Here is a 57,377-nt window from a genome sequence, read left to right on the forward strand (position 1 = left end):
AGCCGGCGATGAGGTTGTTCAGGCGACGGGTGCATTTGACGTCGAAGATGATGTCGGCGCCCGGGTTGCGGGAGACCACGTCCTTGGCGAACAGCATCAGCAGCTGGTCGGGGTAGATGATCTTGCCTTCGTTGGTCACCACGCCCACGCGGTCGCCGTCGCCATCAAAGGCCAGGCCCAGGTCGGCGCCGGTTTCCTTGACCTTGGCGATCAGATCTTCCAGGTTCTCGGGCTTACCCGGATCCGGATGGTGGTTGGGGAAGTTGCCATCCACCTCGCAGAACAGCGGGATGACCTCACAGCCCAGGGATTCGATCAGCTGGGGTGCATTGACCGCGGCGACACCGTTGCCGGCGTCCACCACGACCTTGAGCTTCTTGGCCAGCACCACGTCGTTGCGGATGTAGTCGGCGTAGCTCTTGAGCACGTCGACCTGCTTGATCTGGCCCTGGCCGCTGGCTACTTCGCCGGTCTCGATGCGCTCGCGCAGACGCTGGATGGATTCGTTAGCCAGGGTCTCGCCAGCGATGACGATCTTGAAGCCGTTGTAGTCCGGCGGGTTGTGGCTGCCGGTCAGCATGACGCCGGACTTGCCTTCGAGCACGTTGGCTGCGTAGTAGAGCACCGGGGTCGGCACCATGCCGACATCGCTGACATTGGCGCCGCTATCGGCCACGCCCTTGATCAGTTGGGCGACCAGTTCGGGGCCGGACAGACGGCCATCACGGCCGACGGCCACGTTGGGCTCGCCACGCGCCAGGCTCTCCGAGCCGATGGCGCGCCCGATCCAGTAGGCGGCTTCGGCAGTCAGGGAGTCACCCACCACGCCACGGATGTCGTAGGCGCGGAAGATGCTGGCGTTGAGTTGGGGGGCTTGCGGGGTAGTGCTCATTGGGGGTTTCTCCAATCCCAGGAGATCCTGGTCTTCGTCGAGGATACTGATATCGAGGATGTCGGTGGTCTGGAACAGCGGCTCGCTCTGCTGAGCGCGGCCTCTGTCGGCAAACTCCGCCAGGGTCTTGGCCACGGCATCACTAGGTGCTGCGGCGTAGAGGTCCGGCGACGACCCGGCCGATCGGTTGGCCAATCGGGCCGTCGACTTGGCCACGGGTTCCATTACCGCCAGGCGCAAGGTCGGGCTTTTGGCTATCTGATTCGATTCAAGTTCCTCGGCATAGGCCGTCAGACTGCGGACGTCGTCACGTAGCCGCCGTGACAGCTCCCGGGAAAACAGCCAAAAGCCCGCCAGCAGGCCGAACAGCGCCAGCAGCAGCGCCACCAGGGGAATGCCCACCGGGGTGTCGGCGCCCGCCTCGGCGGCGGGTGCCAGTTCCAGCGTCCAGAGCGGGCTACCGGTGGCGAGCCGGCGCATCAGTGCCGGATCACCGGGGGTACCGCCACTGGCCAGCACCTGCACGCCACCACCGGGAAACTGCTGCAGCAGGCGCCACTGACCAACCGTCGCCGGCGGCGTGGCCCAGCCCTGCAGGACGGCCGGGAGTTCTTCCACCAGCACGGCGCTGCCCAGCAGTTGATCGCCACGGCGAATGGGCTGGGCACTGTAGACCAGCCAGCGGTCGCCCACACGATAGGCTTCCGGCGGCGTGCGCTGGCCGCTTTCCAGGCGCTTGAGCAAGTCGAGCGCGGCATAGTTGAGGGGACCGGGACGGTCGTCTTCGATCTGGCGCATGCCGGCCGGCACCACCAGGACGTCGACCACTCCCAGTCGCTGGCGCAGCTGGCTTTCCGCCGCCGCGCGCGCCGCAGGGTCATCGCCCTGGAGCGCCTGCAGCACCAGGGCATCCCCGGCGACACCCTGCAGCCGTCGCGTCAGACCGACCAGCAGCTGATTGAGGGAGGTGGCCTGGGCCTGCAGGGCCTGATCCGCCTGCTGCTCCTGATTGCGTGCGCCCTGCGGCTGCAACACCAGGAACCACAGCAGCATCGCGGCCAGCAGCAGGCCGGCGAGTGCCAGCAGCAGACCCGCGCCCATGCCGGGCAATGCAGCGACCCGAGGGGCCGTCTTGCGCACATCCTTGCCGTTCTTGCCCCTTGCCATGCCGTTCTTCTCCTTTATGTCACGGCGCGTCTTGCGTATCTGGCGTCAGCGGGTACCGGAGTGCCCGAAGCCGCCGGTACCACGTTCGGTCTCGGTAAAGCTCTCGACGATGTCGAAGTGCGCCTGCACCACAGGTACGAGCATCAGCTGGGCGATACGTTCGCCGATGCTCACGGTGAAGGTGGTCTGGCCGCGATTCCAGCAGGAGACCATGAGTTCGCCCTGGTAGTCCGAGTCGATCAGGCCGACCAGATTGCCCAGCACGATGCCGTGCTTATGGCCCAGCCCCGAGCGCGGCAGGATCAGCGCCGCCAGCGACGGATCGGCGACATGGATGGCGAGCCCCGTGGGGATCAGCGCGGTCTGGCCCGGCTCCAGCACCAGTTCCTCCTGCAGCATGGCGCGCAGGTCGAGGCCGGCCGAACCGGGCGTGGCGTAGGACGGCAGCGGGAAATCGCGCCCCAGGCGCGGGTCGAGGATCTTGGCTTGAAGGCTATGCATGAGTCTGAGCGGTGTCTTTGAGGTGGGTGGAAATCAGGGCGATGAGCTGGCGGGCGATCTTGCTCTTGCTGGTCTGCTCGAAGCGGATCTCGTGCAGGCCACGGTCGATCACGGTGACCGCATTGTCTTGGCTGTTGAAGCCGATGGCCGGATTGGCCACGTCGTTGGCGACGATGAGGTCGAGATTCTTGTCGCGCAGCTTGCGCTGGGCGTACTCCAGCAGGTTCTGGGTTTCCGCGGCAAAGCCGACGCTGAAGGGCCGATCCGGGCGCCCCGCCAGGGTGGCGAGGATGTCTGGGTTGCGCACCAGCTCCAGCAGCAGGCCGTCGCCACGGGTGGGGTCCTTCTTCAGCTTATGCGGCGCGATGACCTCGGGGCGATAGTCCGCCACCGCCGCCGAGGCGATGAGCACGTCGCAGGGCATTAGCGCCTCGCAGGCCGCCAGCATGTCGCGGGCGCTGATCACGTCGATGCGCTCGACGCGATCGGGCGTCGGCAAATGCACGGGGCCACTCACCAGGCTGACGCGGGCGCCCGCCTCCGCCGCCGCTTCCGCCAGGGCGAAGCCCATGCGGCCGGAGCTGTGGTTGGTGATGTAGCGCACCGGGTCGATGTTTTCCTGGGTCGGGCCGGCGGTGATGACCACATGGCGACCGGTCAGGTCCAGGCGCTGGAAGCAGTCGGCGGCGAGCTGGGCCAGGTCGGTGGCTTCCAGCATCCGGCCGGGGCCGACGTCGCCACAGGCCTGGCTGCCACTGGCCGGGCCGAACAGCGCGATACCGCGGCGGCGCAGGAGCTCGGCATTGGCCTGGGTGGCCGGATCGCGCCACATGGCCTGGTTCATGGCTGGTGCCAGGGCAACCCGGGCATCGGTGGCCAGCACCAGGGTGGTGAGCAGATCGTCCGCCATGCCCTGGGCCAGGCGCGCCATCACATCGGCGGTGGCCGGCGCGACCAGCACCAGATCGGCCCAGCGGGCCAGCTCGATGTGACCCATGGCCGCTTCGGCGGCCGGATCCAGCAGATCCAGGTGCACCGGCAGCCCGGACAGTGCCTGGAGGGTCAGCGGCGTGATGAATTCGCGCCCGCCGCGGGTCAGTACCACCCGCACCTCGGCGCCCTGATCCTTGAGGCGGCGCACCAGCTCGGCGCTCTTGTAAGCGGCGATGCCACCTCCGACGCCCAGCACGATGCGTTTACGATGGAGCCGCTGCATATAGCCTTTCCGTTCTCGAACCGTCTAGAACGGGCATCGCACGGCCAATCGAGGCCTGCGCGCACCCGCGAATGATCCGGTTAAGATAGCACAGCGCCTGCAGGACGCAGACGCCCCGCCAGACAGGGAGCGCCCCATGAGCATCAAGGATTGGCCGGCCCAGGAGCGGCCGCGGGAAAAACTGCTGGAACAGGGCGCCCAGGCCCTCACCGACGCTGAGCTACTGGCGATTTTTTTACGCACCGGTGTGGCCGGCAAAAGCGCCGTGGACCTCGCCCGCCAGCTGCTCGGGGAATTCGGCAGCCTGAGAGCCCTGCTGGAAGCCGACCTCGCCGCCTTCAGCGCCCACCTCGGCCTCGGTCCGGCCAAGTACAGCCAGCTGCAGGCGGTGCTGGAAATGGGCCGCCGCCACCTCGCCGAAGGCCTCAAGCGCGACTCGGCGCTGGAAAGCCCCCAGCAGGTCCGCGACTATCTCAAGGCGCGCCTGCGCCACGAACCCCACGAAGTCTTCGGCTGCCTGTTCCTCGACACCCGCCACCGGGTACTGGCCTTCGAGGCGCTGTTCCACGGCACCATCGACGGCGCCAGCGTCTACCCCCGCCAGGTGGTCAAGCGCGCCCTCGCCCACAACGCCGCCGCCGTCATCCTCACACACAACCACCCTTCCGGCATCGCCGAACCCAGCCAGGCCGACCGTCTGCTCACTACACGCCTGAAGGATGCGCTGGCATTGGTCGATGTGCGGGTGCTGGATCATTTCATCGTTGGGGATGGAGAGCCCTTGTCGATGGCGGAATATGGGTGGCTTTGACGACTTACTATTTTCCCTCAACCAAACGCCATACTTTCAAATGTCAAAACCATAACTTTTGCAAGACTGACAGCAGCTGTCACTTCTCTGGGTTTGATTAGGACAATTTTTGTCACCCCATTAAATAAGCTTATTTTTTAGTGCGCGCTTAGCGATAAAAATCAGCTATAGATCACATATTTTTGCTACCAAAGCCCAAGGAACCGCTCTAGGATGGGCGTCTCAAACATTCTGTGCCACTAGCTACCCAGTATTGGGCGAAAACTACTCCGGTGGTTTTCGCCCGAAGAAGTTCAAGGATTAGAACTTCAACACCCACGAGGTCATGGATGACTTTATTATCTTCGCTCGCCCACAATTATATAGCGGTCATCGATCAACCCATTGAAGCCAACAACTTCGCTGGCGAAGATTGCCGCTATAGTCCTGAGTTCGAGCGACTCGAAGCGGTCTGTCAGGATACCCAGGCGCTGCATCGCGACATCACCCCGGACTGGGCCGCTACCGTCGAACAGGCGACGGTCTTTCTGCGTGAACACTCCAAGGATCTGCGCGTCGCCGTCTGGCTGACCTGGGCGCTGCAACGCACCCAAAGCTGGACTGGTCTGGAAGCAGGTCTGGCCCAGCTCGAACGTCTGCTGGAGCGCCATTGGGAAGCCTTGCATCCCCGCAAGGAGCGCACTCGCGCGGCAGCCCTCGGTTGGCTACAGACACGTCTGGAGAGGCTGTTCGATACCGCCACCCTGAATGCACTCGAGACCTCTTGGCTGCAGACCTTCAGCACCCAGCTCGATCAGCTGGAAACGCTGCTGCAGTCCCGGCTGGACGAGATAGCGCCGCTGTTGCTGCCCCTGATTCGGCGGTTGGACGAGCAGCTGCGGCGGCAGGCTCAATCCAGCGCACCGGCTGAATCGACCAAAACCGATACCCCGTCCACCGCAAACGTATCCACTCCGATAGCCCCAGGTCCGCTCGAATCGGACAAGGATGCCCATCGCCTCCTGCGCCAGCTCCAGGAAGGCGCCCGCAACCTGAATGGCTGGTGGCTGGGCCAGCGCGCCGGTGATCACCGTGCCCTGCGGCTGAATCGCGCCCTGCTGTGGAGCGGTATCGATAGCCTGCCCGCTCACGACGCCCAGGGTGTCACTGGCTTGCGTGGCCTGCCAGCTGATCGCCTGAGGCTCTTTCAAGAGCGTCAGGCGGCCGGCGACGTCGTGGTGCTGCTTGGCGAGCTGGAGGCCAGCCTGGCGCGCGCACCCTTCTGGCTGGATGGTCAGCGCCTGGCCTGGGAATGCCTGCAGAGTCTAGGCGCCACGGGTGCCTGCCGGGAAATCGAGTGGCCGCTGGTGCTGCTTCTGGAGCGACTGCCAGGCATCGAAGCCCTGGCCTTTCACGACGGCCAGCCCTTTGCCGATGCCCAGACCCGGCTCTGGCTGTCCGGTCTGGTGACGGCGACCGCGCCCGCGGCGCAACCTGTAGCCGCACCAGGCGAAGCGAATCGGGACGCCTGCGCGGAAGCCCTCGCCGAAGCCCTGGCGGAGTGGCGCAGCAACGGACTCAGAAGCGCCGTGCGTGGCCTTCAGCACAACAGCCGTCAGGCCCAGGGCGAGCGCCAGCGTCTGCTCTGGGACCTGGCCAGCGTCCAGTTGCTGATCCAGGCTCGCCAATTCGAATTGGCACAGCTCCAGCTCGCCGCACTGGATGCCGAACACGGCGCCTTGCTGGCGCGCTGGGAGCCACAGCTGGCCTTGGAGATCCTCCAGGCGCGCCGCCAGTGCCTGGAAGCCCTACCCGTCACCGCTGATAGCCGGGCGCAATTGCAACAGCTGCGTCCGCGACTCTGCCGCCTCGATCTCGAAGCGGCGCTCGACTGAGGCCCGCCCTCACCTACAAGGAGAAACACATGGCCAAAGAAGGCTCGGTTGCCCTGAAAGAACGCATCAACGTCACGGTTCGTCCCGCCAGCGGCGGTGCCGAAGAAGAACTGGAACTGCCCCTCAAGCTCATGGTGCTGGGCGACTTCACCCAGCGCGCCGACGACCGCAAGTTGGAGGACCGCAAGCTGGTGGCCGTGGACAAGGACAACTTCGACGAGGTCATGGCCAAGCAGCAGCTGGGCCTGACCCTGGCCGTGCCCAATCGCCTGCAGGACGGCAGCGAAGAGGATCTGGCCGTACGGCTCGACCTCAAGGCGATGGCCGACTTCAGTCCGGCGCGCCTGGTGCAACAGGTCCCCGAACTCAAGCAACTGATGGATCTGCGCGACGCTCTGGTCGCCCTCAAGGGTCCGCTTGGCAATGCCCCGGCCTTCCGCAAGGCCATCGAACAGGTGCTGGCCGATCCGGTCGCCCGGGAGACGGTGCTCGGCGAACTCGGCTTGCCGAATCAAGACCTCTGATCAGGATGACCACCATGACCGATACCCTGCTCCAGCAGCATCCTGCCCACAGCGCCGCAGACAGCGGCATTCTCGATCGCATCATCGCCGAGACCCGCCTGGCGCCCCATGACGAAGGCTATGGCGTAGCCAGGCGCGGCATCTCCGCCTTCATCGAGGAATTGCTCAAGCCGCACAATGCCCAGCAGCCGGTAAAGAAGGCGCTGGTCGACCGGATGATCGCGGAGATCGACGAGAAGCTCAGCCGGCAGGTCGACGAGATCCTGCACCACGAAGCGTTCCAGTCCCTGGAAGCCGCCTGGCGCGGCCTGCGTCTACTGGTGGACCGTACCGACTTCCGCGAAAACAACCGGATCGAGATGCTCAGCGTTTCCAAGCAGGATCTGCTGGAAGATTTCGAGGACTCCCCGGACATCGTCCAGTCAGGCCTCTACAAGCACGTCTACACGGCCGAATTCGGTCAGTTCGGCGGCGAGCCGGTCGGCGCTATCATCGCCAACTACGACTTCGACCCCACCGCGCCGGACATTCGCACCCTGCAACAGGTGGCGGCGGTCTCGGCCATGGCCCATGCGCCCTTCATTGCTGCGGCCGGGCCACGCTTCTTCGGCCTGGAAAGCTTTACCGGTCTGCCCGACCTGAAGGATCTCAAGGATCACTTCGATGGTCCGCAATTCGCCAAGTGGCAGAGTTTCCGGGAGCAGGAAGACGCCCGGTATATCGGCCTGACCCTGCCACGCTTTCTGCTGCGGACGCCCTATGATCCGGAGGAGAATCCGGTCAAGACCTTCGCCTATCGCGAGAACGTCAGTCAGAGCCACGGCCATTATCTCTGGGGCAATACCGCCTACGCCTTCGCCACCCGCCTGACCCACAGCTTCGCCAAGTACCGCTGGTGCCCGAACATCGTTGGCCCCCAAAGCGGCGGCGCCGTCGAGGACCTGCCGCTGCATCACTTCGAGAGCATGGGTGAGATCGAGACCAAGATCCCTACCGAGGTGTTGATTTCCGATCGCCGCGAATACGAACTGGCCGATGCCGGCTTCATTGCCCTGACCATGCGCAAGGGCAGCGACAACGCCGCCTTCTTCTCCGCCTGCTCGACGCAGAAGCCCAAGGTCTACGGTAATAGCGAAGAAGGTCGCGCCGCCGAGCTGAACTACAAGCTTGGCACCCAGTTGCCCTATCTGTTCATCGTCAGCCGCCTGGCGCACTACCTGAAAGTACTGCAGCGCGAGCAACTGGGCGGCACCAAGGAACGTACCGATCTCGAACTGGAACTCAACAAATGGATCCGCCAGTTCGTTGCCGACCAGGAGAATCCCAGCGCCGAGGTGCGCGGGCGCCGACCGTTGCGCTCAGCCAGCATTCGCGTCAGCGATGTCGAGGGCAACCCGGGCTGGTTCCGCGTGGGTCTGAGTGTGCGGCCGCACTTCAAGTATCAGGGCGCCGATTTCACCCTGTCGCTGGTCGGCAAGCTGGACAAGGAGTAACGGGCCATGAGCCACGGCAGTCTGTTCGAACGCCTGGCCGGCACGCGCGCCCAGGGTTCGCCCTTCGAAGCCCTGAGCACCTCGGTAGCCGGGCACCTGGCGAAGATGCTCAGTACTCGTGCCGGCAGCGTACCAATTCAGGCCGATTACGGACTGCCCGATCTCAACGACCTGCGGCTGTCGCTGCACGATTCGCTACAGCGGGCATGCCTGGCCATCGAGCATTTCGTCGCCGCCTATGAGCCACGCTTGTCCGAGGTGAAGGTCCTGCCCTTGCCGCGGGAAGGCACCACCCTGGCCTTTGCACTGGAAGGCCAGCTCGAACTTGACGGCCAGCGTCGTCCCATCCGTTTCACCGCCAGCCTGGATGGCAGCGGTCAGGTCAGGGTCAATCAGGGATAGGTCCATGTCCTTCAATCACTACTACCAGAGCGAACTGGCGGAATTGCGCCAGTTGGGGGCACGCTTCGCCGAGCGTAATCCTGCCCTCGCGCCCTTCCTTAGCCAGGGTGGCCAGGATCCAGATGTCGAGCGGCTGTTGGAGGGCTTCGCCTTTCTCACTGGTCGGCTACGACAAAAGCTCGACGACGAACTGCCAGAGCTGACCCATTCGCTGCTCAATTTGCTCTGGCCGCATTACCTCAGGCCACTACCGAGCTGCGCCATCCTTGAATTCGAGTCGCTGCCTGCACCTGGCGTAGCAGTCGCGGTTCCACGTGGAACGGAAGTGGAATCCAGACCGCTGGATGAGGTGAGCTGCCGCTTTCGTACCTGCTTCGGCATCGACATCCAGCCGCTACGGGTGGATGAATTGAGCTTTGCTCAGCAAGGCGCAGGCGCGTGCATGACGCTACGCTTGGGAATCACCGGCAGTGGCACCCTGGAAGACCTGGATCTGTGTCAGCTGCCACTGCACTTGGCTGGTGACCGTACGCTCAGCCAAGATCTTTATCTTGCACTGCTGCACAACCTGGCCGGCTTGACCCTGGTTCCCGTGGACGCTGCGGGCCAACCGCTGACCGATGAGCACGGTCGCGAGCGTGCCCTGTCGCTCGCCATCGACCAGATTCAACCCCTGGGTTTCGGTGAAGAAGAGGCACTCCTGCCCTATCCGCCCAATGCCTTCCGCGGCTATCGGCACCTACAGGAATACTTCGCCTTCCCGGAGAAATTCCTCTTTGTCTCGATTCAGGGGCTCACGGTACTACGCACGCTGCCGGACAGCGTGCGTCGCCAAGCACAGGGCCTGACGTTGCGCTTCGATATCACCCGAATCGCCCGGCAACCGCGCCTGCCCACGCGTGACAATCTTCGGCTGCACTGCGTACCGGTGGTCAATCTGTTCCGTCATGATGCCCTGCCGATTCGGCTCGACGGCAAGCGGGACGAATACCCACTGTTCCCGGCTGGCCATGGCCGCGAGCATCTGGGCGTCTTTGCCGTGGAGCGGGTGACCGGCTGGCAACCAGGCGGCCTGGGCCATCGTGACTATCTACCCTTCGAATCCTTCGCCCATGACCTGAGCTTTGGTGGCCAGAAGCGTCGACCGCACTATGCGGTGCGCCAGCGCACCGCGCTGCTGCACAGCGGCATCGATACCTACCTGGCCTTTGGTGAGGCAAGCGCCGACCAGGACACCCTGTCCATCGAGCTGACCTGCACCAACCAGAACCTGCCTCAGCGGCTGCGCGCCGGCGACCTTTGCCTGCCCACCGAGAGCACCCCGGGCGGCCTGGTCTTTCGCAACCTGGCCAGGCCGACCGCCAGTCACGCGCCGGTGCTGTCCGGCGACCGACTGTGGCAGCTGGTCTCCAACCTGTCGCTCAACTATCTGTCGCTCACCGACGTGGCGGCGCTGCGCACGGTGCTGGCCAGTTACGACCTGCCCCGCCAGCACGACCGCCAGGCCGAGCGCGTCAGCCGCCAGCGCCTAGCCGCACTGCGGAGCATCAGCCATCGCCCGGTGGATCGTCTCTACCGGGGCCTGCCGATCCGCGGCATAGCCACCCAGTTGGACATGGATGCCAGTGGCTTTCGCAGCGAAGGCGAGCTGTACCTGTTCGCCAGCGTGCTCAACGAGTTCTTCGCGCTCTACGCCAGCCTGAACTCCTTCCATCAACTCAGCGTTCGCAGCCTGCAGGGAGAGGTGTATCTATGGACACCGCGCATGGGTCAGCAGCCGCTGATCTGAATCGCTCAGCCCTGTGCCGCGACATTCGCGAGTACTCGCTGTTCCAGGGTATCGGGCAGGTGCTTGGACAGTTGCAGCGCCTGGCGCCAGCGCTCACTGAAGACCAGCTCTATGAGCGTCTGGAGTTCCATGGCAATCCCAGCCTGGCCTTTCCCGGCAGCGATATCGAACGCCTGGAGTTCATCGAGGCGGCCGACGGCCTACGCGCACGCCTGCAACTCAACCTAGTCGCGCTGATGGGCAGCGGTTCGCCGCTGCCCGCCTTCTACAGCGAGCAGGCACTCGGCGATGGTGAGCCGGGTCGCACCACCCGCGACTTTCTTGATCTGTTCAACCATCGGCTGCATCGCCTGCTGCTACCGATCTGGCGCAAATACCGCTATCACGCCCGCTTTCGCGAAGCCGCGCGCGACGAGTTGTCCGCTCGGCTGTTCAGTCTCATCGGCTTGGGCGACAGCAGTCTGCGCCAGGCGCCGGAACTGAACTGGAAGCGCCTGCTGCCCTATCTCGGCCTGCTCAGTCTCAAGGTGCATTCGGCGGCACTTATCGAGGCCGTGCTGCGCTACTACTTCGAGCAGCACGCGCTGCACCTGGAGCAATGCCTGGAGCGCACGGTAACCATTCCCGCCGAGCAGCACTCACGCCTGGGCCAAGCCACTGCCCGACTCGGCCAGACCGGGGTCTTGGGTGTGCAGGTGCGTGATCGCGGTGGCAAGTTCCGTCTGCACCTGCTCGAGCTGGACTGGAACGCCTTTCATGCCTTCCTGCCCGCCGGCGCCCACTACACCGCCTTGCGCGCCCTGCTGCGCTTCATCCTGCGCGACCCGCTGGACCATGACCTCTGCCTGCACCTGCGCCGGGATGCGCTGCAGGAATGGCGCCTGGATGACGCCAGCCCCTGCCGGTTGGGTTGGACCACCTGGCTCGGCCTCGGCCACGCCAAGGGTCAGGTCACCCTGGCCTGCAACCGTTAATCAAGGACGATCGACATGCTCACTCTGGACCTGCAACACCTCATCAACAGCCTGTCCGCTGCGACACGGCAGGACCTGGAACAGGCGGCGCAACGCTGTGTTCACCGAGGCGGTCGACAGATCCTCGTCGAAGACCTGCTGGCCGTGCTGCTGGAGTCCCGTGACGGTCTACTCGATCGCGCCCTGAGCGCTGCCGACGTCGACCTCGCGGACTTCGCCGCTGCCTTGCAACTTCGCCCGGGCAATGGTGAAGGGGGCGATCCGGTATTCGCCCCTGAGCTCCTGTTGTGGTTGCAGGATGCCGTACTACTTGCCCGTCTTGAGCTGGAGCAGCCGGAGGTTGGCGCCGCCGCTCTGCTGCTGGCCCTGCTGCGGCATCCCGAACGCCACCTGGGGACTCGCTATGGTCGCCTGCTGGAGCAGGTGGACGCCGCACAACTCCTGGACTTCGTCAAAACGCAGCTACCAGCGACGGCGCCGCTCACCGGTGAGTCGCCGCTGAGCCGTTTCACCCATGATCTCAGCGCGCAGGCCCGTGCCGGTCACATAGATCCGGTGCTAGGGCGCGAGGCGGAGATTCGCCAGCTGGTGGATATCCTCTCGCGGCGGCGCAAGAACAATCCCATCGTGGTGGGCGAAGCCGGAGTCGGCAAGACCGCCATCGTCGAGGGGCTGGCGCTGCGCATCGCGGCCGGCGAAGTGCCCGACAGCCTGCGACGGGTGGAGGTACGTACTCTCGATCTCGGCCTGCTCCAGGCCGGCGCCAGCGTCAAGGGCGAGTTCGAGCGCCGCTTGCAGGGCGTGCTCGAGGCTGTACGCCAGGCGCCGCAACAGATCATCCTGTTCATCGATGAGGCCCATACCCTGATCGGCGCCGGCGGCCAAAGCGGTGGCTCGGACGCGGCCAATTTGCTGAAACCGGCCCTGGCCCGGGGCGAATTGCGCACCATCGCCGCCACCACCTGGGGCGAGTACAGGAAGTACTTCGAAAAGGATCCAGCCCTGGCGCGGCGCTTTCAACCGGTGAAGCTGGATGAGCTCGACATTGCCGCCGCCATCACCGCCCTGCGCGGCCTGGCGCCTACCTATGCGGCCAGCCACGGCGTCTATCTGCGTGACGATGCCGTGGTCGCCGCTGCCGAACTGGCTGCTCGCTATCTCAGCGATCGCCAGTTGCCGGACAAGGCGGTGGACGTACTCGACACCTGCTGCGCCCGTGTCCGTATCAGCCTGTCCAGTCCACCCGCAGCGCTGGAAGAATCACGCGCCCGCCTGGCGGCTACCGAGCGCGCCCTCGACGCGCTCCAGCGCGATACCGGTCACGATCTGCCCGTCGAGCCCGCCACCCTGGAGCACCTTATTGCCACGCTGGAGCGTGAGCGTCTGGCAGCTGCAGCCCTGCAAGCCGAGTGGGAACGCCAGAAGACGCTGGCAGAACGCATCCTGGCGCTGCGCGCTACTGGTACCCGCGAAGAACTGGCCGCTACCCAGGCCGAACTGGAAAGCTTGCAGCGGCAGGGTCAGCGCCTGGTCAGTCTGGAGGTCTGCCCGCAGCTGGTCGCAGAGGTGATAGGAGACTGGACCGGCCTTCCGGTCGACCAGCTCGCCCGCCGTCATGATCAGCGTCTTGCCAGCTTCGCCAGCGACCTGCGTGGGCGCCTGCGCGGCCAGGAGCAGGCGGTGGTCGCGCTGGATCGCGCCCTGCGCGCCGCCGCAGCTGGTCTCAACGCGCCCGAGGCACCCGTCGGCGTCTTCCTGCTGGTCGGACCCAGTGGCGTCGGCAAGACCGAAACCGCCCTGGCCCTGGCCGACCTGCTCTATGGCGGCGAGCGCTTTCTCACCACCCTCAACCTGTCGGAGTTCGCCGAGAAGCACAGCGTGTCACGCCTGATCGGTGCTCCGCCCGGCTATGTCGGCTATGGCGAAGGCGGCCTGCTCACCGAAGCCGTCCGTCGTCAGCCCTATTCGGTGGTCTTGCTGGATGAGGTGGAAAAGGCTGATCCCGAGGTACTCAACCTCTTCTATCAGATCTTCGACCGCGGCCAGGCCACCGACAGCGAAGGCCGTCAGATCGACTTCCGCAACGTGCTCTTCCTGCTCACCTCCAACCTGGCCAGCGCCGAGATCCAGCGGCTGTGCGCGAGCGGGCGGCCAGATGTGGCTAGCCTTACCGAAAGCATCCGCCCCATCCTGACACACCATTTCAAGCCGGCGCTGCTGGCACGCCTGCGTGTGGTGCCCTACTACCCGCTGGACACCGACCAGTTGCGCGAACTGGTGGTACAGAAACTGGCGCGGGTCGGTCTACGCCTGGCTGCACGGCGCGTCGCCTTCAGCTATGCTCCGGCACTGCTGGACGACCTGGCGACGCGTTGCCAGGATGATGACAGCGGCGCCCGCCGGATCGATCTGTTGCTGGAGCAGCGGGTACTGCCGCCGTTGACTGATCGTCTGCTCGAGGCTTTGGCCCTGGGGCGGACCCTGCGCCAGCTGCACCTCGACATCACTCCCGAAGGCGAGCTGCAGTGCGAGGTGGCGGCATGAACTTGCCCAGCGCCCCGGACGCCGTCCTGCCGCTGTTCCTCGAACTGGCACAACTCGATGATCCCACGTCGCTCGCAACGGCCCTGGTCGACGGTATCTGCCGGCTGAGCCGCCTCGACCTGGTGCAGTACTACCGCCTCGACGCCACCCATACTCAATTGGTAAGGCTCGCCCAGAGCCTGGATGGCACCGCCGCCCTGACCGGCGAAGCGCTGCCTCTGGAACAGGAAAGCCTGCTGCAGTACTGCCTGACACAGAATCGCAGTCTGCACCTGCGCGAACTGGATCCACTGCTACACGCCTCCGCCTTCCTGCCCGGCGAAGGCTGGCGCAGTCTTGGCTGCCTTCCCTTGAGCGGTCCTACCGGCCACGTCGAGGGCTTGCTGGTGCAGGCCAGTCGCACCACTCGATTGCTGGAAGACCATGCCGAACTCCTGACGGCGCTCGGCCGCTTCGCCCTGGCGCAGAGCCAGCTGCTGGAGCGGGCCCAGGCGGCGCCCATGACGAGCGCCGCAGCGCTACCCGTTACAGCGGCTGCGACAGCCGATGGCTTCGGCATGATCGGCAACGGCGACGCCATGCGGCAGGTCCATCGGCTGATCGGCAAGATACTGCATACCTCCATCACCGTGCTGCTGACCGGCGAGACCGGAACCGGCAAGGAGCTGGTGGCCCGAGCCATCCACGAGCGTGGCTCGCGCCGCACCCAGCCCTTCGTGGTACAGAACTGCGCCGCCCTGCCCGAGCACCTTCTGGAAAGCGAACTCTTCGGCTACCGCAAGGGTGCCTTTACCGGTGCCGAGCGCGACCGCACCGGCCTCTTCGATGCAGCCAATGGCGGCACCCTGTTTCTCGACGAGATAGGCGACATGCCGCTGGCCCTGCAGGCCAAGCTCCTGCGCGTGTTGCAGGAAGGCGAGGTGCGGCCGCTGGGCAGCACCGAGACCCACCGAGTGGATGTTCGCATCATCGCGGCTACCCATCGCCATCTGCTGCGCCTGGTCGAACAGGGGACCTTCCGTGAAGACCTCTACTATCGCCTGACCCACTTTCCTATCCAGCTGCCACCCCTGCGCGAGCGGGGTGAAGACCTGCCGCTGCTGGCCCGGCATTTCGCCGACCAGGCCTGCGCCTGCCTGCAGCGCTCGCGCTGCCGCTGGTCCAGCGCGGCCCTGGACCTGCTGGTGGGCCACGCCTTTCCGGGCAACGTTCGCGAACTCAAGGGCCTGGTGGAGCGCGCCGTCCTGCTCTGCGAAGGCAACGAGTTGTTGCCAGAGCACTTCGCCATTCGCCCCACCACGCTCGGCGCGGGTACCAGCAGCCTGACCTTGCGTGAGCGCCTGGATCAGCTCGAACGCGGCCTGCTGGTGGACTGCCTGCGCAAGAACCGTGGCAACCAGACCCAGGCTGCCCAAGAGCTGGGACTGCCGCGCCGCACCCTGCTCTATCGCCTGCAGCGACTGAGCATCCGCAGTGCCGACCTGCAACTTTCCTGAGGGATCGCCATGTCTTCGCCACTTCGCCTACTGCTGCTTATGACCCTGTTGGCCCTGGCAGCCTGCCATTCGACGCCCAAGGACCTGCAGGACTATCGCCCACTGGGCGAGCCCCAGACGCCCCACCGCCTCACCTAGGACAGGACATCACCATGGAACTGGTATTCGATCTGGTCGGCAGCCGGGAGTACACGCCCGGGCTGCTCACCCAAAAGACCTTTCGCCACGTCGGCGGACTTATCGGCCGCAGCGAAGACTGCGACTGGTATCTACCCGATCCGCAGCGGGTGCTGTCCAATCAGCATGCCCGTATCAGCTACAGCGACGGCGACTACTTCCTTACCGACCTGAGTAGCAACGGCATTGCACTTGCCGACGGTCAACGCCTGTCCAAGGGCGAACCCTGGCGTATCCAGCATGGCCAGACCTTCACCTTGGGCAGCTTCGCCCTGGCCGCGCGGCTGATCCGCGATCCGGCCGGCTTCGCCGACGACTTCAAGGTTCCCGCCAGTCCGCATGGCCTCATCCCGGACGATGCCTTTCTCGAACTGGATCCGCTGCAGGCATTGGAACGCCGCGATCCTCACGGCCTCGACGAACTCGCTGGGCTGGACTCCTTCACCAGCGACAGCACCCGCAGCGACTATGCCCGGGTCGAGCTGGACAGTCTGGGGGTTCCCGCGCTGGTCGAGGATGCCACCCCTCAACAGCAGGAGCGCCCCAGCGTTGCGCCACCCCAGCAGGCACCGGAATTCTGGAAGGCCTTCGGCGAGGCGCTGGGGCTGGAGCTTGCTGAGCTTGGCAAGGACGCGCGCGAAGCCCTGGCGGTCAAGGTCGCTCATTTGCTGCGCCTGGCCACCCAGGGCCTGCACGGCGGCCTGCGGACCCGCAACGAGACGCGCAATGAATTGCGCCTGCCACTCACCACGGTACAGAACAGTGGCAACAATCCCCTCACGTTTGCCGCTGACGGCGATGCGGCCCTGCGGCAGCTGCTACGTCCGGACGTAGCCGGCCAGCTGCCGGCGGATCAGGCACTGCTCCGCGCCTGTCGGGAACTGCAGGCCCATCAGGTCGGACTGGTAGCGGCCAGTCGTCAGGCGGTGCTGGCCACGCTCGATCAGTTGGCCCCCGAACAGTGCGCAGCCCGCTTGGAACGCGACGGCCGGCGCCTGCGCTGGGGCCGTGACGCCAAGCTCTGGCGTGCCTGGCAGCGCCAGTATCACGACCTGCGCCAGGACGACGACTGGCGCGAGCGGCTGTTCGCCAAGGACTTCGCCCAGGCCTACACCGACCAGGTCCGTCTCATCGCCACTCTTCAACCCACCCAGCAAGGACGCTGACATGACCACCCTATTGCGCCTTGGCGCGCTCTGCCTGGCCCTGCTGCTGGGCGCCTGCACCAGCCAGACAGCCCCGGCACCGACCCGTCTCGACCTGATTCTGAGCGGCGCTGACGATCTCAATCCTGATCTGAATGGGCGGCCCTCGCCGCTGGTGGTTCGCCTGATCGAACTGAAGAAGCCGGTCAGCTTCGAGAACGCCGATTTTTTTGCGCTCTATGAAAACGCCAAGCAGACCCTTGCCCCGGACTGGGTCGCCGAGGAGGAGATTGAACTGCGGCCCGGCGAGGCGCGGCAACTCAAGCTCAGGGTGCAAGACGACAGTTGCTACATCGGCATCTACGGCGCCTATCGCAACCTGAGCGGCACTCAGTGGCGCCAGGTCATCCAGCTCAAGCCCAATGCCCTGGCCCAGCTTCGTCTGAAGTTTATGGCCGACGGTATCCAGGCCGATCCGGCTGGCAAGGAGTAGGCCATGCAACAGCTCAAGGTGATCTGGCAGGAAGGCATGCTGCTGCGGCCGCAGCATTTCCAACAGAGCGACCGCTATCACGCCCAGCAACTGCAGACCCGCACCCGCCGTCTCGGCGAGCCCGCCTGGGGCTTCTTCGAGCTGAACCTCGACCGCCAGTTCCTCGCCATGGGCAAGGTGGTGGTCAACCAGGCCAGCGGCATCCTGCCCGATGGCAGCCTGTTCGAACTGGGTGCCGAAGGCGAGCCCCTAGCCCTCGATGTACCCGCCACTACTCGAGACAGTGCGGTCTGGCTGGCACTGCCGCTGAGCAGTGGCCAGCGCGTGGAAAGCCGTTCGCTCGACCAGGACGACGTCATCGCCCGCTATCTGAGCATCGATAGCGAGATCGTCGATTCCCATGCTGGCTTTGGCGAGACCGGGGCGGTCAGCTGCGGTCGTCCCGATTTCCGCCTGCTGCTCGACGACCACCCACGCCTGGACGCCTATGTTCGTCTGCAGGTCTGCCAGCTGCTGGAGACAGCGCCAGACGGCAGCCTGGAATTGGATACCTCCTTCAGCCCCAGCGTCATCCAGGTGCGGGCCGCAGAATTCTTGCTGGCAGGCCTCAAGGAGATCGTCACCCTGCTCGCCCATCGTGGCGAGGTGCTGGCGCAACGGCTACGCCAGGCCGGCAGCCTGGGCACGGCGGAAATCGGTGACTTCCTGCTGCTGCAACTGGTCAATCGCCACGAGGCGGTCCTGCGGCACTGCCTGGAGTACGAGCAACTGCATCCGCGCAGCCTCTTTCGCGAATTGCTTGCCCTGCATGGCGAGCTGGCCACCTTCGCGACCGCCAACAAGCGCCCCGATCTGGATCTGCACTATCGCCACGCCGATCAGGCGGGCTGCTTCGCACCGCTGTTCCAGGCCCTGCGTCAGGCGCTGTCCATGGTGCTCGAACAGCACGCCCTGCCGCTGCCCCTGCAACAGCGTCAGTACGGCATCCAGGTCGCACCGCTGCAAGACCATGGCCTCTTGGCCAACGCCAGTTTCGTGCTGATCGCCGGCGCCGAGTGCAGCACCGAGGAACTGCGTCAGCGCCTGCCAGCGCACCTCAAGGTCGGCCCCGTGGAGCGTATCCGCCAGCTGGTCAACCTGCATCTGCCAGGGCTGGCACTCAAGCCTCTACCCGTCGCACCGCGCCAACTGCCCTTCCACACCGACAAGGCCTATTTCGCCCTCGAACTCAACGCTACCGACATCGCCCAGCTCGAGCAGTCCGGCGGCTTCGCCTTCCATGTATCCGGCACCTTCCCGGGCCTCGATCTCGCCTTCTGGGCGATCAGGAGCTAAGCATGCATACCTCAACCGACTATGGTCGGGACGACAGGACCGTGGTGCTCAGCCGCCATAGCCAGGGCCCGGCCGCCCCGCGCAGCCCGCTCACCGATTTCGCCGAACCCCCGCGCTACGCCCAGCTCGAAGAACGCATGGTCCAGGCCGCCCGGCTGCGGCCAGGCGAGACGCTGAATCCGAGCATCAACGCCATGGTAGGGGCGGCCGCCCCCCTGCTATCGGAGGTAGTGCGTCTGCGTCAGAGCTATGCCGCAGAAGACCTGCACGTCCTCAAGGAGCGCCTGGCCGCCAGCCTGCGCCTGTTCGAACAGCGCGCCCTGGCTGATGGACTGGACAGCGGCGAGGTCATGGCTGCGCGCTATGCCCTCTGTACCACGGTCGACGAGGCGGTGGTCACCACCCCTTGGGGCAATGCCGGCGACTGGTCGCAGTTCAGCCTGCTGAGCAGCTTTCACAACGAGACCTTTGGCGGCGAGAAGTTCTTCCTGCTGCTCGAACGCCTCAGTCGCAATCCGGCCAAGCACCTCGCGCTGCTGGAATTGCTCTACCTCTGCCTGGCCCTGGGCTTCGAAGGCAAATACCGCGTCCTGCCGCGCGGCATGGTCGAGCTGGAGGCCATCCGCGACGGCCTCTATCGGCAGCTCCGCCAGCTGCGTGGCGATGTTCCACGCGAATTGTCGCCGCACTGGCAGGGACTGGATGCCCGACCGCGGCGACTGATACGGCTGGTGCCCTGGTGGCTGGTCGGCCTCTTCACCCTGATCTGCCTGAGCAGCCTCTACGGCGGCTTCCGCCTGGTGCTGGAGCAGCAGCGCGACGGCCTGCTGGAGGGCTATCCCGGTCGCCCTGCCGTCGCCGCGCCTGCGGCCCTCCCCTCCACAATCTGATACGGAGCGCACCCATGAAAGGATTCATCTCTGCACTCGGGCGGGTGCTGCGCCGCCCCTGGATCTGGACACTGCTGGCGGTCCTAGGGCTAGGCAGCCTGGTCTGGACCCTGGGTCCGCTGCTGGCCTTCGCCGGCCATAGTCCTTGGGCTTCGATTACCCACCGCCTGGCTACCCTTTGCGGTCTATTCCTGGCCTGGGGCCTGGCCATGGTACTGCTGCAAAGCTGGCAGCAGCGCCAACGCCGGCAGCGCCTGGCCAGCGAGGAAGGCCAGCATGACCAGGAGCGTGCCGAACGCATCGATGGCGAGGCCCACGAACTGCAGACCCGTGCTCGCGCCGCCTACCGCACCCTGCACGGTGCCGGCCTCTACCGGGGGCGTAGCCCGCGTTGGCGGCGCGAGCTGCCGCACTACCTGCTGCTGGGTCCGGAAGGCGCAGGCAAGACCTCGCTGCTGGACTTCTCCGGTCTGGAGTTTCCGCTCAACACAGAGCGCTCTCGGCTGACCCGTGACATCAGCGGCACCCGGCATTGCGACTGGTACTTCGCCGAACAGGGCGTGCTGCTGGACACCGCCGGCCGCTATCTGACCCAGGGCGACGCTCCAGTGGACGGCAGCGCCTGGCAGACCCTGCTGCGGCTGCTACGCCGCCAGCGGCGTAGCCGTCCGCTCAACGGCATCCTCGTCACCCTGGCGGTAGAGCAGCTGGCTGGCGGCAACGAAGTTGCCCTGGAAACCCTGGCGCGCCAGGTACGCGCCCGGCTGCACGAGGTGGCACGAGAACTCAAGGTCGAGGTGCCCGTCTACCTGGTGCTGACCCAGGCCGATCGTCTACCTGGCTTCGAGGCCTTCTTCGAGGGTCTCTCCCGCGAGGAAAGCGAGCAGGTGCTGGGCACCACCTTTCGTGAAGCCCAAGACGGCACTGACCCCGGTGTGCTACGCCAGGAGTTCGAGGAATTGCTGCGCCGGCTCAACAGCCAGGTCATCCCGCGCATCCACCAAGAGCGCGACGGCCAACGCCGCGGCCAGATCCTCGACTTTCCCCATCAGCTGAGCCGTCTGGCTGACGGCCTCACCCTGTTCGTCGAACTGGCCTTTTCCGGTAATCGCTACCAGCGCGCCGCCCAGTTCCGCGGCTTCTACCTAACCAGCACCCCGGCGCTGACCCACAGTCTCGACGCCCAGACCCAGGGCATCGGCGATCAGCTTGGCCTACCCAGTACCCTGTTGCCCCGCTACCGCAGCGGTCAGCCGCGCTTCATCCGCCAGCTGTTCAACCGGGTGATCTTTCCCGAGGCTTCCCTGGCCGGCCTCGATCAGCGTGAGCTGCGCCGCCTGAGCTGGGGGCAGCGCGGTCTCTATGCCGCAGCCTTGGCTATCCTGGCCCTGGGTGCAGCGCTTTGGACGACCAGCTTCGGTAGCAACCACGAACGCCTGGAACGACTGCGTGAACTGGCGCAGCACGGCGTACAGGCACGCAGCCAGCTCAAGGCTGGTGCCGATGCCCGTGCCGTCCTGCCGATATTGGACAATGCCTATACTGGCACCCAGGTCTTTCCTGCGGCTGGCGCCACCTCACTAGGCGAGCACACCGGGCTCTATCAGGGCGATGCGGTACGCCCCACCACCGAGGCAGCCTATCACCAGGCGCTGGAAACCTATTTGCTGCCGCGCCTCAAGGCACAGCTGGAGGAGCGCATCCGTGGCAGTCTCGGCGACCGCGAGCGACTGATCGGTTACCTGCGTGCCTACCTGATGCTGCAATTGCCCGAGCGCCGGGACGCCCGCGCCTTGCGCGACTGGGCCGCCGCCGACTGGTCGCAGCGCTATCGCGGTGATGCCCTTACCCAGAACAGCCTGGATACTCACCTGGCCCGGCTGCTTGAACAGGGCTTCGGTACCTATCCGGTGGATGCCCAGTTGGTTAGCCAGGCCCGCCAGGTGCTGCGCAGCGAGTCACTCGCCGCCGTGGTCTATCGCGTCCTGCGCGACCAGGCCAGCAGCCTCCCGGTCTATCGCCTGAGCCAGCATCTGGGTCCCCAGGCGCTCACGTTCGAAGGCGCCGACTATCCTATCCCTGGCTTCTATACCCGGCAGGGCTATGCCCAGACCTTTTCCACCCAGGGCCTGGCAGTGATCCGCGACCTAGCCGCCGACAACTGGGTACTGGGCGATGGCGACGGCATCACCGGCATGGACCTGCGCCACCTGCAGGTGGAACTCGAACAGCTCTACTTCCGCGACTACGCCAATCAGTGGAGCGAAGCGCTCGCCCGGGTCACTCTGCAACCGGTAGGCGATGCCAACCAGGGTGCCCTGCTCCTAGCCGGTCTGACCTCGGCCAACTCACCACTGCTGCAGCTTCTGGTAGAGGTGCGCAACAACACCCGTCTGGCCGCTCCTGCCCAGGAAGCAGCAGCTCAGGGTGAAGCCCTGCCGGACGCCGCGCGCCGCAGTCTGCAGAATCGCTTCGAGAACCTGAACCGGCTGCTCGATGACCAGGGCGCGCCGGTGGCTGACCTGGCGCCGGCCATGGCCGCGCTCAATGACCTCCAGCAGCAACTGGCGGGGCTGGCCCATGCCAGCGTCCCGGACCAGGTCGCTTTCGAGCTGGCCAAGACGCGCATGACGGGCAATCGCGATGCGCTGAACAGTGTGCGCGCCGCCTCCAGTCGTCTACCCACACCGGTCAACGACTGGCTTGGCCTGCTGGTGGACGACAGCTGGCACCTGATCCTCGCTGGCGCCTACGACTACATTAACGCCCGCTACCAGAGTGAGCTGCTGGCAAGCTATCGCAACGGCCTGGACAAGCGTTATCCGTTCAAGGCTGATAGCGAGAGCGACGTTTCCCTCGCCGACTTCCGCGAGTTCTTCAAGGCCCAGGGCACAGCCGACACCTTTTTCGACACCTATCTCAAGCCCTTCGTGACCCGCAGCGAAAGTGATGCCTATCGCCCGCGCAGCATCGATGGTCACAGCCTGCCGCTGTCACGTGACTTTCTCGCCCAGATGGGTCGCACCCAGCAGATCCGCCGCGGCTTCTTTGCCGAGAATCCAGCCGAGCCCGGCATCGTCTTCAAGCTCGAACCCTATTCCCTCGATCCAAATCTGACCCGCGCCGACCTGAACATCGGTAAGGAACGTCTGGAATATCGTCATGGCCCCATCGTCGCCACCACCTTTCGCTGGCCGCAGAACGATGCCCTGAGGACCACCCTGGTACTGGAAGAGCTAGGCGGACGGCGCGTCGGCCTTGAGCAGGATGGCAGCGCCTGGTCGCTGTTCCGTCTGCTGGATCGCATGAAGCTGCAACAGCACAGCGCCCGCGACGTGTTGCTGGTGCAGGCGGATCTGGATGGTCGCCATGCCGGTTACCTGCTGTCCAGCCAGCGTTCCCCCAACCCCTTCGACCTGGCCACCCTGCGCGGCTTCAGGCTGCCGGAGCGCCTCTGATGGCGAAGGCCCTGAGCTGTGCGCGTACCCACCCGGGCAAGGTACGCGCCCACAACGAGGATGCCCTGCTGGAGCGTGCCAGCGACGGTCTCTGGGTCGTCGCCGATGGCATGGGCGGCCATCAGGATGGCGCACGCGCCAGTCGCCTGGTCGTCGAGCGACTCGCCGAGACGCCCCTGAGCGGCAGCCTCGATCAGCGCCTGGAGCAAGTGCGTTGGGTACTTCACGACATCAATCGACGGCTCACCCAGGACCTTACCGTCATTGCCGACGGTACCTCACGACTGATAGGTACCACGGTGGTAGCGCTGTTGCTCGTCGATAGCCAGGCCGCCTGTGTCTGGGCAGGCGATAGCCGTGCCTATCTCTGGCATGGGCATCAGCTCTATCAGTTGACCCGCGACCACCGCCTGCAGGAACGCCTGATCGACATCGACGGCCTCAGCCCGCAGCAGGCGATACGCCACCCTCGAGCCCACGCCCTGACCCAGGCCCTGGGCGCCCGGAATGTCGTGGCGCTGGACGTCGTCCGCTTCGACCTGCAATCCGGCGATCGCCTGCTGCTCAGCAGCGACGGCCTGCATGGCGGGCTGGAGGAGCGCGCCTTGGGCGCTGCGCTTTCCTTGCCGTCACCGGTACTGGCCCTGGAACGACTACTCGATGGCGTCCTTCAGGGCCCCGCGCGCGACAACCTCACCGCTATTGTCATCCATCCCCAGGAGGTCGCATGAACCACCCGGATCCCGCCGTCGACGAAGGTCTCACGCAGTTCGCCTTCGCCCCAACCGGTGCGGCGCCTGCCATTCGTCAATTGGCGCCCTTGCCCGAATTACTAGGCGGTCGCTATCAGCTGGAAAGCTTGCTGGGCGTCGGCGGCATGGGCGCCGTCTACCGCGCGCGCGACCTCCTGCGCGAACAGTACGGCGATCCGGCGCCCCAGGTCGCGATCAAGGTGCTCAACGACGATTTCGCCGAATACAGCGATGCCAACGCCCTGCTCTACGGTGAATTCGCCCTGACCATACGGCTACGCCACCCGCACATCGTTCGGCTGCACGGCTTCGAGATCGACCGTGACAGCGAGCGCGCCTTCATCACCCTTGAGCTGCTGCGCGGTCCGACTCTCGACGCGCTGCTCTGCGATCGTCCCGAGGGCCTTGGCTGGAACGAATTACAGGAGGTCGCCCTGCCGCTACTGGAAGCTTTGCAGTTCACCCACGCCAACGGCGTTCTGCACGGTGACCTCAAACCCAGCAACGTGATCCTCACCCCTAGCGGTCTGCGCCTGTTCGACTTCGGCCTCGGCCAGCCTTGCGAAGCTCTGCTACCTGGTCTACCCCGCCTGAGTCGCAGTCGCCTCAACGCCTGGACGGTGCGCTACGCACCTTACGAGCTGCTTGAAGAGGGAGTGCTGACCCCGGCGGGCGACCTGTACGCCTGTGCCTGCGTGCTCTACGAACTGGCCACCGGCAAGCACCCCTATCGCCGCCTCAGTGCCAAGCAGGCCCGTAGCCTGCAGATCGAGCCCGAACGGCCGGATGCCATGCCCATCACGGCCTGGCGGGTATTGCGTAAAGCATTGGAAATCGATCCGCGGCAACGCCAGCAGGACCTGGGTGAATGGCTCGCCCTCTGGCAGACGCAGGCGCCCGCGCGGCGCTGGTGGCAGCGCCTGCACCCACGTTCCACGTGAAACCTTTGACTGTCAGGAAGACACCCATGTTCAGCGCTGCCAATGCTTCCCGCTTCACCCTGGTCCTGCCGGGTCTCGCCCATGACTTTCAGGTCCTGGCATTCCGCGGGCAGGAAGCCCTCAACGAGCCCTATCGCTTCCAAGTGGAACTCATCAGCGAAAAGTCTGATTGGGCGCTGCAAGACCTGCTCAACCGTCCCGCCTGGCTTAGCCTCGGCCCCGTCGACGTGGGCATTCACGGAATGCTGGGCGCCGTCGTTCAGGGCGACTCAGGCCAGCGACTAACCCGCTATCGCGTGGAGCTGGTCCCCCGCCTGGCCTATCTGGCACAGCGCACCAATTCGCGCATCTTTCAAAATCTCACGGTGCCCCAGATCCTCGTTAAGTTACTTGAAGAGCATGGGATTCTAGAGGGTGCCTATCGCCTGGCGTTGGGTCCGACGCCCTATCCACTGCGCGACTACTGCGTGCAATACGGCGAGAGCGACCTGAACTTTCTGGATCGGTTGTGCGAGGAAGAAGGCATTCATTATCACTTCGAACACCGGCCCGAGGGTGCCGTGCTGGTGTTCGGCGACGATGCCACCAGCTTTCCTCGTCTGACCGCTACGCCCTACCACCCCGGTAGCGGCCAGGTCGTCGATCGCCCGGTCATCCGTGGTCTTGAGGTCGGGATGCAGACCCGCAGCACGCAGATGACCCTGCGCGATCAGGACCCCATGCAACCCCGCCTGCGTCTGGAGAGCCGAAGTGACATCGAGCACCAAGTGGTGCTGGAGCACTACGCCTATCCCGCTGGTTTTCGCGACCGCAGCCGTGGCAAACAACTCAGCAGCCGAGGCCTAGAAGCCCTGCGGGTCGACAGCCAGACGGCCCGGGGCTATGGCGATCAGCCCTGCCTAGCCAGCGGTCATTTTTTGCCTCTGACGGAGCATCCCCGTGCGGACTGGAATCAGTTGTGGCTGCTCACCCGTATTGAACATGAGGGCCGCCAACCCCAGGTGTTGGAGGAAGGCCTAGGCACTCCTGCGCTACTGGCGCTCTCCGACAATGACAGCTGGACCCAGGGCTACCGCAATCGCTTCCATGCCGTTCCCTGGCAACTCCCCTTCCGCCCTTTGCCCCGTCATCCCAAACCCCGCCTGCTCGGTCAGCAAAGCGCAGTCGTCACCGGTCCGGTTGGAGAAGAGATCCATTGCGATGCCCTGGGCCGGGTCAAGGTGCAGTTCCACTGGGATCGCGAGGGGCAAGCGGACGAGCGCACCAGTTGCTGGTTGCGTGTCGCCACCGGCTGGGCTGGCAATCGCCACGGTGCGCTCGCCGTGCCGAGAATCGGCATGGAAGTGTTGGTGGGCTTTCTCGAAGGGGATCCTGACCAGCCGTTGATACTCGGCTGCCTGTACCACGCCGAGCATCAACCGCCGGTGAAGCTGCCCAGAGACAAGACCCGCAGCACCTTCAAGAGCCTGAGTAGCCCAGGTGGTGGGGGCTACAACGAACTACGCATAGAGGATCGCCAGGGGCAGGAGGAAATCCATGTCCATGCCCAGCGCGACTGGGACGAACACATTCGCCATGATCATCGCAGCGAGATCGGCCACGAGCGTCATCAGTGCATCCATGGCAACAGCCACAGTGAGCTGCACGCGGAAGAACACCGCCTCATCCATGGCCTGCGCAAGGCCGAGGTCAAGGCCAGCGACCACCTGCTGATCGGCGGCAGCCAGCACCTCAAGCTGGGCACCGGGCAGTTCGTCGAGGCCGGCCAGGAAATCCATATCAAGGCAGGCGAGCGGGTCGTCATCGAAGCCGCTACCGAGCTCACCCTGAAGGCCGGTGGCAGCTTCATCAAGCTCGACGCGAGTGGCATCACCCTGGTCGGTCCCCTAGCTCGCCTCAACGCTGGCGGCGCCCCCGGCAAGGGATCCGGAATCGCGCTGCAGCTGCCACAGCCACCGGGGGACACACGTGAGGAAGCGGCGGGCGATGCGAATCAGCGAGCCCTTGCCAACTCGTTGGAGCGTGAAGACGCGAAGCCGCAGCGGAAGCTCAACTTTTCCGTCTGACCCCAGCGCATTCAAAGGACCAGCCGCGGCAATGCGGCCTCTGCAAAGGACAGCAGCATGACCAACCCTCCCACCACACAACAAACCAAGGTGGAAAACTGGGCTTACCCTTTCAAGACGAAGAATGGCCAGGACGTCACCAATCCGCAGCTTTACCAGCAAGCCCTGGCCCATGCCCGTGGCGGCACCTACCTGCTGGGCAGCAATGGTCTCTGGCATGGCGGCGTGCACTTCGACGAAGGCACCGCGGCCTACCTGGACCAGTCGCGCATCCACTGTATCGCCGATGGCGAGGTGGTCGCCTATCGCATCGACGATCAGGTCCAGCGCTTCGCACCTGACGAGGGCTCAGCGCCCGAGATCAAGACCTACTCCACCAGTTTTGTCCTGGTTCGCCATCGTCTGGAAGCACCGCAGCTGCCCAACGGCCAGGAGACGCCGCCTTCGCTGGTGTTCTTCAGCCTCTATATGCACCTGCTGGATTGGGCAGGTTACGAGGCCAATCCTGCCCTGCCCCGCCCGCCTTTCTGGGGCGGCGACCGTTATCGGGTGCAGACCCAGGGCGGCAAGCTCAATGTTCGCCAGGAGCCGCGCGGCAATGCGCCGGTACAGGCCGAGCTCGACAACGGTAGCCAGATACGCATTGCCGGGGATGGCGACTGGTGCAAGATCATTGAGGTCCTCGATAACGGTTTGACCCTCCGACCAGGCCGCCCTCAGGCCAGCCTAGGCTATGTCGCCCGCCGCTATCTCAAACCGGAAGCCGCGCCCAAGGCGCAGAACAGCGTAGTGGTGCTGGAACAGCCGTTCTCCATCAAGGCTGGCGTTCTATTGGGCCATCCCGGCCTCTATGAAGGCCGACAACAGATCCACTTGGAAACCTTCAGCTGCGACGACCTCCCCGCCTTCATCGAACACAGCCGCGCCTGGGCCGCCAAGCTGCCCGAGAGCGAGAAGACGCTACTGAAAATCCATGCCGGCGCCAGCAAGCTCATCACCCATCGACCCGATATCGATGCCAACCATCCTCCGAGGATCAGTGATCCAGGCGTTCAAGTAGGCGTAGACCTCATCCTAAGCCAAGCTCAACTGGATGCTCTGCCTGCTGCAGACAAGATCGTGATCGCCGCGCGTAACGAAGGTGGCGTTCGTATATCGGAACAGCACTGGTGGCATTTGAAAGGGCTATTGGCAGATGCCGAAGGAAACCCTATTGATGGGTGGCTTTGTGAGCAGGAATTTATTACTAGCCGGCATAGTTCGTGGGAGTGGGTAGATTACCTGACTGCAGAAGAAAAAGTTCCTCCTCTTTCAGCACTGGCCTATCATTTCGACGCTAAGAATTTTTTGAACCCTGAAGAAAAACACTCTTATAAGGAAAATATAAGTCAGGCTCAAAATAGTGAAGTTCGAGTTCTTCTCTATAGAATACTCAAGCTAGATCATAGTCGAAAGCTAACCAATAGAGAAATAGAAAGTGGACTTCGGAAATCTTGGCAAGCAAGTGCTATCAAGAAGATCTCGGCGCATAGCGAAAGCGAATGGGCTTGGACAGATGAAAAATGGACTAGCCTAGACGCTTTAATGACTCATAACAGAAAACCCAACAGATGCTGGGAAGACGAAAAATTAAAAATAAAGCCTATGGCTTGGTTGACACAGCAAGTATGTAGCACGCTCTTGCTAGGAAGCTCCAAATTTTGGCACCTTGAATGCACCGAACTTATATCATGCAATAAATCCAACTTAAGCCTGATAGATAAAGATCGCTTTTTAAAACTATACAAGAAAGAGCATGATAACTTTTCTCCACAGGTTCAAAACACACTAAACGAAAAGTCGCTTGAAAATCTTTCCGAACTTATCGAAAGCCTTAACAATCACTACAGATCCACACAACAAAAATCAAACATCTACGAAGTAGCATACATGCTAGCCACCGCTAGGCACGAAACCTACCACTATTTATCGCGAGAGTTTTTTAGCAAAAAACCAGAAATTGGGAACCTGTCATACTTCGATAAATATGATCCTATTTTAGCGAATACGGTACAGTTGAGAAGAAGAGCTATAGACAATGGCAACAAACAACAGGGCGATGGCTATAAATATAGAGGTAGAGGCTGCGTTCATCTCACTTGGAAAAATAACTACGCCAAGGCTTCCGAAAAATTCAAAATCGATTTCGTTTCTAATCCTGACTTGGCTGCAGAATTTAGGTATTCAGTACCTATAATGATCTGGGGAATGACGGACGGCATCTTCACTGGGAAAAAGCTTAAAGACTATATAAATTCTGAAAATATCGATTTCGAAGGGGCAAGGAAGATAATCAATGGAGCTGATCAGAAAGCCTTGATTGCCAAATATGCCAGAAAGTTTCTTGATATCCTAAATTCAACATCACGACTACCAAAGGAGTTTTAGCTTTGTCCTTCAAAACTGTAGCAATTCTTTTTAGCGTTATGCTATTGAACTTCACCGCTTACGCAAATGAATTAGAGGCAAAAAAGATCGACCAAAGAGACATAATATTTAAATCAAGAGACAAAACTCTAAGGTACAGAAATATTATCGGATATAAAGATGGCTCTTTTAGAGATTTAATAAAAATTAATTCAACACCTTCACTTTACTCATCAGCTGATGGCGAAAACTATTATACATTAAAGGCGGAGGGTAACGAAATAAAGGTTGACTGCCTATATTCTGATGTCAGAAATCCCTTTAATGGAATACGAATTCGTAAAGGAATCTGCGGACTGAACCAAAATCTAAATTCCGAATATACCGATTCAGCCTTCAACTTAACTGATAAATGGCAAAGCGAAACTTCTAACATAGATACCAGCCTCCTTATTGAACGCGGGGAGCCTGTTGAAGTTCTAGTGAGCGAAAATTCGGAAATAAAAATTAGTCAACGCTATTCAGAGCTATCAGATCTAGAAAACTCCACACCAGATGCTATAGTCGAAGTCTCCAACAGCTGCTTTAACCTCGGGAAAAGAAGATTATATGTAGTCAGCCACAAGCTTTCTCACGAATTGGAAGCTGTATTCATCGAGCCTCACGGTGAAGAATTTACGATCCGAAACTTAGCAGACGAAATAAAAAACATAAAAACGTCATCCTGCTCTAAGCGATAAGATCTAGAGCAAAGCGCTTATTTTTTGATTAATGCTTTTACACGCATTTCTAACAACCCCGGAAACCTCGTATACCACGTCTGATTCAACGGCGAAGGATGCGGCAGTGGATAGAGGGTCAGTGTCTTGCACACGCCCTCCTCCGTTTCCAGGGTGACCTCGATGCTGCTTTCGAAGCGGTCTTCGCTTTTCCAGAAGGCCTCCAGGCGAGTGCGCTCTTCCTTGGATTGGCCGATGCCGAACCAGAGGAAGGCTTCACGGCCAAAGGTGATGAGCTGGGTACCGTGCCAGTGTTCCACCAGCAGGCGGCGCATCAGGGGGTGGAAGGTCTTTTTTATCCGTTCCGACCAGGCTTTGTTGCCCAGGGGTTTGTAGGGCACGGTGTTAGCCCAGAAGAACTGCTGGCTCAGGCTGCGGCTGGCCTCGAAATCGGCCGGGGGATGGCCGTACAGGTGTTTGTAGAGGATCTTGCGGGCGATCTGGCCGCCGCTGCCGATGAAGGGCTCGCCGTACTTCACTTCCTCCCGCCCTGGATCGCGGCCGAAAAAGCCCAGGGGCGCCTCGGGATCGCCCAGACCGATGATGGGGTCCAGCGGGTCCTTGGCGAATTGTTCGTAGATCGGAAGATCGACACCAGGAAGGTCGGCGGCGAGTTGGCGAAAGGCTTCGCGCTCTGCGGAAGACAACGGCATGCAACAGATCCCCATCGAGGAATTAATCCCTCTTGTAGAGCGCTGCCTTGCGGGTGACGTTCCGTAACGACTGGCGGAGCGGCAGCCTTGGGGCGATAGGGTAAACTGCCCGGCTCGAACGACCCCTCAAGGTGAATCCCGTTGATCAATCTGCTACGCAACGGCCTCGGCCAGGTGATCGTCGGCCTGGATCTGGTGACCCGGCCGCGCAAGCTCAAGCGCAGTGAGCAGGCCCAGGCTGCCATCGAGGCGGAACTGGCGAATCTGTCGCTCTATCAGTTCCAGGCCTGCCCCTTCTGCGTGAAGACGCGCCGCGCCCTGCATCGGCTGAACCTGCCGATCCGGCTCAAGGACATCAAGAAGGACCCGCAGCTGCGTGCCGAGCTGGAACAGGGCGGTGGCCGGGTTAAGGTGCCTTGCCTGCGCATCGACGAAGGCAGCCAGAGCGTATGGATGTACGAGTCGGACGACATCATCGCCTATCTGGAGCAGCGCTACGGTGAGCGGCAGCCGGCGTGATGCCTGAGTGGTGAGCCGTAGCGGACAAGGCTGCACCGTTGTCCACGCTACGCATTGCTTGGGTTCGTTGGGCTTCGACGGTGGAGCTGTCTCGGTCCAACCTACGGGTTGTTACAGGTCGCTTTCTTCGACCTTGCGGACCTTGCTGGCGTCCAGGGTATAGGACGCTTCAGCCAGGTCGTTGTCGACCGACTCGGTGTGCAGGGTGCCTACGACCCAGTAGGGCTCATAGATGTCCGGTAGCGGCACGCCCTTGGGGTAGCGCACCAGGACGATCTGGTTCGGCGGTGGCGGTGGCACGTGGATGCAGGCGCCCGGATAGGGCACCAGGAAGAATTCGCGGAAATTGCCCTTGGCGTCGGTCTCCAAGGGCACCGGAAAACCACCCAGGCGCACGTTCTTGCCATTCAAGGCGGCCACGGTACGAGTGGAGTGCATAACCTCGGGCAGGCCATTGTCTTTCTGCTTGAGCCCGCCCGGCGAGCCGAAGCCGCCCGGCGCCTCCGGGCTGTTGTGGGTGATCTCGGGCATGGTCTCCAGGGCCCGGCGATCTTCCGCGGTGAGCAGGTCCAGCCAGTTGGTTTCCGGCGGTTCGCCCTTGGCGGCGTGAGTCAGCAGGGGCAGGCTGGCGAGCAGCAGGGTGATGAGCAGTCTGGGCATGATGAGCAGGCTAGGCGCAAAAGTCCGAGTGTGCGGCGCGGCGGTCCAAGGGTCCAGACCCACGACCGCCAACCAGAGCGTCTTCCATAAAAAAGCCCCCGGGTCGACGGGCGACTCCGAGGGCTGAAAACCTGTGTAGCTAGGCTTCGCCGAGGCGAAGCGGCGTCTTAGCGACGCTTGGTCACCATGCCGTAGATAAACAGCACGATGATGGCACCGACCACGGCACCAATGAAACCTGCGCCTTCACCGGCACGGTAGATGCCCATTGCCTGGCCCAGGTAGGTAGCGACCACGGAGCCGACGATGCCCAGAATGATGGTCATGATCCAGCCCATGCTGTCGTCGCCCGGCTTGAGAAAGCGGGCAACCAGGCCGACGATGAGACCGATGATGATGGTTGCGATGATACCCATGTGAAGAATCCCCTGTTTGAGTGCTGGTAAGACAACGCCGGTCAGCAGGCGTCGTTGTACTCTCCGACCACCGGTGATCGGCTGAGGTTCAGGGGGAAAACGGCTTCCGTACACGGAAGCCGTTTGGCATCAGTCCTGGATCAGGGCTTCCAGGGCGGCGATGCGGGTCTGCAGGGTCGCGGCGTCAGCACTGCGCAGGGTGGCGTGACCGACCTTGCGGCCGGCCTTGAAGGCCTTGCCGTAGTGGTGCAGGTGGCAGTCTTCCAGGGCGGTGACGGCTGCTACCGGCGGCACCGAACCGATGAAGTTGACCATGGCGCTCTCGCCGACCTTGGCGGTGGAGCCCAGCGGCAGGCCAGCCACGGCGCGCAGGTGGTTCTCGAACTGGCTGCACTCGGCGCCTTCGATGGTCCAGTGCCCGGAGTTGTGCACGCGCGGCGCGATCTCGTTGGCCTTGAGGCCACCCTCGACCTCGAAGAACTCGAAAGCCAGCACGCCGACATAGTCGAGCTGCTCCAGCACGCGGCGGGCATAGTCTTCGGCCAGGGCCTGCAGCGGGTGGTCGGAACTGGCCACCGACAGGCGCAGGATGCCGCTTTCGTGGGTGTTGTGTACCAGCGGATAGCAGGCCACCTCGCCGTCACGACCGCGCACGGTCACCAGGGAGACCTCGCCGGTGAAGGGGACGAAGCCTTCCAGCAGCAGGGGGACGCTGCCCAGTTCGGCAAAGGCGCCGGCGACGTCTTCCGGTTGGCGCAGGACCTTCTGGCCCTTGCCGTCGTAGCCCAGGGTACGGGTCTTGAGCACCGCCGGCAGGCCGATACGGGCCACGGCGGCGTCCAGGTCGGCCTGGGACAGGACATCGGCGAACGCGGGCGTAGGAATGCCCAGGTCGCGGAACATGGACTTTTCGAACAGGCGGTCGCGGGCGATGCGCAGGGCTTCGGCCGATGGATAGACCGGTACGAACTGCGAGAGGAAGGCCACGGTTTCAGCCGGGACGCTCTCGAATTCGAAGGTCACCAGATCGACTTCATCGGCCAACTGGCGCAGGTGGTCCTGGTCGCCGTAGTCGGCGCGCAGGTGTTCACCCAGGGCAGCGGCGCAGGCATCCGGCGCCGGGTCGAGAAACGCGAAGTTCATGCCCAGCGGCGTGCCGGCCAGGGCAAGCATGCGGCCCAGCTGGCCGCCACCGATGACACCGATCTTCATGCCTGCTCCCTCGGATCGGGATTGTCCAGCACGGTGCGGGTCTGCTCGTCACGGAAGGCGTTCAGCCGCTCGTGGTACTCGGGATGCTTGCCGCCGAGGATGCTGGCGGACAGCAGCGCGGCGTTGATGGCGCCAGCCTTGCCGATGGCCAGGGTGGCGACCGGTACACCGGCGGGCATCTGCACGATGGACAGCAGGGAGTCGACGCCCGAGAGCATGGACGACTGCACGGGCACGCCTAGCACCGGCAAGTGGGTCTTGGCGGCGCACATGCCCGGCAGGTGGGCGGCGCCACCGGCACCGGCGATGATCACCTCGATACCGCGACCGGCAGCCTCTTCGGCGTACTGGAACAGCAGGTCGGGGGTGCGGTGGGCGGAGACCACCTTCACTTCGTGGGGAATGCCCAGCTTGTCCAGCATGTCGGCGGTGTGGCTCAGGGTGGACCAGTCGGACTTGGAGCCCATGATCACGCCTACGAGTGCGCTCATCGTCGTGCCTCTGAAATGAAGAAGCCACGCGGCGGACGTGGCTTGGGAAATGAGCGGCACAGTATAGACGAAAGCGGGGCGGAGCGTGCTCCTGCGCCGGGTATCGCCTGTCGGTTGGAGGACAGGGCATGGCGCCCTTGGGATGGGGGGTGGTGTGAAGTGAAAGGTACGGGCCAGAGGGCCGGGTGATTCGGGTGGGACCGTCCTGAAGAGCGCCCTCACCCCAGCCCTCTCCCGCAGGCGGGAGAGGGGGTGGATTGGCGTGTGTGGAGGCATATCGGTTTATCGCGGCCATGGGCCGCTCCTACGGTAGCGTTCGCCCCTGTAGGACCGAGCCGCTATGGCCGCGGTTGACCCTGCCTCAGATCCCTACATTCGGCAATTGCGGACGGGTTTCCAGGGCCTTGGCCATCAGGCGTTCGACGAAGGCGCGATCCGCGTCGGGCAGGGCCAGGCGGGGTGGGCGCGTCAGGGCGCGGCCGCGGCCGGCGAGCTCTTCGCAGAGCTTGATGCACTGCACCAGGTCCGGGCGGGCGTCCAGGTGCAGCAGCGGCATGAACCACTCGTAGAGCGGCATGGCGTCGGCGAAGCGGCCGGCCTTGGCCAGGCGGAAGATGGTTTCGCCTTCGGTGGGGAAGATGTTGGACATGCCCGAGACCCAGCCTTCGGCGCCCACGGCGATGCTTTCCAGCACCACGTCGTCGAGGCCAGCGAAGAGCACGAAGCGGTCGCCTACTTCGTTGCGCACGTCGATGAAGCGGCGGGTGTCGCCGGAGGAATCCTTGAAGCAGACGATGTTGTCGACGTCGGCCAGGGAAATGAGGATGTCCGGGGTGACGTCGTTCTTATAGATCGGCGGGTTGTTGTAGACCATCAGTGGCAGGTCGAGGGCGCTGGCCACGCTGCGGAAATGGGCGGCGGTCTCGTGGGGCTTGGCCGAGTAGACCAGCGCTGGCATGAGCATGATGCCGTCGGCGCCGGCGCGACCTACTGCCTGGGCGGTGCGGGTAGCGTTGAGGCTGGTGAATTCGGCCACGCCACAGATCACCGGCACGCGACCGCCGGCGGCGTCCTTGGCGACCTCCACCAGGCTGATCTTCTCTTCCAGGGTCAGGGAGGTGTTCTCGCCCACGGTGCCGCACATCACCAGACCGGAGACGCCATCGCGCACCAGGTTGCTGATCACGCCATGGGTCTGGTCCAGATTGACCGAGAAGTCATCGTTGAATTGGGTGGTGACGGCGGGAAAGACGCCGCTCCAGTTGACGCGGGGAGTGCTCATGCAGGGGTTTCCTCCAGACGCAGACGGGGCTTGAGAGAGTCGCGGTATTGCCGGGGCGACAGGCCGGTGAGACGGCGGAACTGGCGGCTGAAGGCGCTGTGGTCGGTATAGCCACAGGCCAGGGCCACTTCGGTGACGGGCAGATCGCGGGCCAGCAGGCGCGAGGCGGCGTCGAGCCGGGCCTTGTGCAGCAACTGCTGGGGCGTGAGGCGCAGGATGCGCTTGCACTGGCGTTCGAGCTGGGAGACCGACAGGCCCACCCGCTGACTCAGTTCGCCCACCGAAAGCGGCTGGGCATAGTGCTCGCGCAGATAGCGATCGACCTCGGCCACCTTGGCGTGGGCCGGATGATCGGCGGCCGGCGCCTGCAGATCGTGGGAGATGCCGGCCATGCCCATCAGCCGACCCTGGGCGTCGTGCAACGGCAGCTTGCGGGTCAGGCACCAGCCGGGAGTGCGACCGGCGTAGAGGTGCAGCTCCAGCTGGTCGTCCAGTGCCAGGCCCTCGCGCAGCACGCGGCGATCCTGTTCGGCGTAGGCGCCGCCCAGGGGGGCGGGAAAGACTTCCTCGGCGGTCTTGCCGAGCAGTTCGCTGACGTCTTCATAGCCGCAGCGCTGGGCCAGGGTCAGGTTGACCAGCACATAGCGCGCTTCAAGATCCTTGACGAAGAACACCACGCCGGGAATGGCATCGAGCAGCGGCGCCACCAGGCTCAGGCTGGCGAGCAGCGCGGGCAGATCGGCGGGCCGGGCGCGGCTCAGGGCGTCCAGGTGGGCAGCGGCGTTCATCTCTCGTCCTCGGTCAGGGCCAGCAGGCTGTCGATACGGGTGGGTTGCAGCGGAAAGCGCGGTGCGGGCGGCGTCCAGCCCAGCAATACCCGGGTCGCCTGACCACAGATGCGACCCTGGCAGGCACCCATGCCGCAACGACTGCGCAGCTTGGCCTGGGTCCAGTCGCCATGACCAACCAGGGCACCCAGCGCGACGTCCTCGCAGCGGCAGACCAGGGTATCCGGCTGGGCCAGACGGGCAATGGCGGGATTCAAGGCAAAGGTGCGGGCCAGCTGGGCGGCGAAGCGGCGCCAGGGGCGTGCCTCCGGTTGCACGGCGCGGGCAGCGTCGAGCTGGCTGGTGGCGACCAGGCCGGCGATCCGCCCGGTGACCTGGGCCAGTTCGTTGCCGCCGATGCCGGTGCACTCGCCAGCCGCCAGGATATGTGGCTGGCTGGTGCGCTGGTGCTCGTCTACCGCCACCGCGCCGTCCAGGGTGGCGCAGCCCAGGCTTTGGGCCAGTTCCACGTTGGGTACCAGGCCATAGCCACAGGCCAGGCGATCGCAGGCTATCTCCCAGCAACGCTCGCCCTGGCGCAGGCGAACGGCTTCGAGGTGATCGGTGCCAAGCGCGGCCTCGACCCAGGTACCCGGCCGATAGCGGGGAGTGGCTAACGTAAGCGCCTGGCGCAGCTTGCTCGGCCAGCGCCAGAGCCCCAGGCCGAAGTCCATCACAGCGTGGCGTCCGGCCTGTTCAGCGACCAGGGCGATGCGGGCACCGGCCTGGCGCGCCGTGGCGGCACTGGCCAGCAGCAGTGGCCCCGTACCGGCGACGACGATGCGCTCATCGGCGACTTCAACGCCGCCCTTGATCAACGCCTGCAGGCCGCCGGCGCCGGTCACGCCAGGCAGGGTCCAGCCGGGAAACGGCAGCAGCAGTTCGCGGGCGCCGGTGCAGAGGATGAGGGTGTCGAACGCCAGGGTACGACTGCCACTGGCGTCTTCCAGCAGCAACTGGCGAGGCCCCAGAACCGCCGCGACCCGGGTGCCGCTCAGTAGCGTCACGTCGGCCGGCAAGCTGCCGACCTCGGCCGCGACCTGCCCGACTCTGGCACGCCAGATCTGGCCGCCGGGCAAGGGATTGTCGTCCAGCAGCACCAGGTTCAGGCCGCGGCCACTGGCGGCGCGGGCGGCGGCGAGACCGGCCGGGCCGGCGCCGATGACGAGCAGATCGCACCTCGCGCTATTCATGACAGGCGCTCCACCTGCATGCCGTCCTGGCAGCAGGTCTGGCACGCCAGACGGCGCACGCCATCGACCTGCACCCGGCATTCCTGGCAGATACCCATGCCGCAGAAAGGCGCTCGGGCCTCCCCGGTCACCGAACGGCGTGCGGCGGGGTTGCCGCTCTTGGCCAGGGCGGCGGTGAGCAGACTGCCAGGGCGGACCTCCAGGCGCTCGCCATCGATGAACAGGGTCAGCATGCCTGGCTCCTCGTGGCGGTCGTGAAACGCGCCGGTGCGAAGGGTTCCACGTGGAACGTCGAAGGCTCGCCGAACAGCCCATTGGCGATGGCTTCGGCGGTGGCCGGCGCGGTGGTGACGCCCAGGCCTTCGTGGCCGACCGCCAGCCATAGACCGGGCTGGTCGGGATGGGCGCCGATCAGCGGCAGACCATCGGGGCTGGCGGCGCGCTGGCCGGTCCAGCCGCGGATCAGCGAGGTATGGGTCAGACCCGGCAGGAAATCCAGGGCGCGACGCAGCAGCTGGCCGACCACCGCAGGCTCCACGGCCATATCCGGGCGCTCGAATTGCCGCGACGAACCAATCAGCAACTGGCCGGTAGGTCGCGGCTGGACATTGAAGGCCACCGAGGCGCCGCTGCTGGCGTGAGCGCTGGCGCCGTAACCGATCTCCACCAGCTGGTGGCGGACCTGCTCGGGATAGCGGTCGGTGATCAGCAGATGACCTTTCTTGGGTACCAGCGGCAGGTCCGGGCAGAGACTGGCGGCCTGCAGGCCGGCGGCAAGCACCACGGCATCGGCAGTCAGCCAGCGGCCATCGTCCAGCCGCACGCGCCGGCCTTCGACGGCGCTTACCCGGGCGCGCTGGAATTCGATCAGCGGCGAGCGCTGCAGCAACCAGGCGGCGACTACCGGGGCATAGAGCAGACCGTCGCCAGGCACCTCCAGGCTGCCGGCCAGGGCGGTCAGTGCCGGTTCGGCGGCGGCGGTCGCCGCAGCGTCGAGCGGCTGGTTGGCGACGCCCTGGGCATCCAGGCGCTGACGTTTCTCTTCGATCAGGTCCAGCTCAGCGGCGTCGCGAGCCAGCCAGAGGGTGCCGCAGTTGCGGTAGTCGGCGGCGCCCGGCAACTGGGGCACCAGCTCACGCCAGAGTGCCAGGGAGCGGGCGCTCAAGGTCAGTTCGGCGGGGTCGTCGTCCATCACCACCAGGTGGCCCATGCCAGCGGCGGAGGCGCCGGGCAGGCCGGCGTCCAGCACCCGCACGCGACAGCCCCGTGCGGCCAGGGCCGCGGCGCAGCTGGCACCGACGATGCCGCCGCCAACGACGAGGACGTCCGCCACGGACTTCACCCCGGAATGCCCCAGGCGAAGGGATCGTCATTGGCCAGCAGCAGGGTCGCTTCGGCCATGACATGGGCACGCCCACGGATCACTGGCAGGATGCGGCCCTCGTCGCCTGGCTGGTAATGGGCCTCGAAACGACTGCCGATGACGCTGGCCTGATGCCAGACGGCGCCGGGTTCGAGATCGCCGTCCGCCGCCAGGCAGGCCAGCTTGGCGCTGGTGCCGGTGCCACAGGGCGAGCGGTCATAGGCGCGGCCCGGGCAGAGCACATAGCTGCGGCTGTCAGCGCCATCCGGGTCGTCGGCGAAGAGTTCGATGTGATCGATATGGCCGCCCTGCTCGCCGGTGATCCCCGCGGCCTCCAGGGCGCCGCGCAGGGCCAGGCTGAAGGTGAGCAGCTCTTCAAGGTTATCGGCAGCGACGCGCTGGCCGTGATCGGCACAGAGGAAGAACCAGTTGCCACCCCAGGCGATATCGCCGGTGACCGGGCCGTGACCGGGAATCTCCACCTGCACGCCCTGCCGGTAGCGATAGGCCGGGACGTTACGCACGCTGACGCTGCCATCGTCGTGCAGGGTGGCGGTGACGTCACCCACCGGCGTCTCGATCACATGATCGCCAGGGCCGATCCGGCCAAGATGGGCCAGGGAGACGACCAGGCCAATGGTGCCGTGGCCGCACATGCCGAGGTAGCCGACCTCATTGAAGAACACCACGCCAGCGCTGGCGGCAGAAGATACCGGCTCACAGAGCAAGGCACCGACCAGCACCTCGTTGCCGCGCGGTTCGCGCATGCAGGCCCGCCGGAAGGCGTCATGCTCCCCGGCCAGCAGGGCGCGGCGCTCGGCCATGTTGCCCTGGCCCAGATCGGGAAAACCATCGAGGACCAGGCGGGTGGGTTCACCGCCGGTATGGGAGTCGATGACGCGGATGCGCTGCATGGCTGACCTCCGTGAGAGAGGCTCCAGTGTCGCGCAGACCGGCGCAAAAGGCTTGCAGGACGTCGGCTAGCTAAAAGCCGATATCAGCATAATCGCCTGCCGTCGATCAGCCGCCGTGGCTTTGACTTTCCAGATGTCGCCAGACCTGCTGCACCAGCCGCTTGCGCAACAGGGCACAGCGGTAGAGGCGGATCTCCAGGCCGACCTGCCAGGCGGCGTCGCCACACACGGCCAGTTCGCCCCGGGCCAGCTCCGCCGCCACCGACAACTGCGGCACCCAGGCCACGCCCAGGCCCTGCAGGGCCATGGTCTTGAGGCTGTCGGCCATGGCGGTTTCGTAGAGGGTCACGGCGCGCAGCTTGCGCTGGCGCAGGAGCAGATTCACCGACCGGCCGAGAAAGGCACCCGCGCTGTAGGCCAGCAGCGGCACGCTGCTCTGCCCGTCCAGCTGGAACATCGGTCGGCCTTCACCATCGGTGGCGCAGACCGGCAGCATGGCGGTGTGCGCCAGGTGCAGCGAAGGAAACAGCTCCGGGTCCATCTGCAGGGCGGCGTCGGGATCGTGGAAGGCCAGCATCAGGTCGCAGGCGCCGTCACGCAGGGCGTGGATGGCATCGCCGACGTTGGTAGCCACCAGGCGACTGGCCAGCGCCAGACCCTGGCCACGCAGCCCGGCGATCCACTGCGGGAAGAAGCCCAGGGCCAGGGAGTGGGCGGCGGCGAACTGCAGCACCTCGCCCTGCCCGCCTTCCAGGTGATGCAGATGGCGCACCGTCTCGCCCAGTTGCTCCACCACGCTGCGCGCCGTGACCAGAAACAGCTGGCCGGCCTCGGTAAGGCTGATCGGGGTGTGGGATCTGTCCACCAGGGTCAGGCCGACGCTTTCCTCCAGGGCGCGGATGCGCCGGCTGAAGGCGGGCTGGGTGACGAAACGCTTTTCGGCGGCCTGGGAAAAACTGTAGGTGGCCGCCAGGGCCACGAAGTCTTCCAGCCATTTGAATTCGATGTTCATGGCGCCCATACGTCTTCGGATCTCATGAGGTCACAACCAAAGTTATGCCGATCCGGCATGAGGCTTGGCGGATCGGCATTGGCCGAGATCGGCTGGCAGGCCTAGATTCTAAGGCATCGCGGCGCCCGCCGCTCGATCGAAGCCTAACGCTATCATGTCCAACTCTGCATCACCCGTTCGCCTCGAAAAAGATCTCCTCGGTACCCTCGACGTCCCCGCCGATGCCTACTACGGCATCCAGACCCTGCGCGCCGTACAGAACTTCCGCCTCTCCGGCGTGCCCCTCGGTCACTACCCCAAGCTGGTCGTGGCCCTGGCCATGGTCAAGCAGGCGGCAGCCGACGCCAACCACCGGCTCGGCCACCTGCCGAGCGAGAAGCACCAGGCGATCGTTGACGCCTGCTCGCGCATCATTCGCGGCGAATTCCACGACCAGTTCGTGGTGGACATGATCCAGGGCGGGGCCGGCACCTCGACCAACATGAACGCCAACGAGGTGATCGCCAACGTAGCGCTGGAGCTGCTCGGCCACGCCAAGGGCGAGTATCGCCACCTGCACCCGAACAACGACGTCAACATGGCGCAGTCGACCAACGACGCCTACCCCACCGCCATTCGCCTGGGCCTGCTGCTCGGCCATGACGCCCTGCTCGCCAGCCTGGACAGCCTGATCACCGCCTTCGCCGCCAAGGGCGTGGAATTCGCCGAGGTGCTGAAGATGGGTCGCACCCAGCTGCAGGACGCGGTGCCCATGACCCTCGGCCAGGAATTCCATGCCTTCGCCACCACCCTGGGCGAAGACCTGGCGCGGCTGAAAAGCCTGGCGCCGGAGCTGCTCACCGAGGTCAACCTGGGCGGCACCGCCATCGGCACCGGCATCAACGCCGACCCCGGCTACCAGCTGCTGGCCGTACAGCGCCTGGCGGAAATCAGCGGCCAGCCGCTGACCCCGGCCGCCGACCTCATCGAGGCCACCTCGGACATGGGCGCCTTCGTGCTGTTCTCCGGCATGCTCAAGCGCACCGCGGTGAAGCTGTCGAAGATCTGCAACGACCTGCGCCTGCTCTCCAGCGGTCCGCGCACCGGCATCAACGAGATCAACCTGCCGCCGCGCCAGCCGGGCAGCTCCATCATGCCGGGCAAGGTCAACCCGGTGATCCCCGAGGCGGTCAACCAGGTGGCCTTCGAAATCATTGGCAACGACCTGGCGCTGACCCTGGCGGCCGAGGGCGGCCAGCTGCAGCTCAACGTCATGGAGCCCCTGATCGCCTACAAGATCTTCGATTCCATCCGCCTGCTGCAACGCGCCATGGACATGCTGCGCGAGCACTGCATCACCGGCATCACCGCCAACGTCGAGCACTGCCGCCGCCAGGTGGAGCACTCCATCGGCCTGGTCACCGCGCTCAACCCCTACCTGGGCTACGAGACTTCCACGCGCATCGCCAAGACGGCGCTGGAAACCGGTCGCGGCGTACTGGAGCTGGTACGCGAGGAAAACCTGCTGGACGAGGCGACCCTGGACGACATCCTGCGCCCGGAAAACATGATCGCCCCGCGGTTGGTGCCCCTGAAGGCCAAGGTCTGAGCCTCGCACGCCAGACCTGAGCGGTAACCGACGGCAACTCCCCGCGAGCGCGGTATCCTTCTTGCTTGGAAGGCTGCCACCGCTCCGGGGAGTTTTCACATGCGTCAGTCCGGCTTGATCAATCTCAACCTGGTATCCCTGGTCCTCCAGCAACTGGCGGCCGACACGCCTGCCCGGGCGGCACCGCTGCTGGCCGGTAGCGGCCTGCAGCTGGACGACCTCGAACAGCCCCATCGCCTCATCACCCTGGCCCAGGAACAGCGGGTCATCGCCAACGCACTACCCGTCGCGCCGCCCGAACTGGGGCTGCTGCTGGGCTGGCGGCTGCGCGTCTCCGGCTACGGCCTGCTCGGCTATGCCCTGCTCAGTGCCCCGACCCTGGGCGCGGCGTTGCAGGCGGCCCTGGCCCACCAGGGCCTGCTCGGCGCCTATTTCACCCTGCGCCTGGAGCGCCATGGCGACCTGGCCTGGCTCAGGGCCGACGACCATCCCTTCGCGCCAGAACTGGAACGCTGCAACGCCGAGTGCTGCCTGGCCTCGCTACGGGCGATCTGCTGCGACCTCCTGGGCACGCCTCTACCCCTGGTGCAGGTGGCTTTTCGGCACCCCGAGCCGACCTATCGCGAGCGCTATGACGATTGCTTCGGCACCGCGCCCCTGGCCTTCGGCGCCGCCTTCAATGGCCTGGCCTTTCCCATTGCCTGGCTGGAGCGCGGCCTGCCGCTGGCCGATCCGGTGACCCATCGCGACGCCCTGGAGCAGTGCGGCCGGCTGGCCCCCGAGCAGGATCGCCAGCGCGCCCTGCTCGCCCGCATCCGCACCCTGCTGGGCGCCGACCTGGCCGCACCACCCTCCTTCGAGACCCTGGCCGGCCACCTCGGCATGGCGCCGCGCAGCCTGCGCCGCCACCTGCAGGCGGGCGGCAGCGGCTATCAGCAACTGCTCGACGAACTGCGCTTCGAACGGGCACGTGATCTGCTGGCCCAGGAGCGCCTGCCCATCTATCGCATCGCCGAGGTGATGGGCTTCAGCGAAACCGCCAGTTTCCGCCATGCCTTTCGCCGCTGGAGTGGGCAATCGCCACGGGGTTATCGGCTCTAGCGGCTGGCGTATGCTGGCGGTTCCTGCATACCGAGAGGCTCTGCCATGCCAGCCCTGCACCTGCTCGCCGAACGCGGCCAACCCACCGATCAATACCGGCTACCGGCGGAAAAGCGCCTGGAAGGCGATCCGCTGCAGAGCCTCTGGCTCGACTACGAGGATGCCAGCGGCGTCTTCGCCGTCGGCCATTGGCACAGCGAGGTGGGCAAGTGGCGGGTGAACTACACCGAGGAGGAGTATTGCCAGGTCCTCGAAGGCCTGAGCCTGGTCACCGATGACCAGGGCCGCACTACCCGCCTGGGGCCGGGCAGCACCTTCGTCGTGCCGCGTGGTTTCCAGGGCACCTGGGAGGTCGTGGAGCCAACCCTCAAGCGCTTCGTGGTCTACGAAGCCAAGGGCTGACATCTCTTGTGACGGCGCAAGGTAAGAATCTGGCCGGATCTATCCCCTTTTGGCCGCTGCGCCTCTCGTCGCGAGGCGCCGGGCTGGCAAGAATCAGGAGAGATCCCGCCGCCCGGAGTCACCATGCGCATCCACCACAGTCCCGATCACACCCTGCACCATGGTCGTTGCGAATTGATCGACGGCCAGCTGCAGCCCTGTTTCGAAAAGCCCCAGCGCGTCGAATTCATCCTCGCCGAGTGTCACCACCGGCAGCTCGGTGAGGTGGTGGCGCCCAGGGACTTTGGCCGGGCGCCCCTGGCACGTGTCCACAGCGAGGCCTATCTCGACTTTCTCGCCGGTGCCTGGGACGAATGGGCCGCCGGGGGCGAGACCGTGGATCTGCTGCCCTATACCTGGCCCGCACGCACCCTGCGGCAGGTGCTGCCGCCCACCAGCCTGCATGGGCGTCTGGGCTACTACAGCTTCGACGGCGGCGCGCCCATCACCGCTGGTACCTGGCAGGCCGCCTACAGCGCCGCCCAGGTGGCGCTGAGCGCCGGTGCCGAGGTTGCCGCAGGCACGCGCAGCGCCTTCGCCCTCTGCCGTCCGCCGGGCCATCACGCCGCCGCCGACGTCATGGGCGGCTACTGCTATCTGAACAACGCCGCCATCGCCGCCCAGGCCGCCCTCGACGGCGGCGCGCGGCGGGTCGCCATCCTCGATGTCGACTACCACCACGGCAACGGTACCCAGGACATCTTCTATGCCCGCGACGATGTCCTGTTTCTCTCGCTACACGGTGATCCGGGCTTCGAGTTCCCCTTCTTCCTCGGCTATGCCGACGAGACCGGCACCGGCGCGGGCCAGGGCTTCAACCTCAACCTGCCGCTGCCCGCCGGCAGCGCCTGGGACAGCTGGAGCGCCGCGCTGGAGGTGGCCCTGACGCGACTCCAGAGCTATGCCCCGGACCTGCTGCTGGTCTCCTTGGGCGTGGATACCTTCAAGGCCGATCCCATTTCCCAGTTCAAGCTGGAGAGCGATGACTACCTGCGCCTGGGCGAACGCCTGGCGCGGCTCGGCCTGCCGACCCTGTTCGTCATGGAGGGCGGTTACGCCGTGGCGGAGATCGGCATCAACACGGTGAACGTCCTGGCCGCCTTCGACGGCGCCTGATCCCTATCGCGAGGAATCCCACCATGCACAGCCTCTTGCGTCCGCTCACCGCCCTGCTGGGCAGCGCCCTGCTCGCCAGCGCCGTCCAGGCCGCCGATCCTGGCGAACTGCGGGTCTACAACTGGGCCGACTACATCCTGCCCGAGACGCCCAAGGACTTCGCCAAGCAGACCGGCATTCGCGTCACCTGGGATACCTTCGACAGCAACGAGTCGCTGGAGGCCAAGCTGCTGACCGGTCGCTCCGGCTACGACCTGGTGATCCCTTCCAACCAGTTCCTGGAAACCCAGATCAAGGCCGGGGTGTTCCAGAAGCTGGACAAGACCAAGCTGCCCAACTGGCAGAATCTCGATCTCGAGTTGCTCAAGCTGCTGGAGGTCAACGATCCGGGTAACCAGTACGGCGTGCCCTACATGTACGGCACCATCCTCATCGGCTTCAATCCGGCCAAGGTCAAGGCGGCGCTGGGCGCGGATGCCCCGGTGGACAGCTGGGACCTGGTGTTCAAGCCGGAGAACATGGCCAAGCTCAAGAGCTGCGGCGTGGCCATGCTGGATTCGCCCTCGGACATCCTGCCGGTGGTACTGCACTACCTGGGCCTGGACCCCAACAGCGCCAACGCCAAGGACTACGAGAAGGCCACGGCGCTGATGCTGAAGATCCGTCCCTACATGGCCTACTTCAACTCCACCAAGTACATGACCGATATCGCCAACGGCGACATCTGCGTGGCGGTGGGCTATTCGGGCAGCTTCTACCAGTTCGGCAACCGCGCCAAGGAAGCCGGCAACGGCGTGGTGGTGGACTGGCGCCTGCCGCGCGAGGGTGCGCCCATCTGGTTCGACACCTGGGCCATTCCGGCCAGCGCCGCCAACGTCGACCAGGCCCATGCCTTCATCAACTACCTGCTCGAACCCAAGGTGATCGCCGGAATCAGCGACTACCTCGGCTATCCCAACGCGAACAAGCCGGGCATGCCGCTGGTGACGCCCACGATCCGCGACAACCACGACCTGGTGCCCACCCCGGAAATGCTCAAGAAGCTCTATGTGGTGCAGCCCCTGCCACAACCCATCGAGCGGGTCCGCACCCGTGCCTGGAGTCGCATCAAGGCCGGCAACTGAAGGCCGAGACGTCCATGACGGCCCGAATGGTAGCCAAGTGCTACCATTCGGCGGCTATACCCTCTTATCCGGGAACCCCCTATCGCGCTAAGGGACTTATTGTGCTGAAGTGACCTATCGGATTTTCCTGCCAGGTACGGCACCATGTCCCTCAGTCTTGCCCTCGCCCGAGCGCTGGCTCGCCCTTTCTGGGCCCTGCGCTTCGAGCCGATATTGGAACAGCATTACCAGCAGGACATCGCCCGTTCGCGCCAGCGCCACCTGCTCATCAGTCTGACGGTCGCCATCCTGGCCTACGCCAGCTTCTCGATCTGGGACTGGATCCTGATGACCGAGGCCTTCTGGGTCATCAGCCTCCTCAGCGCCCTGGTGGTGCTCGGCGGGGGCATGACGCTCTTGGCCCTCAAACTGATGCCGGCCGAGCATCCGGCACGCGAGTGGCTGGGCATCCTGCCGTGTCTGCTGGCCTATGCACCGCCGCTGTTCGACCTCCAGGCGAGCGATGTCGCGCATCGTGCCCTCTGGCTGGCCACCCTCCCCCTCATGACGCTGTTCACCAACAGCTGCATCGCCCCACCCCTACGGCAGGCGGCGGCACATAGCCTGTTCGCCCTGCTGACCATCGGCCTGGCCACCCAGATGCACGGTCTGCCCGCCGTGGAGGCTTCGCTGGTGCTCACCCTGGCCGGCGCCACCGTGGTCTTTACCCTGCTCAACAGCTTCTGGATGGAAAGGGCCCGCCGGCAGGGCTATCTGCTGATTCTGCGTGATCGGTTGCGCAACGAAGAGCTGGCCGCCACCAACCGCGTTCTGGAACAGCAATCAGCCACGGACCCCCTCACCGGCGTGGCCAACCGCCGGGCCCTGATGCAGGCCCTTACCACCGCCCTGGCGCGTCCCCCGATCCGACCGCTGCTCCTGCTGATGATCGATGTCGATCACTTCAAGGCCTTCAACGATCGCTATGGGCACCCGGCCGGCGATCGCTGCCTGCAGCAGGTCGCCACTGCCCTGGCCAGTGAATTGCGCGCCGGCGACTGCCTGGCCCGCTACGGCGGCGAGGAATTCGCCATCCTCTGCACGCCCACGCGCGAGGAAGATAGCGGCAAACTGGCCCAGCGCCTGCTGGAGGCGGTGCGTCGACTGGAAATTCCTCATCTTGGGCCCAACGCCGGTCCGCGGGTAACGGTGAGCATCGGCGGTGCCTGTGCCCGGCTGGACCACGACTGCGCCGAAACCTTTCTCGAAGCCGCCGACCGGCAACTCTACTGGGCCAAGCAGGCAGGCCGTGACCAGGCGATCCTGGAAGACTGCGATCGATGCCAGACGCCGGTCGGTGATCTCCCGCTAGCCTAGCCGATAGACCCGATCGACCAGGGTCGCGCTGGCCAGGCGCTGGCGCAGATCGTCGTCCAGGTGGGGGTCCTGCCAGTCGTAGAGACCGATGCGGCCATAGGCCTGGCCGCGCCGGGGGCGGGTGCCCAGGTACTCCCAGACCACCCGGGTGCAGGCCGGCTCGCGCCGGTCGGAGGCGCTGACGCCCAACTTGAGGCCGTTGAGGCGATCGATGCGATTGCGGGCGCTGGGCAACAGCACCGTCTGCGACAGCTCGTTGCCGGTGAGGGACTCGTAGTCGGTGAAGAACAGCCGGCTTTCCAGGCTCATGGCCAGGCCCAGGTAGCGAAAGCGTGCCTGGCTCGTGGCCTCGCCCTGACGACGCAGGCGTTCGAAACGCACATAGCGAAAGACGCCTTCCTCCTCGAACAGCCGTACCAGCCCACAGAGCACCACGCCCGGGGTGGAGAGCGACGGATAGTATTCGTGGTAGTAGCCCTGGTAGCGGGCCAAGCCTTCCTGGCGCTCGCCGAACAGGGCCAGCGTCTGCCCCGCCCACCCCGTCTCCTGGCTGACCGGTGCCCCCAGGCGCGCCGCGAATTGCCGTTGCGGCAGCTGCAGATCGCTGGCCGGCAGCCCGAAGAATTCCGCCAGTCGCTGCAGGTTGTAGGGCGACGGACGGCTCTGACCGTTGAGGTAGCGATTGAACTGGGCACGGTTGATACCGACGGCGCGACAGACGGCGGCAATCGAGCGGTGGCGCTGGCAGAGCAGCTGCAAATTGGCGGAAAAATCGCTCATGAAACCTGCCCAAGCTTGACAGACGGCCGGAAAACTAGCATCAAGTCGCGCCATTTTGAAGCGAGGCGCGGAATTGTCCACGCCGATGGGATAGCCGAACCTAGGCGGCCCGGTCCGTCTTACTGCCCGTTCCACCCGGACCGATCCGTCCCAGCGCCCTGTCCCGGTCGTCGCCCCACGACCGGGCACGGCGTCGGGAGCGGGATATTCCACAATAATAGCCCCAAGGCTTGCGAGCCGGCCTTGGAGCATCACTAGCATGCTCGAGGATTCTTCATGCACTACCTAGAAATGCTCAATGACTTCCTGTCCGGCCACGTACTCATCGTGCTGATCGTCGGCCTGGGCAGCTATTTCACCCTGCGCTCGCGATTCGTGCAGGTGCGTCATTTCCCACACATGTTCACCGTGTTCAAGGATTCCCTGCGCAACAGCGGCGACGGCCTGAGCTCCTTCCAGGCACTGATGCTCAGCCTGGCCGGTCGCGTGGGTGCCGGCAACATCGCCGGCGTAGGCCTGGCCGTGACCCTGGGTGGCCCCGGTGCCGTGTTCTGGATGTGGGTGACCGCCCTGGTCGGCATGGCCAGCAGCTTCTTCGAGTGCACCCTGGCGCAGGTCTACAAGCGCGCCGATGGCGATGGCCTCTACATCGGTGGTCCGGCGTACTACATCCAGCACGGCCTCAACAAGCGCTGGATGGCGCTGATCTTCTCTGGCCTGCTGCTGGTGACCTACGGCTTCGCCTTCGTCGGCCTGCAGTCCTTCACCGTGACCCACTCGCTGGAAAACGCCTTCGGCCTGCCGGTGCAGTACACCGGGATCGCCCTGGCCATCCTGCTGGGCCTGGTGTTCATCGGTGGTATCAAGCGCATCGCCGCGGTCTCCGACATCCTGGTGCCGGTCAAGACCCTGGCCTACATCGCCGTCACCCTCTATGTGATCATCACCCAGATCGAGCTGGTGCCCGGCACCCTGATGACCATCGTCAAGAGCGCCTTCGGCCTGGAGCCGGCCTTCGCCGGTCTGCTGGGCGCCGCCATCACCATGGGCGTCAAGCGGGGCGTCTTCGCCAACGAAGCCGGCCTGGGCGCCGCGCCCAACGTCGCCGCCGTGGCCGCGGTCAAGCACCCGGCCGCCCAGGGCGTGGTGCAGGCCTTCAGCGTCTTCCTCGACACCTTCGTCATCTGCACCTGTACCGCGCTGCTGATCCTGCTCTCCGGCTTCTATGCCCCGGGCTTCGACGGCGACGGCATCGTGCTGACCCAGAACTCCCTGGCCGCGGTGGTCGGTGACTGGGGTCGCATCTTCATCAGCGTCGCCCTGTCGCTGTTCGTCTTCACCTGCATCCTCTACAACATCTACCTGGGTGAAAACGGCCTGCGCTACCTGCTCGGCCGCGGCAAGGCCGTGCTGCTCGGCTATCGCGGCCTGGTGCTGGTGCTGATCTGCTGGGGCTCCATGCAGAACCTGACCACGGTGTTCGCCTTCGCCGACATCACCATGACCTGCCTGGCCTTCGTCAACCTGATCGCCCTGGCGATGCTGATCAAGGTCGGCATGCGCATCCTCAACGACTACGACGCCCAGCGCCGCGCCGGTGTCGATCAGCCGGTGTTTGATGCCGACCAGTTCCGCGACCTGGACTTGGATCGCCAGGCCTGGCCGTCGCTGGATCGTCTGGAAGACACCGTCGCCGAAGCCCGCGCCGCCCAGCCGCGCCAGGCGCACTGACCGCCGCAGCGGTCACGTTGGGCTTCGCTACGCTCAACCCAACCTACGGGTGACGTAGGTTGGGTTGAGGCGGCTCCATCGCCGAAGCCCAACGGCCCCGAACCATGATTCGCTTGTCTGCCCCCACCTCGCGTGGGGGCAGTCTTATCAGGAAGTCCCCCCATGACCTCACCCTACCTGCACATCCTCTACACCGGCGGCACCATCGGCATGCAGGCGACCGCTGCCGGCCTGGCTCCGGCCGCCGGGTTCGAGGCGCGTATCGAAGCCCTGCTGGCCAGCCGTCCGGAACTGGGCGATCCGGCCTGGCGCCTGGAGGAACTGCTGCCGCTGATCGACAGCGCCAACATGGCCCCCGCCGCCTGGGAGCGCATGGCCCAGGCCATCATCACCGCCGCCGCGGACCCGGCCTGTCGCGGCGTACTGGTACTGCACGGTACCGATACCCTGGCCTACAGCGCCGCCGCCCTGGCCTTCCGCCTGCTGGGCCTGGCCATCCCGGTACTGCTGACCGGGTCCATGCTGCCGGCCGGCGTGCCGGACAGCGATGCCGATGGCAACCTGGCCGACAGCTTCGCCGCCTTCGCCGGCGGGCTGGCGCCGGGCGTCCAGGTGCAATTCCATGAAGAGCGTCTACCCGCCGCACGCTGCACCAAGCAGGCCAGCAGCGGCTGGAAGGCCTTCGTGGCAAGCGCACGGCCGCGCAGCGGCGACGCCTTGGTCGTCCCGCCTGCGGCCCTGCGCTTCGACCAGCCGCGCCAGGCGGTACGGGTAGCGGTGCTGCCGCTGTTTCCGGGGGTCGATGGCGCCACCCTGCGCGGTCTGGCGGGCAGCGGCGTGCAGGGGCTGGTACTGGAGTGCTACGGCAGTGGCACGGGGCCGGCCGACGACGCCGACTTCCTCGCCGCACTGGCCGAACTGCGCAATGCCGGGATACCGGTGGTCGCCCTCAGTCAGGGTGCCCGCGGCACGGTAGAACTGGGCACCTACGCCGCCGGCAGCGGCCTGGCCGACGCCGGGGTGATCTCCGGCCGCGGCATGACTCGTGAAGCCGCTCTGGGCAAGCTGCACAGCCTGCTCGGCTGCGGCCTGGAGCGCGCGGCGGTGGCCGAGTGGATCGGGCGGAATCTGTGCGAGGAGCTGTAAGCGTCGGCTAGGTGCCGGCTGCTCCCTCACCCCGGCCCTCTCCCAGGGGAGAGGGGGCGTTTGGGTAGGCTGCGTACTGGCCCTGCGGCTGTCGATCCGACACCTCGGGAGCTTGAATACGTAGGTTGGGCTGAGGCGACTCTTTCGCCGAAGCCCGACAGCGCGCGCTCGACCTGGGCCGCGTTGGGCTTCGCTCACGCTCAGCCCAACCTACGCCACCGCGGCCTGGATCGCGCGGCGGTGGCCGAGTGGATCGGGCGGAATCTGTGCGAGGAGCTGTAAGCGTCGGCCAGGTGCCGGCTGCTCCCTCACCCCGGCCCTCTCCCAGGGGGAGAGGGGGCGTTTGGGTAGGCTGCGTGCTGGCCCTGCGGCTGTCGATCCGACACCTCGGGGGCTTGAAGACGTAGGTTGGGCTGAGGCGACTCTTTCGCCGAAGCCCGACAGCGCGCGCTCGACCTGGGCCGCGTTGGGCTCCGCTCACGCTCAGCCCAACCTACGCCTGACAACCTCAGGCACCCCGCACCAAACTCCCCCTGAGCGCCCCCTCTCCCTCCGGGAGAGGGTCGGGGTGAGGGCTACCCCGGACGTCTGAACAACCCCTACAGCGCCTCGCGCCATAGGCTAACCGCCATCTCGGCCGAGGCACCCGGCGCTACGGTCAGGACATCGTCCATCACCCGGGCGGTCTCGATGCACAGCATGCCGGGCCAGGCGTCGTCGGCGAACTGGCTCAGGCGCGCGGCCTTGTCGATCCAGGGATTCCACAGCACGGCCGAATGGCTGTTGCGCGTCTCGACGAACAGTCGGCGCTGCCACTGCTGATCACGGATCGCCAGGCGCGCCGGCAGGCCGACGTAGACCCGATCGGTCTCGGCGGTGATGGTCGGCTCGCCGTTCTGCCGCTTGCGGGTCCAGCCGTCCAGGCAGTCGTAGTAATCGGCATTGGCCAGGCCTTCGATACCCACCTCGCGCACGTCGCTCACGGCGAAATAGGTGTGCAGCGCCTGGCTCAGCACCAGCGGGTGATCCTCGAGGTTGCGCACGCTCAGGGTCAGCTCCAGGCGTTCGCCCACGCTCAGGCTCAGGGTCAGCTCGGTGGCATGGGGCCAGCCCGGGGTAGTCTCGGCGGAGGTGCGGTGGTGGAAGTCCAGGCGCACCCGATCGGTGTCCACTTCAACGCCACCGGCCTGCCAGGCTACCTGACGGGCCAGGCCGTGGGCCGGGGCGTCCTCGGTGGTGGTGCACATGGCCTGGACCTCGGCCGGATTCTTCAGCAGGTCGCCGAACCAGGGCCAGCAGACCGGGATGCCGCCACGGATCGGCGTACCGGGCTCGAATACGGCTTCCGGGTTGCCCCAGACGATGTCCGGTTCGCCGTCGAAACCGTAGCGCAGCACATGGGCGCCCTGGCAGGCCACCAGGGCTTCGGCCTGACCGACGCGGATACGCCAGACGGGCAATTGGCCCAGTTGGATCTGTTCGACGAGGGGGGCAGCGGACATGGGATGACTCCTGGAAAAGGTGAGAGGCGACTGTAGTCCAGTCGAGGACCGGGCTCCAGCCAGCCATGGACAGCGTCGGCGGCAAAATCTTGCGGCGTTGCCCGGTTCTCATGTCCGCAGGCCAGGCTCGGCTAGACTCCAGGCCCCTTACCTCAGGAAATGTCTGGCCATGTCGGGTATCCCTCGCGCTCACCGCTCTTGTGGCCTCCTCCTGGGGCTGGCATTGCCGATCCTCGCCCAGGCCGCGCCCAGCCTCGACGACGAGGTACGCACCGCCGCCCGCGCGGTAATGGCCGAGCAGGACGTCCCCGGCCTGGCGATAGGTGTCAGCGCGCCAGGGCTGCGCCGGCTCTACTACTTCGGCGTGGCCGACCGCCGCAGTAGCCAGCCGGTGGACGCCGCCACCCTGTTCGAGATTGGCTCCCTGAGCAAGACCTACACCGCCACCCTCGGCGCCTACGCGGCGGCGACCGGTCGCCTGCGGCTGGACGAGTCCGCCGCTCAGGTCCGTCCGGCCCTGGCCGGCAGCGCCATTGGCCAGGCCAGCCTGCTGCAACTGGCCACCTACAGCGCCGGCGGACTGCCCCTGCAGTTTCCCAACGCCATCACCACCGAAGCCCAGGCGACAGGCTTCTATCGCGACTTCCAGCCGCCCTTCCCCGCTGGCAGCCGCCGTCTCTATTCCAATCCCAGTATCGGCCTGTTCGGCGCCCTGGCCGCCCAGCGCCTCGATGAACCCTTCGCCACCGCCCTGCAGCGCCACGTACTGAATCCCTTGGAGCTCGGTCACACCTATCTGCAGGTGCCGGCAGCGGCGCAGGACCATTACGCCTGGGGCCACGGCAAGAAAGGCGAGCCGCTGCGGGTCAATCCCGGCGTCTATGCCGAAGAGGCCTATGGCATCAAGACCACCGCCGGGGATCTGCTGGGTTTCATCGAGGCCAACCTGAATCCTGGCCGGCTGCCGGCACCTCTGGCCAAGGCGATCACCACCACCCAGCAGGGCTACTACCGCAGCGGCCCCATGACCCAGGGCCTGGCGTGGGAGGCCTACCCCTATCCGCTACCCAAGACCCAGCTGCTGGCCGGCAATACCCCGGCGATGGCGCTGGAGCCGCAGCCGGTGGATTGGCAATGGCCACCGCTACCAGCGAGCGGCGCCCGGTTGCTGAACAAGACCGGCTCCACCAACGGCTTCGGCGCCTATGCGCTGTTCATCCCGGAGCGCCAGCTCGGCCTGGTGATCCTGGCCAACCGCAACTACCCGAATTCCGCGCGGATCGAGGCGGCCTGGCGGATCTTGCAGAAGCTCGATGGCGGGGTGCCGTAAGCGAACCTGTTATCGCGGCCATGGGCCGCTCCTACAGAATCGTCGAGCCTGTAGGAGCGGCCCATGGCGGCGATAGGCCGGAACGTCGTAGGAGTGGCCGCATCGGCGAACCGCCATGGCCATGATGGTTCTGAGCAACTATGCCTCGTAGGGTGGATGACGGCGCAGCCTCATCCACGAATCCCCGCGTCAAACCGCAACCTCAAACCCCGCCCGACTCCTCGCGCCCCTCCACCGGCACCTCGTGCTCGGTGGCGTAGCCGGCGTCGGCCGCTTCCAGCACGCCGTGGGCGATGCTGCAGAACAGCGAATTGACCCGGCGCATGTCGCTGAGCAGGCCCAGGTGCAGGGAGCTGGTCTCGAAGCTCTCCACCACCTGCTGGTGCAGCCGCTCGACGTGGGCATGGGCATAGCGCCGCTCCAGCAGGCGGAAGCGCTGCTTGAGCCGACGCAGGCGGCGCGCCGCGTCCAGGTCGCCGGAGAGATAGACCGACAGGCACAGCTTGAGGCTGTCGACCAGCAACCGGTGCAGGGCGGTGAGTTCGTCCACGCCGGAGGCCGAGAAGGACCGCCGCGCAGCGATCTTCTTGCTCTCCACGTCACTGGCCATGCGCTCGATCAGGTCGGCGGCCTGCTCCAGGTTGATCGCCAGTTCGATGGTCTCGGCCCAGCGCCGGCTGTCGCGCTCGTCGAGGTCGTCGCGCGGCATCCGCGCCAGGTACAGCTTGATCGCCGTGTAGAGGGCGTCGACATCGTCATCGAGGCGGCGCACCTCGCGGGCCAGCTGCTTGTCGCCCGCGTTGATCAGCACCAGCAGGTGCTGCAGCATCTGCTCGATGACGTCGCCCATGCGCAACAGCTCGCGAGAGGCATTGGTCAGCGCCAGGGCCGGGGTATCCAGGGCGGCGGTGTCCAGGTGACGTGGCCGCAGAATGGTCTCGGCACTGTCCTTCGCCGGCAGCATGGCGGTGCAAAAGCGCGCCAGGGGGCCGGCCAGCGGTAGGAACAGCAGGCAGCGCACCAGGTTGTAGGCGACGTGGAAGCCGATCACCACCTCGGCGTCGTTGAAGTCATAGCCCTGCAGCCAGTCGGCCAGCAGACCGATCCAGGGCAGCACCAGGATGCAGCCGGCCAGCTTGAACAACAGGCTGCCCACCGCCACCCGCCGCGCCTCGACGCCCTGCTTGGCGGCGCCCATCAGCGCCAGCACACCGCTGCCCAGGTTGGCGCCTACCACCAGGCACAGCGCCACCTTGAGCGAGATGACTCCCGAGCCGGCCAGGGTGGCGGTGAGCAGTACCGCCGCCAGGCTGGAATAGGAGACCATGGCGAAGACCGCGCCGGTCAGGGCGTCGAGCAACTGGTCGCCGGTCAGCGAAGAGAACAGCACCTTGACCCCGGCCGCATGGGTCATGGGCGACGCCGCTTCGACGATCAGCTGCAGCGCCAGGATGATCAGGCCCAGGCCGATGGCGACCCGACCGAGCTGGCCGGCGCGGGTCTGCTTGCGGCCGAGAAAGAACACCACGCCAAGAAAGATCAGCAGCGGCGACAGCCAGGACAGGTCGAAGGTCAGCACCCGCGCCATCAGCGCGGTGCCCACGTCGGCGCCCAGCATGATGGCCAGCGCCGGGGTGAGCGGCACCAGGCCCTGAGCGACGAAGGAAGTCACCAGCAACGCGGTGGCGTTGCTGCTCTGCACCAGGGCGGTGACGGCGATACCGGAAAGAAAGGCCAGCGGCGTGCGCTGCATGCTGCGACTGAGCACCCGGCGCAGGCTGGCGCCGTATACCCGCAGGATGCCGGTACGGACGATATGGGTGCCCCAGACCAGCAGGGACACGGCGGATAGCAGATTGAGCAGTGTCAGCATCGTGGCGCCCTCCCGGCGCGTGTCCAAGAGCTCCTGACGAGCTTGTCACAAAATCGTAATGACCGTTCTGCACAGACGCACGAGCCCGAAGGCAGGGCACCTTCGGGCTCGTGGGGACTTGCTGGATTAGGCGGCGGAGACCCGGTCGGGTTCCGCCGCTGGGCTCAGATCTGCTCTTTGCGCAGCTTGACCGCTTCGCGGGCCTTGGCCTTGCCGCGCAGGCGGATGTTGATGGCTTCCACCGCCAGCGAGAAGGCCATGGCGAAGTAGACGTAGCCCTTGGGCACGTGGACCTCGAAGGCCTCGGCGATGAGCACGGTCCCGACCACGATCAGGAAGGACAGCGCCAGCATTTTCAGGCTCGGGTGCTTGTCGATGAAATTGCTGATGGCGCCGGCCGCCAGCATCATCACCAGCACCGCGACGATGATCGCCGCCACCATGACCGGTACGTGGCTGACCATGCCGACCGCGGTGATCACCGAATCCAGCGAGAAGACGATGTCGATGATGGCGATCTGGATGATGGTACCGATGAAGCCGCTGCCCTTCTTCTGGGGGGCGTCCTCGTCCTGCTCTTCCTCGCCTTCCAGGCCGTGGTAGATCTCGGCGCTGCTCTTCCACAGCAGGAACAGGCCGCCGAAGAAGAGGATGAGGTCACGCCCGGAGATGCCCTGGCCAAAGACGAAGAACAGGTCGGCGGTGAGGCGCATCACCCAGGTGATGGACAAGAGCAGCAGGATGCGGGTGACCATGGCTAGGGCCAGGCCGAAGAAGCGGGTCCGTGCCTGCATGTGCTTGGGCATGCGGCTGACCAGGATGGAGATCATGATGATGTTGTCGATGCCGAGGACGATCTCCAGGGCAGTCAGGGTAAAGAAGGCGACCCAGATTTCCGGGTTGGTCAGCCAGTCCATTGCAAATCCTCTTTTAGCTGAGACGCGCTCGGGCGCGCGCTCCAATGGAAAAGGCGCGTCAGGCGACGCGCCATTTTCGAACAGCCGGCAAGGCTAGTCGTACATTTGGTAAAACTCTAGCGGCTGTACAGCGGAAACACACCCAGTAACAAAGCACCGCCCAGCAGGAACATGCAGGTCACGGTCGCCCATTTCAGGGTGAAGCGCTGATGGTCGCCGAACTCCACCTTGGCCAGGCCCACCAGCAGGTAGGTCGAGGGCACCAGGGGGCTGAGCAGGTGCACGGGCTGACCGACGATGGAGGCCCGGGCGATCTCCACCGGACTGATGCCATAGGCCGCGGCGGCCTCGGCCAGCACCGGCAGTACGCCGAAGTAGAAGGCGTCATTGGAGATGAAGAAGGTGAACGGCAGGCTGACCAGGGCGGTGATCACCGCCATGTACGGACCCAGGGCGTCCGGGATTATCGCCAGCAGGCCCTTGGACATGGCGTCGACCATACCGGTACCCGAAAGGATGCCGGTGAAGATGCCCGCGGCGAAGATCAACGAGACCACTGCCAGCACGTTTTCGGCATGGGCGGCGATGCGCTGCTTCTGCATGTTCAGGCAACGGTAGTTGACGGTCATGGCGATGCCGAAGGCGATCATGAACAGCACCGGCATCGGCAGCACGCCAACGATCAGCGCGGCCATCAGCGCCAGG

50 protein-coding genes (2 of these 50 running past the window's edge) are annotated in these 57,377 nt (G+C 65.1%); 30 read left to right on the top strand and 20 right to left on the bottom strand.

All coding sequences use genetic code 11. The features are described from left to right. The 3 genes from algC to coaBC all read right to left on the bottom strand — a co-directional run. Positions 1-892, bottom strand: partial view of a phosphomannomutase/phosphoglucomutase gene (gene algC / locus APT59_RS22645; RefSeq protein WP_217266002.1) — the 5' portion only. 503 nt of this gene lie to the left of the window's left edge; 892 of the gene's 1,395 nt are visible here — the first part of the coding sequence; the start codon lies at positions 890-892; the stop codon falls past the left edge of the window. A 1,212-nt stretch (positions 893-2,104) separates the two neighbouring features. Continuing rightward, positions 2,105-2,560 (bottom strand): dUTP diphosphatase, encoded by a 456-nt coding sequence (gene dut / locus APT59_RS21615; RefSeq protein WP_059316721.1) that lies wholly within the window; start codon positions 2,558-2,560, stop codon positions 2,105-2,107. After that, positions 2,553-3,776 (bottom strand): bifunctional phosphopantothenoylcysteine decarboxylase/phosphopantothenate--cysteine ligase CoaBC, encoded by a 1,224-nt coding sequence (gene coaBC, locus APT59_RS21620; RefSeq protein ID WP_059316722.1) that lies wholly within the window; start codon positions 3,774-3,776, stop codon positions 2,553-2,555. The genes dut and coaBC overlap by 8 nt, the downstream gene beginning before the upstream one ends. Before the next feature lie 136 nt (positions 3,777-3,912). Here coaBC and radC point away from each other — a divergent pair, with 136 nt between their 5' ends. The 20 genes from radC to APT59_RS22505 all read left to right on the top strand — a co-directional run bounded on the left by radC (position 3,913) and on the right by APT59_RS22505 (position 30,086). Beyond that, positions 3,913-4,587 carry a RadC family protein gene (gene radC / locus APT59_RS21625; RefSeq protein WP_059316723.1) on the top strand — a complete coding sequence of 225 codons (675 nt, stop codon included), beginning with the start codon at positions 3,913-3,915 and terminating at the stop codon, positions 4,585-4,587. Between the two features lie 329 nt (positions 4,588-4,916). Then, the gene (gene tssA / locus APT59_RS21630; protein WP_059316724.1) at positions 4,917-6,461 is read left to right on the top strand and encodes a type VI secretion system protein TssA; all 1,545 of its coding nucleotides are present in this window, start codon (positions 4,917-4,919) and stop codon (positions 6,459-6,461) included. Positions 6,462-6,490: 29 nt separating this feature from the next. Further along, positions 6,491-6,985, top strand: coding sequence for a type VI secretion system contractile sheath small subunit (gene tssB, locus APT59_RS21635; RefSeq protein WP_059316725.1), 495 nt, complete (start codon positions 6,491-6,493; stop codon positions 6,983-6,985). 14 nt (positions 6,986-6,999) lie between these two features. Further along, positions 7,000-8,478 carry a type VI secretion system contractile sheath large subunit gene (tssC, locus tag APT59_RS21640; RefSeq protein ID WP_237140553.1) on the top strand — a complete coding sequence of 493 codons (1,479 nt, stop codon included), beginning with the start codon at positions 7,000-7,002 and terminating at the stop codon, positions 8,476-8,478. A 6-nt stretch (positions 8,479-8,484) separates the two neighbouring features. Beyond that, on the top strand, positions 8,485-8,880 hold the full coding sequence (gene tssE, locus APT59_RS21645) for a type VI secretion system baseplate subunit TssE (protein ID WP_059316727.1): 396 nt from the start codon (positions 8,485-8,487) through the stop codon (positions 8,878-8,880). Between the two features lie 4 nt (positions 8,881-8,884). Beyond that, positions 8,885-10,669 carry a type VI secretion system baseplate subunit TssF gene (gene tssF, locus APT59_RS21650; RefSeq protein WP_059316728.1) on the top strand — a complete coding sequence of 595 codons (1,785 nt, stop codon included), beginning with the start codon at positions 8,885-8,887 and terminating at the stop codon, positions 10,667-10,669. Beyond that, positions 10,633-11,643 (top strand): type VI secretion system baseplate subunit TssG, encoded by a 1,011-nt coding sequence (tssG, locus tag APT59_RS21655; protein WP_059316729.1) that lies wholly within the window; start codon positions 10,633-10,635, stop codon positions 11,641-11,643. The genes tssF and tssG overlap by 37 nt, the downstream gene beginning before the upstream one ends. 15 nt (positions 11,644-11,658) lie before the next feature. Then, complete coding sequence (gene tssH, locus APT59_RS21660; RefSeq protein WP_059316730.1) at positions 11,659-14,187, top strand: type VI secretion system ATPase TssH; 2,529 nt, start codon at positions 11,659-11,661, stop codon at positions 14,185-14,187. After that, on the top strand, positions 14,184-15,683 hold the full coding sequence (locus APT59_RS21665; protein WP_059316731.1) for a sigma-54 interaction domain-containing protein: 1,500 nt from the start codon (positions 14,184-14,186) through the stop codon (positions 15,681-15,683). The genes tssH and APT59_RS21665 overlap by 4 nt, the downstream gene beginning before the upstream one ends. A gap of 9 nt (positions 15,684-15,692) precedes the next feature. Next, complete coding sequence (locus tag APT59_RS22500; RefSeq protein WP_156428982.1) at positions 15,693-15,821, top strand: type VI secretion protein; 129 nt, start codon at positions 15,693-15,695, stop codon at positions 15,819-15,821. A gap of 14 nt (positions 15,822-15,835) precedes the next feature. Beyond that, entirely contained in the window at positions 15,836-17,026 is a 1,191-nt protein-coding gene (gene tagH / locus APT59_RS21670; protein WP_059316732.1) for a type VI secretion system-associated FHA domain protein TagH, read from the top strand. 1 nt (position 17,027) lies between these two features. Next, positions 17,028-17,498 (top strand): type VI secretion system lipoprotein TssJ, encoded by a 471-nt coding sequence (gene tssJ, locus APT59_RS21675; protein WP_059316733.1) that lies wholly within the window; start codon positions 17,028-17,030, stop codon positions 17,496-17,498. A gap of 3 nt (positions 17,499-17,501) precedes the next feature. Next, positions 17,502-18,833, top strand: coding sequence for a type VI secretion system baseplate subunit TssK (gene tssK / locus APT59_RS21680; protein WP_059316734.1), 1,332 nt, complete (start codon positions 17,502-17,504; stop codon positions 18,831-18,833). Between the two features lie 2 nt (positions 18,834-18,835). Further along, complete coding sequence (gene icmH / locus APT59_RS21685; protein ID WP_059316735.1) at positions 18,836-19,723, top strand: type IVB secretion system protein IcmH/DotU; 888 nt, start codon at positions 18,836-18,838, stop codon at positions 19,721-19,723. Between the two features lie 14 nt (positions 19,724-19,737). After that, the gene (tssM, locus tag APT59_RS21690) at positions 19,738-23,181 is read left to right on the top strand and encodes a type VI secretion system membrane subunit TssM (protein WP_059316736.1); all 3,444 of its coding nucleotides are present in this window, start codon (positions 19,738-19,740) and stop codon (positions 23,179-23,181) included. Continuing rightward, positions 23,181-23,912 carry a PP2C family protein-serine/threonine phosphatase gene (locus APT59_RS21695; RefSeq protein ID WP_059316737.1) on the top strand — a complete coding sequence of 244 codons (732 nt, stop codon included), beginning with the start codon at positions 23,181-23,183 and terminating at the stop codon, positions 23,910-23,912. The genes tssM and APT59_RS21695 overlap by 1 nt, the downstream gene beginning before the upstream one ends. After that, entirely contained in the window at positions 23,909-24,874 is a 966-nt protein-coding gene (locus APT59_RS21700; protein WP_059316738.1) for a serine/threonine-protein kinase, read from the top strand. The genes APT59_RS21695 and APT59_RS21700 overlap by 4 nt, the downstream gene beginning before the upstream one ends. 26 nt (positions 24,875-24,900) lie before the next feature. After that, complete coding sequence (tssI, locus tag APT59_RS21705; protein ID WP_059316739.1) at positions 24,901-26,940, top strand: type VI secretion system tip protein TssI/VgrG; 2,040 nt, start codon at positions 24,901-24,903, stop codon at positions 26,938-26,940. Positions 26,941-26,997: 57 nt separating this feature from the next. Continuing rightward, the gene (locus APT59_RS21710) at positions 26,998-29,367 is read left to right on the top strand and encodes a hypothetical protein (RefSeq protein ID WP_059316740.1); all 2,370 of its coding nucleotides are present in this window, start codon (positions 26,998-27,000) and stop codon (positions 29,365-29,367) included. 2 nt (positions 29,368-29,369) lie between these two features. Next, a complete protein-coding gene (locus APT59_RS22505) occupies positions 29,370-30,086 on the top strand; it encodes a hypothetical protein (RefSeq protein ID WP_156428983.1) in 717 nt (238 codons plus the stop codon). Positions 30,087-30,103: 17 nt separating this feature from the next. On the opposite strand, the gene APT59_RS21715 is transcribed toward APT59_RS22505, so the two are convergent. Further along, positions 30,104-30,778 (bottom strand): uracil-DNA glycosylase family protein, encoded by a 675-nt coding sequence (locus APT59_RS21715; RefSeq protein ID WP_059316741.1) that lies wholly within the window; start codon positions 30,776-30,778, stop codon positions 30,104-30,106. A gap of 141 nt (positions 30,779-30,919) precedes the next feature. Here APT59_RS21715 and APT59_RS21720 point away from each other — a divergent pair, with 141 nt between their 5' ends. Then, positions 30,920-31,297 carry a glutaredoxin family protein gene (locus APT59_RS21720; protein ID WP_059316742.1) on the top strand — a complete coding sequence of 126 codons (378 nt, stop codon included), beginning with the start codon at positions 30,920-30,922 and terminating at the stop codon, positions 31,295-31,297. A 111-nt stretch (positions 31,298-31,408) separates the two neighbouring features. Here the strand turns inward: APT59_RS21720 and APT59_RS21725 are convergent, their stop codons facing one another. From APT59_RS21725 to APT59_RS21775, 11 genes are all read right to left on the bottom strand, one after another. Further along, complete coding sequence (locus APT59_RS21725) at positions 31,409-31,957, bottom strand: DUF3299 domain-containing protein (protein ID WP_059316970.1); 549 nt, start codon at positions 31,955-31,957, stop codon at positions 31,409-31,411. 167 nt (positions 31,958-32,124) lie between these two features. After that, positions 32,125-32,373 (bottom strand): GlsB/YeaQ/YmgE family stress response membrane protein, encoded by a 249-nt coding sequence (locus APT59_RS21730; RefSeq protein WP_059316743.1) that lies wholly within the window; start codon positions 32,371-32,373, stop codon positions 32,125-32,127. A gap of 129 nt (positions 32,374-32,502) precedes the next feature. After that, a complete protein-coding gene (locus tag APT59_RS21735) occupies positions 32,503-33,585 on the bottom strand; it encodes a 5-(carboxyamino)imidazole ribonucleotide synthase (RefSeq protein ID WP_059316744.1) in 1,083 nt (360 codons plus the stop codon). Continuing rightward, the gene (gene purE, locus APT59_RS21740; protein ID WP_059316745.1) at positions 33,582-34,076 is read right to left on the bottom strand and encodes a 5-(carboxyamino)imidazole ribonucleotide mutase; all 495 of its coding nucleotides are present in this window, start codon (positions 34,074-34,076) and stop codon (positions 33,582-33,584) included. Before purE ends, APT59_RS21735 begins: the two co-directional genes overlap by 4 nt. Before the next feature lie 361 nt (positions 34,077-34,437). Beyond that, positions 34,438-35,358 carry a dihydrodipicolinate synthase family protein gene (locus APT59_RS21745; RefSeq protein WP_059316746.1) on the bottom strand — a complete coding sequence of 307 codons (921 nt, stop codon included), beginning with the start codon at positions 35,356-35,358 and terminating at the stop codon, positions 34,438-34,440. Beyond that, complete coding sequence (locus APT59_RS21750; protein WP_059316747.1) at positions 35,355-36,146, bottom strand: AraC family transcriptional regulator; 792 nt, start codon at positions 36,144-36,146, stop codon at positions 35,355-35,357. The genes APT59_RS21745 and APT59_RS21750 overlap by 4 nt, the downstream gene beginning before the upstream one ends. Next, the gene (locus APT59_RS21755) at positions 36,143-37,378 is read right to left on the bottom strand and encodes an NAD(P)/FAD-dependent oxidoreductase (protein WP_059316748.1); all 1,236 of its coding nucleotides are present in this window, start codon (positions 37,376-37,378) and stop codon (positions 36,143-36,145) included. The genes APT59_RS21750 and APT59_RS21755 overlap by 4 nt, the downstream gene beginning before the upstream one ends. Further along, positions 37,375-37,611: a (2Fe-2S)-binding protein gene (locus APT59_RS21760; protein ID WP_059316749.1), complete on the bottom strand. Its 237-nt coding sequence runs from the start codon at positions 37,609-37,611 to the stop codon at positions 37,375-37,377. The genes APT59_RS21755 and APT59_RS21760 overlap by 4 nt, the downstream gene beginning before the upstream one ends. Continuing rightward, a complete protein-coding gene (locus tag APT59_RS21765; protein WP_059316750.1) occupies positions 37,605-38,720 on the bottom strand; it encodes an NAD(P)/FAD-dependent oxidoreductase in 1,116 nt (371 codons plus the stop codon). The genes APT59_RS21760 and APT59_RS21765 overlap by 7 nt, the downstream gene beginning before the upstream one ends. After that, positions 38,717-39,655: a 4-hydroxyproline epimerase gene (locus tag APT59_RS21770; RefSeq protein WP_059316751.1), complete on the bottom strand. Its 939-nt coding sequence runs from the start codon at positions 39,653-39,655 to the stop codon at positions 38,717-38,719. The genes APT59_RS21765 and APT59_RS21770 overlap by 4 nt, the downstream gene beginning before the upstream one ends. A gap of 106 nt (positions 39,656-39,761) precedes the next feature. Continuing rightward, positions 39,762-40,667, bottom strand: a complete 906-nt coding sequence (locus APT59_RS21775) for a LysR substrate-binding domain-containing protein (protein ID WP_059316971.1) — start codon at positions 40,665-40,667, stop codon at positions 39,762-39,764. A gap of 154 nt (positions 40,668-40,821) precedes the next feature. On the opposite strand from APT59_RS21775, the gene aspA reads away from it, so the two are divergent. From aspA to APT59_RS21805, 6 genes are all read left to right on the top strand, one after another. Further along, entirely contained in the window at positions 40,822-42,255 is a 1,434-nt protein-coding gene (gene aspA / locus APT59_RS21780) for an aspartate ammonia-lyase (RefSeq protein WP_059316752.1), read from the top strand. Positions 42,256-42,354: 99 nt separating this feature from the next. Continuing rightward, on the top strand, positions 42,355-43,356 hold the full coding sequence (locus tag APT59_RS21785; protein WP_059316753.1) for an AraC family transcriptional regulator: 1,002 nt from the start codon (positions 42,355-42,357) through the stop codon (positions 43,354-43,356). A gap of 45 nt (positions 43,357-43,401) precedes the next feature. Then, the gene (locus APT59_RS21790; RefSeq protein WP_059316754.1) at positions 43,402-43,758 is read left to right on the top strand and encodes a cupin domain-containing protein; all 357 of its coding nucleotides are present in this window, start codon (positions 43,402-43,404) and stop codon (positions 43,756-43,758) included. A gap of 123 nt (positions 43,759-43,881) precedes the next feature. Further along, positions 43,882-44,913 (top strand): histone deacetylase family protein, encoded by a 1,032-nt coding sequence (locus APT59_RS21795; RefSeq protein ID WP_059316755.1) that lies wholly within the window; start codon positions 43,882-43,884, stop codon positions 44,911-44,913. Positions 44,914-44,936: 23 nt separating this feature from the next. After that, on the top strand, positions 44,937-46,037 hold the full coding sequence (locus tag APT59_RS21800; RefSeq protein ID WP_059316756.1) for a polyamine ABC transporter substrate-binding protein: 1,101 nt from the start codon (positions 44,937-44,939) through the stop codon (positions 46,035-46,037). Positions 46,038-46,181: 144 nt separating this feature from the next. Then, a complete protein-coding gene (locus tag APT59_RS21805) occupies positions 46,182-47,393 on the top strand; it encodes a sensor domain-containing diguanylate cyclase (protein ID WP_059316757.1) in 1,212 nt (403 codons plus the stop codon). On the opposite strand, the gene APT59_RS21810 is transcribed toward APT59_RS21805, so the two are convergent. Then, the gene (locus APT59_RS21810; protein WP_059316758.1) at positions 47,385-48,173 is read right to left on the bottom strand and encodes a helix-turn-helix domain-containing protein; all 789 of its coding nucleotides are present in this window, start codon (positions 48,171-48,173) and stop codon (positions 47,385-47,387) included. The two genes, APT59_RS21805 and APT59_RS21810, sit on opposite strands and share 9 nt — an antisense overlap. A 276-nt stretch (positions 48,174-48,449) precedes the next feature. Here APT59_RS21810 and APT59_RS21815 point away from each other — a divergent pair, with 276 nt between their 5' ends. Both APT59_RS21815 and APT59_RS21820 read left to right on the top strand, forming a co-directional pair. Further along, positions 48,450-49,904, top strand: coding sequence for an alanine/glycine:cation symporter family protein (locus tag APT59_RS21815; RefSeq protein ID WP_059316759.1), 1,455 nt, complete (start codon positions 48,450-48,452; stop codon positions 49,902-49,904). 162 nt (positions 49,905-50,066) lie between these two features. Continuing rightward, positions 50,067-51,050: an asparaginase gene (locus APT59_RS21820; protein ID WP_059316760.1), complete on the top strand. Its 984-nt coding sequence runs from the start codon at positions 50,067-50,069 to the stop codon at positions 51,048-51,050. A 599-nt stretch (positions 51,051-51,649) separates the two neighbouring features. On the opposite strand, the gene APT59_RS21825 is transcribed toward APT59_RS21820, so the two are convergent. Further along, the gene (locus APT59_RS21825) at positions 51,650-52,552 is read right to left on the bottom strand and encodes a D-hexose-6-phosphate mutarotase (protein WP_059316761.1); all 903 of its coding nucleotides are present in this window, start codon (positions 52,550-52,552) and stop codon (positions 51,650-51,652) included. Between the two features lie 169 nt (positions 52,553-52,721). On the opposite strand from APT59_RS21825, the gene ampC reads away from it, so the two are divergent. Further along, entirely contained in the window at positions 52,722-53,882 is a 1,161-nt protein-coding gene (gene ampC / locus APT59_RS21830) for a class C beta-lactamase (protein WP_059316762.1), read from the top strand. 202 nt (positions 53,883-54,084) lie between these two features. On the opposite strand, the gene APT59_RS21835 is transcribed toward ampC, so the two are convergent. From APT59_RS21835 to APT59_RS21845, 3 genes are all read right to left on the bottom strand, one after another. Further along, positions 54,085-55,755 carry a Na/Pi cotransporter family protein gene (locus APT59_RS21835; RefSeq protein WP_059316763.1) on the bottom strand — a complete coding sequence of 557 codons (1,671 nt, stop codon included), beginning with the start codon at positions 55,753-55,755 and terminating at the stop codon, positions 54,085-54,087. Positions 55,756-55,919: 164 nt separating this feature from the next. Beyond that, positions 55,920-56,672, bottom strand: a complete 753-nt coding sequence (locus APT59_RS21840; RefSeq protein WP_059316764.1) for a TerC family protein — start codon at positions 56,670-56,672, stop codon at positions 55,920-55,922. 116 nt (positions 56,673-56,788) lie between these two features. Next, a protein-coding gene (locus tag APT59_RS21845; RefSeq protein ID WP_059316765.1) for a CitMHS family transporter crosses the window boundary here: on the bottom strand, positions 56,789-57,377 show its end. Its footprint extends 746 nt past the window's final position; only the last 589 of its 1,335 coding nucleotides appear in the window; its start codon lies beyond the right edge, outside the window — the gene reads right to left on this strand; its stop codon occupies positions 56,789-56,791.

Source organism: Pseudomonas oryzihabitans, assembly GCF_001518815.1.
Taxonomy (GTDB): domain Bacteria; phylum Pseudomonadota; class Gammaproteobacteria; order Pseudomonadales; family Pseudomonadaceae; genus Chryseomonas; species Chryseomonas oryzihabitans_E.

Bases quoted from the DNA above. Each gene is read 5' to 3' on its own strand.
- dut (WP_059316721.1), bottom strand. From the start codon at position 2,560: ATGCATAGCCTTCAAGCCAAGATCCTCGACCCGCGCCTGGGGCGCGAT.
- coaBC (WP_059316722.1), bottom strand. From the start codon at position 3,776: ATGCAGCGGCTCCATCGTAAACGCATCGTGCTGGGCGTCGGAGGTGGC.
- radC (WP_059316723.1), top strand. From the start codon at position 3,913: ATGAGCATCAAGGATTGGCCGGCCCAGGAGCGGCCGCGGGAAAAACTG.
- tssA (WP_059316724.1), top strand. From the start codon at position 4,917: ATGACTTTATTATCTTCGCTCGCCCACAATTATATAGCGGTCATCGAT.
- tssB (WP_059316725.1), top strand. From the start codon at position 6,491: ATGGCCAAAGAAGGCTCGGTTGCCCTGAAAGAACGCATCAACGTCACG.
- tssC (WP_237140553.1), top strand. From the start codon at position 7,000: ATGACCGATACCCTGCTCCAGCAGCATCCTGCCCACAGCGCCGCAGAC.
- tssE (WP_059316727.1), top strand. From the start codon at position 8,485: ATGAGCCACGGCAGTCTGTTCGAACGCCTGGCCGGCACGCGCGCCCAG.
- tssF (WP_059316728.1), top strand. From the start codon at position 8,885: ATGTCCTTCAATCACTACTACCAGAGCGAACTGGCGGAATTGCGCCAG.
- tssG (WP_059316729.1), top strand. From the start codon at position 10,633: ATGGACACCGCGCATGGGTCAGCAGCCGCTGATCTGAATCGCTCAGCC.
- tssH (WP_059316730.1), top strand. From the start codon at position 11,659: ATGCTCACTCTGGACCTGCAACACCTCATCAACAGCCTGTCCGCTGCG.
- APT59_RS21665 (WP_059316731.1), top strand. From the start codon at position 14,184: ATGAACTTGCCCAGCGCCCCGGACGCCGTCCTGCCGCTGTTCCTCGAA.
- APT59_RS22500 (WP_156428982.1), top strand. From the start codon at position 15,693: ATGTCTTCGCCACTTCGCCTACTGCTGCTTATGACCCTGTTGGCCCTG.
- tagH (WP_059316732.1), top strand. From the start codon at position 15,836: ATGGAACTGGTATTCGATCTGGTCGGCAGCCGGGAGTACACGCCCGGG.
- tssJ (WP_059316733.1), top strand. From the start codon at position 17,028: ATGACCACCCTATTGCGCCTTGGCGCGCTCTGCCTGGCCCTGCTGCTG.
- tssK (WP_059316734.1), top strand. From the start codon at position 17,502: ATGCAACAGCTCAAGGTGATCTGGCAGGAAGGCATGCTGCTGCGGCCG.
- icmH (WP_059316735.1), top strand. From the start codon at position 18,836: ATGCATACCTCAACCGACTATGGTCGGGACGACAGGACCGTGGTGCTC.
- tssM (WP_059316736.1), top strand. From the start codon at position 19,738: ATGAAAGGATTCATCTCTGCACTCGGGCGGGTGCTGCGCCGCCCCTGG.
- APT59_RS21695 (WP_059316737.1), top strand. From the start codon at position 23,181: ATGGCGAAGGCCCTGAGCTGTGCGCGTACCCACCCGGGCAAGGTACGC.
- APT59_RS21700 (WP_059316738.1), top strand. From the start codon at position 23,909: ATGAACCACCCGGATCCCGCCGTCGACGAAGGTCTCACGCAGTTCGCC.
- tssI (WP_059316739.1), top strand. From the start codon at position 24,901: ATGTTCAGCGCTGCCAATGCTTCCCGCTTCACCCTGGTCCTGCCGGGT.
- APT59_RS21710 (WP_059316740.1), top strand. From the start codon at position 26,998: ATGACCAACCCTCCCACCACACAACAAACCAAGGTGGAAAACTGGGCT.
- APT59_RS21715 (WP_059316741.1), bottom strand. From the start codon at position 30,778: ATGCCGTTGTCTTCCGCAGAGCGCGAAGCCTTTCGCCAACTCGCCGCC.
- APT59_RS21725 (WP_059316970.1), bottom strand. From the start codon at position 31,957: ATGCCCAGACTGCTCATCACCCTGCTGCTCGCCAGCCTGCCCCTGCTG.
- APT59_RS21730 (WP_059316743.1), bottom strand. From the start codon at position 32,373: ATGGGTATCATCGCAACCATCATCATCGGTCTCATCGTCGGCCTGGTT.
- APT59_RS21735 (WP_059316744.1), bottom strand. From the start codon at position 33,585: ATGAAGATCGGTGTCATCGGTGGCGGCCAGCTGGGCCGCATGCTTGCC.
- purE (WP_059316745.1), bottom strand. From the start codon at position 34,076: ATGAGCGCACTCGTAGGCGTGATCATGGGCTCCAAGTCCGACTGGTCC.
- APT59_RS21745 (WP_059316746.1), bottom strand. From the start codon at position 35,358: ATGAGCACTCCCCGCGTCAACTGGAGCGGCGTCTTTCCCGCCGTCACC.
- APT59_RS21750 (WP_059316747.1), bottom strand. From the start codon at position 36,146: ATGAACGCCGCTGCCCACCTGGACGCCCTGAGCCGCGCCCGGCCCGCC.
- APT59_RS21755 (WP_059316748.1), bottom strand. From the start codon at position 37,378: ATGAATAGCGCGAGGTGCGATCTGCTCGTCATCGGCGCCGGCCCGGCC.
- APT59_RS21760 (WP_059316749.1), bottom strand. From the start codon at position 37,611: ATGCTGACCCTGTTCATCGATGGCGAGCGCCTGGAGGTCCGCCCTGGC.
- APT59_RS21770 (WP_059316751.1), bottom strand. From the start codon at position 39,655: ATGCAGCGCATCCGCGTCATCGACTCCCATACCGGCGGTGAACCCACC.
- APT59_RS21775 (WP_059316971.1), bottom strand. From the start codon at position 40,667: ATGAACATCGAATTCAAATGGCTGGAAGACTTCGTGGCCCTGGCGGCC.
- aspA (WP_059316752.1), top strand. From the start codon at position 40,822: ATGTCCAACTCTGCATCACCCGTTCGCCTCGAAAAAGATCTCCTCGGT.
- APT59_RS21785 (WP_059316753.1), top strand. From the start codon at position 42,355: ATGCGTCAGTCCGGCTTGATCAATCTCAACCTGGTATCCCTGGTCCTC.
- APT59_RS21790 (WP_059316754.1), top strand. From the start codon at position 43,402: ATGCCAGCCCTGCACCTGCTCGCCGAACGCGGCCAACCCACCGATCAA.
- APT59_RS21795 (WP_059316755.1), top strand. From the start codon at position 43,882: ATGCGCATCCACCACAGTCCCGATCACACCCTGCACCATGGTCGTTGC.
- APT59_RS21800 (WP_059316756.1), top strand. From the start codon at position 44,937: ATGCACAGCCTCTTGCGTCCGCTCACCGCCCTGCTGGGCAGCGCCCTG.
- APT59_RS21805 (WP_059316757.1), top strand. From the start codon at position 46,182: ATGTCCCTCAGTCTTGCCCTCGCCCGAGCGCTGGCTCGCCCTTTCTGG.
- APT59_RS21810 (WP_059316758.1), bottom strand. From the start codon at position 48,173: ATGAGCGATTTTTCCGCCAATTTGCAGCTGCTCTGCCAGCGCCACCGC.
- APT59_RS21815 (WP_059316759.1), top strand. From the start codon at position 48,450: ATGCACTACCTAGAAATGCTCAATGACTTCCTGTCCGGCCACGTACTC.
- APT59_RS21820 (WP_059316760.1), top strand. From the start codon at position 50,067: ATGACCTCACCCTACCTGCACATCCTCTACACCGGCGGCACCATCGGC.
- APT59_RS21825 (WP_059316761.1), bottom strand. From the start codon at position 52,552: ATGTCCGCTGCCCCCCTCGTCGAACAGATCCAACTGGGCCAATTGCCC.
- ampC (WP_059316762.1), top strand. From the start codon at position 52,722: ATGTCGGGTATCCCTCGCGCTCACCGCTCTTGTGGCCTCCTCCTGGGG.
- APT59_RS21835 (WP_059316763.1), bottom strand. From the start codon at position 55,755: ATGCTGACACTGCTCAATCTGCTATCCGCCGTGTCCCTGCTGGTCTGG.
- APT59_RS21840 (WP_059316764.1), bottom strand. From the start codon at position 56,672: ATGGACTGGCTGACCAACCCGGAAATCTGGGTCGCCTTCTTTACCCTG.